Raw genomic sequence first — 57671 nt, 5'->3', positions numbered from 1 at the left:
GCCAGGTCTCCCTCATATGTCGCATCGATGAAGACACGGGCCTTATAGGTTACGTTCTCCCCTCCGTTCAACGGATGTACGGTAATAGCGTGAAGGCTGTTTCCATCCATTTCAACAGAGGCGAGCTCATGGGAAAGGAGTAGTGTTAAGTTCGGTTCCGCGTTCAGCATGTCCCTGAGCAGCCGCTTGGCCACGGACGGCTCGAACCGCAGCCCTTTGCGGCAATGGACGACTTGCTCCGAATCCGGTCCATAAGTTTCTGTGTAATAGGCGAGTACCTTGCCGGCATATTCCCTGAATACCGACCCTGCCGCATCCAGAGAGTGAATATCCGTCATTCCGAGACCGCTAGTCATGAGTCCGCCATAATAAGCGCTGGGTTCGATCAATACCGTTTGCCTCCCCCGTCTTGCCGCAGCAAGAGCCGCACCAATTCCCCCAGGCGTTGCTCCCAAAATGACAACCTCCGTACTGTGAATCGACATTACCCTTTGTCTCCCTTCTGGAAATAAGAAGCCCTTGATGTTTTGTTAACTTGTTAACCTAATGTTTACTTCGTTAACCTAAACACATAGTACATGAGACTGGATGCGTTTTCAACACATTTTTATTTTTGATCGTTAGATGAACGGCTTATATTACCGGTAATCAAGGTTAACACCAGGTTAACAATTTTATGTCTGTTAAATGATTAGGTTAAAATGTTTATTTGATTAGTTAACAAACATCAAGTATGATATGTAGTAGCACAATACCTAAGGAGAACAAGATCATGCCGACATATGAGGATATCGCTAAGATCGCCGGAGTTTCCAAAGCCACGGTCTCCCTAGCCTTATCGGACAGCGCCAAGATTTCATCGAACACCAAATTCAAAATTCGAAATATCGCCAAAAGCATCGGCTATAACATAGACAAAATCGAATCGGCTAAGCAAATTCGAAACCGCTCCATTGGGATTTTGTATTTTAGCGAAAATCCGGATTTCGAGAAAGATTTTTTCCGAGATACTTTATTAGGCATTTCCGAGGACGCTTCGAACAATGGCTATGATGTAGTTTTTATAGGGATTCATTGGCGGATAGGCGAAGATTTCAACGATGATGTTGCGGATAAAGTAATGCGTACCGGTGTAGAAGGCATTATTGTCCTTTCCCGCACGGCTAATCTGAATGGGTTCGGCAGGTTAATGGAGATGCGGTTTCCGATGGTGTTCGTAGGAGACCGGAAGGTTGTCGGATTCGATAATCAGCTGTACAATGTGTGCTCCGATAACTACAACGGCGGGAGAATGGCGGCTGAATATTTGCTCGGTCTAGGACATCCCGATCTGGCGCTCGTCAGTCTGCACACCCCGCCGCACTGGGAACTGGATCGAGCCAACGGATTTTTCTCGCAAGCCAAAAATGCAGGGCTAACCGATATCGAAACGCGAAGTGTGCAAATCTCCGACCCGTTCGACCCAAACGACCCTAGCTGGGCCAAGCTGGCTGAACTGAATCCTAGCGCGATCTTCGCCATTAATGCCAGGGCCGGGATTTCGATTATCCATCATTTGCGTTTGGCGGGAAAACGAATCCCCGACGATGTTTCCCTGCTAGTCTTTGACGATTTCTCCGCGTTCCCTTACGAGAATCCTCCTATCACCGTCATCAAGCAGGATAAGGAGGCCCTCGGCAATTTGTCGGCCAAAGTGCTGATCGATCTTCTCGAGAACTCGAAGGTCCCTCCCAAGCAAATGCTGATTTCCACTCAGCTCATCGAGCGGCAGTCTTGTGCGCCGTATAAGGGGACTAGGACGAAGTAAAATAAGCTTCTATCGAAGTATTTCGGGGAAGCGGGTTCGTCCTTAGTGGTAGCTTATATGCCGATTCAGGAAACGTTAACTCCAATGCCTTGTTTCACGCTTTTATGTACGAACCGCTAAGTTCCCACTCTCGCACGTCTGCTCGGGTTAACATAAAGCCTTAATGGAAGTTGGTACGGAACGAGGTTCCGCTATCCCCCTCGAGAACAGAGAAATCGCTACCTCAAGGGAACGTGATTCCACTATTCCGGAGGAATCGGTTTATATGAGCGGGATATGAAGAGATTAAGGGAATGACGTTCTCCTTCACCCTCCCTTAGAGAGATTTTAATCCAATTAGCGGAACTACGTTCCGATCACCGGACGGATACAAAAAAGTCGCCCTCCGCTTAGCCAAGCCGGCTAAGGGAGGGCGATTTGTTTTCAGGCCGCTAAGGCTGCGGGTGAACCAGAACTTTCGATGCAGAGTAAAACGCCTCGAGCTCCGTCCGTTCACCGGATGTAAACTGCTTGAGCGGCATCCTTACGGCCGGGTTGCGGATGATGCCTTGCAAATACAGCATATATTTCTCGTATGGAATCACATCGTACTTCAACATGTGCGCAATGACGGCATTCGCTTGAGCCTGCAGGAGCTGAACCTGGCTGTATTCCCCACGGTTATGATGCTGATACAGCTTCGTGAACAAGGCCGGCATCATATTGAAGGTGCTGCCGATCGCCCCATCCGCTCCCATGAGAGCGCCTCCCGCGTACACTTCGTCATGGCCGTTCCAGATGAGGAACTCTTTTCCGCAACGTTCGCGGATTTGCTGCATCTCGAACAAATTTAACGATGTGAATTTAACGCCGATACATTGCGGATGGCGCGCCATCTCTTCATAGAAGCCGAGAGACAGTTGGACTCCGGTCGCGCCCGGGAAGTGATACACGATCATCGGCAGCGAGACCGCCGACATGATGGCCTGATAGTGGTCTTGAATTTCACCAGGACCAACTTTGTAATAAAACGGCACGACGGCGGATATCGCATCCACCCCGAGTTGTTCGGCATGACGGGCCAGCCGGATGCTTTCCTTCGTGCTGATACATCCCACGTGGGAGATGACGGTCACGCGGCCTCTGGCCGCTTGAACGACCGTCTCGAGCACAGCCATTCTCTCTTCACTCGTGAGCAAGAAGCCTTCCCCGGTGCTTCCCCCGACATAGAACCCGCGAATCCCTTGCGCGATTTGATGCTCGACCAACCGTTCGAGCGATTCCGGATCGAGACGCCCGTCCTTATCCATTGGGGTGACCAATGCCGTGAACACGCCGCGATATTTACTTTTCGGATCTGTCGCAATACTCATCATGCTCTCCATCACTGGCTCCTTCCTCATCCTAGCTTCGCCTTTCGAAATGTCCCTGCCGGAAAACGCGCTAAGGCGATCCGTTCATAAGGCCGGTTCTCTCCGCATTCATACAAACAAAGCACCGTTCCGTCTCCCAAGACTGCCAAATCGGAGTAAGCCGACGGTCCGGGATGCACCACTTGCTGCGCGGTCCAGGTCCGGCAGCCGTCGAGACTAATTTGCACCGTTAACTTTTCCCTCGTCGTGCTGGCCGGATTGGAGAACAGAATCCCTCCCAGGCCGTCCTCGATCACGCTGCCTTGACAGACGGGCTCGACCAACGCTTCGTCCATCGACATCTCTGACCACGACAAGCCGCCGTCCCTGCTGCACGCGAACGCCCGTCTGTTCACCCCATGATAGCTTCGCATATTGATGTACACCGAGCCATCGGGAAGCTCCGCCACCGCGCATTCGTTCGTCATAGCCCCGACGATGCCTCCGATCCGCCAGCTCGCCCCATGATCGTCGCTATAGATGACATGCGAATGATAAGGCCCCGACCGCTCCTCGGCGGGATCCAGCATAGCATGATTGCACGGGATGAGCAGGCGGCCGCTCCGGAGCTGCACGCCATGACAGGGACCCGTTGCATACCAGGTCCAATCCGGCCGCTTCACATCCGCGGTAATATCAAGAGGCGTAGACCAAGTCGCACCGTCGTCGTCGCTCTTCATCACGCACACGCCTCTAGCCGCTTTCCCGGCAAGTATATCGCGCTCATGCCCATCCTCCGCATTCGTGCACAGCAAGAGCCAGACGGTCCCCGTCTCCCGATCCTGGACCGGGCACGGATTGCCGATCGTGTCGGAACCATTGTCCGCGATCACCTGAACCGGCTCCCACGTCTCTCCCTGATCGAAGCTGCGGCGCAGGACGACATCGATGTCGCCGGCATCGCCTCCGCCATTCCGCCTCGCCTCGCAAAAGGCGAGTATCGTTCCCTTCCCCGTTGTCAGAATGGCGGGGATTCGATACGTGTGATAGCCGTTCTCTCCCGAAACGAATAAAGTTTGCGTCTGCAGCATGTCAGTCTCTCCTTCCGAACCCCGATATCGGCGCCAACTATCCCTTGATGGATCCCACCAGGACGCCTTTGACGAAGTACTTTTGAATAAACGGGTACACGACCAAAATCGGAACCGTGCTGATAATAATGACCGCCGACTTCAAAGCAGCCGCCGGAGGCGGATCCTTGATGTATTCGATCTGCGTTTCATCATGGACAAGGCCGGTCAGCAAAATATTGCGCATCACCACTTGGATCGGCTGCTTGCTCTGATCGTTAATGTAGATGGAAGCTCCGAACCAATCGTTCCAATGGTGGACGGCGTAGAATAGTCCGATCGTCGCGATGGCCGGCATGGACAGAGGCACGATGATTTTCCACAGGATCAAGGCCGGCGTAGCGCCGTCGATAACCGCGGATTCTTCCAATTCCTCCGGCAGCGTCATGAAGAAATTGCGCATGATGAACAAGTTCCAGGCGCTGATCAGTCCGGGCAGGATCAGAACCCACAGCGAGTCCTTCAACCCCAGCTTATCGATCAGCATATAGTTCGGAATAAGGCCTCCATGAAAAATCATCGTGAGAAAAATAATCAACACGAATACGTTGCGGCCGGGAAGCGTCCTGCGTGACAAACCGTAAGCCAAGGTCGCGGTGAACAGCAAATTGAGGAACGTGCCTACAAGGACCCGAAACAAGGTCACTTTGTATGCGTTGTAGATGATCATTCCGCGGCTCAGGAGCATCTCGTAGGCGCCAAAATCAAGCTTTTCCGGAACAAGGACGAACGCCCCCCGCCTCATCGATTCCTCGGCGCTTATGAACGAAGTGGACAACACAGCCAGGAAAGGGATGATAAACAACAAGGACAGCACGGCCAGCAGCACGACATTGAACACATCGAATGTGCGTTCGCCAACGGTAGGTTTCCATGTACGCATAGTCGGTCACTCCTACCAGATGCCTGTCTGGTTCATTTTTTTGGCGATATAGTTCGCTCCCAGAATGAGGAACATAGCCAAGATGTTCTTGAACAATCCGACAGCGGCCGCGAAGGAGTAGTTGAGCTTCGTCAAGCCTTCCCGATACACATAGGTGTCGATGATGTCCGACACGCCGTACACCGCGGGGGAATACAGCAGCAGCACTTTCTCGAATCCGGCATTCAGCAGACCGCCGATCGACAGAATGAGCATGATTACGATCACCGGGGTAATGCCCGGCAGCGTAATGTGCCATGCCTGGCGCACCCGGCTGGCCCCGTCCATTCGCGCCGCTTCGTACAAGCCGGGATCGATCCCCGTCATCGCCGCCAAATACAGGATGCTGCCCCAGCCGATGGACTGCCAGACGTGGGAAATGACCAGAATGCTGCGGAAGTAATCGGGATCTCCCAGGAAATGAATCGGCTCACGGCCAAAATAAACGAGGATCGAATTGACCAACCCGCTGTCGGTCGACAGCACCATCATGGTCAACCCGGCGACAACAACGGTAGAGATGAAATGCGGCAAATATGAAATTGTCTGTACGATCCTCTTGTACACGGCGGATCTCAACTCGTTCAGCAGCAGCGCCAGCAGGATGGAAGCGGGGAATCCGAAAAACAGCTTATAGCCGCTGATCAACAGCGTGTTCCGCATCACATTCCAAAAGTAGTACGAGTTCCAGAACCGGACAAAATGTTTGAACCCGACCCATTCGCTCGTAAAAATCGCGCTCACGCCCTCAAACGGGGAGATATCCTTGAACGCAATGATGACACCGAACATCGGGATATAGTCGAAAATCAAAAAGTAAAGCAGGCCGGGCAGGATCAAGTAATAATAAAATCGGTGAATCTTAACGGCCGGCCACAGCCTCCTTTTGGCAGCACGCTCAGTACGGGAGGATTCGGATATCGCTGCATTCGCGGGTGGCATAGGCTCTCCTCCTTTCTACCCCGATTCACGGCAGCCTGGGACCGAAAAGGTTCGGCACAAGCCGCCGTGGAACAGGGCTTCTTCCAATTACTTCTTTTTCTTCTCGTTATACTGTCTCGTGTATTCCGCGATCCACTTGTCGAGGCCGGCCTTATTGAGCTGGTCGATATATTTGTCGAACTCGCTCAAGGGTCTTGCGCCGGTCACGAATTTAACCAATTCTTCGCTTCTCAAGCGGTTGATATCGCTCAGGGTCGGGATGTTGTCGGCCAGCTTTTGCTTGTCGTACATGATCGTAGCATCCATCGGCATTTTCGCGACTTCCACCTTTAAGGCGTCTTTCGTCAAATAATCGGCGTGCATTTTCTTAACCGGATCCTGGAACGCATACTTCAGCTCGGTGGCCGTTCCCAGAGAAACCATATATTCGCCTGCGTATTGCAGCTCTTTCTCCTTCAATTCGATATCGAATTTGCTGTTGCCGATATAGTTCCAGTTCGTCCCGAAGGCGGCGGTCAGATGATTGGTCGGGATGTCCTGATATTGATAGTTAATGAACTTCATCACGTCTTCCGGATGCTTCGCCTTCTTCGTAATGACCATGGCCCCCGTGCTACCCGGTGAGGCGGTCATTATTTTGCCTTTCGGCCCCGTGATATCCGTCGTCTTTATATAATCAGCCTCAGGCGGCAGGGTAGGCTTGATTTGCGGGAACAGCAGCGTGATCCGGGAATACCACAGGGACGAAGTGCCTACCCGGTTCGTCTTCAGCAGCTCGAGCGGATCGAACTTGGCGAATGATTCTTTGTAGATGTACCCTTTCTGGTACCAGTCCGCCATCTTGGCCACGAAATCCTTGAACCCGGGAGCGAGCTCCACCGGCTTCAGCTTCTGATCCGCCGCATCGAACCAGTTGCTGTTTCCATACTCCGTGAATCCGCCCATCAGGGCATTCTTAATCCCGTTAAGATCCGTGATCATCGGGATCGTATCGTCTTTGCCGTTCCCGTCAGGATCTTTCTCTTTAAAGGCTTTCAGCACGGCCTCCAGCTCATCGATCGTCTTCGGAACCTGCAGGTTCAATTTTTTCAGCCAATCCGAGCGGAGCCAGATCGGATAATGGACGGCCGGTTCGCCCCGCGGGATGCCCCAGATTTTCCCGTCCTTATCTTTCATATACTCCCAGGCTTTCTCCGGCCAAGCCTTCTTGATGTCCTGCCCGTACTTGTCGAGCAGGTCATTGAGTGGGATAATCGCACCTTTCGAGGCATAGTCGTCCCAATTCCCCTGGAAGGTATCGATTTCGTCATTGGACCCCAAGAGCAGGTTCAGCTTCTCCGCTTCCGCTCCCTTAGGCGGTACGATGGCGATCGGCTCGATTTTGAGCTTCTCCATGTACATTTTTTTCATTTCCTCCAGCTTATCGGGAACGCTCCCCTCAGGCTTCTGGTTCAAGGCGCCGGTATTTTGATAGATGTAAATTTTGTGAATGGCCTTATCGGCCGTCTTGGACGAGTCCGGACTGCTCTTGGCATCGCCCTCGCTCGTACTGGAACAGGCAGCAAGTGTAGAAGCCGCCAGTGCAGTAATGACGCCCATGCTGATCGCTTTCTTTTTCATGCGGTTGATCCTCCCTATCTATATAATCTGCAAGGCCACGGCAACGAAGAGCCAAACCTTGCTCAGTGCTAAAATAGCATCCGATGGAAGCGCTTCATATAATAAAAATTGCACTTCCGTACAACGATTTCTACATGTCAAAAACGTAATATCCTTATATCAGGAACCGACCAGTTTTTTGTATTCGCCGGGGGTGAGTCCCATCATGTCCTTGAACACTTTTATGAAATAATACGAGTTCTCGTAGCCTACTTGCTTGCTGACCTCATTGATCTTCATGTTGCTCTGCGACAACAGCTCCTTGCTCTTCTCGATCCGGACGCGCTTCAAGTACTCCACGAACGGCTGTCCCGTAATTTGTTTGAATAGCCGGCTGATGTAGGCGGGATTCAAGTTCAGCTGCTCCCCCACGGAGTTCAAGGAAATGTCCCGGTTGTAATCCCGTTCGAGAATTTCGATCACTCTGGCGATATGATGGTTCCCTTTCGCATTCAGTTCCTGTTCGATATAGACGGTTGTAGAGTGGATTAGCGAGCGGAACCATCGGCTGATCTTATCCAGGGATTCCTGATCGAGCAGCTCCCGATAGGGGTCCGCCCCGCCTCCGAAGATGGCCCGGATATCGGCCCCCAGCTGGTTGTAGGTATTCATAAACTCCGTCAGCAGCTGCACGAACAGCGGTTGAATCTGATTGTAATGCAGCCTCGTTCTATGGTCGCTGATCTCGGCTACGATCTCTTCGAAGATGCGCAGCGCTTCGGCTTCACGCGCCGTCTTGATGTGGGAGAGCAGGAGCTCGGCCTTCTGCTTCGGATAACTGAAATCGCTCCCGGTATCGATCCCGATCTCGTCGACGGAGATCACATTGCCTTTACCGTATATCATTCGGTATTTCAACGCTTCGAGCGACTCTTCGTAAGCTTGAGGAAGGTCCTGTATCGAAGGGCAGACGCGCCCTACCCCGATCGTAAAGTCTGCCTGCAGCTCCGCTTTCAGTTCGTCGAGTAAATGTTGAGCTAGCTGCTCCACCTGCTGACAGTCGGTTCCGCACCCGCTCAGCACGATCGCAATTTTATCTTTTTCGGCATGCACGAGAAAATAGCTCACCTGGATCGCACGGCTGTTCTGAATCGCATCCATCACCCGCATCATATAGAGATCGCCGGAGATCACATCGGGCTCCGAGTGCCGGTTCGAGCCGTCTTCCAGCATGAGCAGCAGCAGTACGAGGTCATGCGAACCGATCTCGATGCCGAGGTACGCCTTCTTCTTCTCTATCTCATCCAGGGTCAGGGAGTGCTTGTGCAGCAGCGAATATTTGAATTGTTCCCGGTAAAACGGCAGGCTTTCCTCCAGCTTCTCCTTATAGTAGTCCCGCTCGTCGATCGTCGACTGAACGAAGCTCCCGATGCGATGAATTTCATCGTTGTGCTCCGACTTCCGCTCCAGCCTGGCGCCTGTAAGGGCATTGAGACGCGATATCGGCTTGTACAAGCTCCGGGAGGAAATGTAGGACAACGCCATGGAGAACAGAATCAGAAGCAGCGCCGACCATATGATCGTCTGCTTGATCGACAGGGTTTCACCGGAAAGCGCTTTCAAATCTGTGAGATTGACAAAGGTCCATTGCAGCAGCGGCGATGTGGCATAGCTGACCAACATTTGTTGCTTATCCCGCTCGGTCACATAAGAGCCTGTATTCCCCAGAATCGATTCATTCTCCGGTACAAGGCTTGTCAATGGCTTCTGAATTTGGAGCGGCTCGCTGTGCAGCATGATGGTTCCGCTGGAGGAAACCGCAAAAATATGATCCTGGAGGTTCAGTTTGTCCACGATTTCCGAATAGATCATGGTCGCGTCCAGATTAATGATGAGGGCATTCCCTTTTTTGGCCGATTTGTAGACGATGGAGAGCAAGCTCTTAGGGATCGACTGACCTTGCTGCACCGTTCGGGTATCCAGGATAAACGGGTTATCCGTCCCACCGGCTAATGCTTCGTACCACTCGGTATCGTAAAACGACTGCAGAGGAAACTGACGGTTGAAGCCGCCGTTCTCCGAAGTGATGACGAGGCTTTTGCTGCTGTCATAGAAATAGACGGAATCCACGAATTCATTGGACATTTTAAACGCATTGAGCGTATAGAGCGCATTTTTCTTCGTTTCCAGATAGCTATAGAGCATGGGCAAGTCTTCCGGCGGAATTTCACCACTCAGGCTCTCATAGTAGCCGATGTTCGGAAACCGCTCGAAATCTTGAAACGATTGGCTGAGCCCCAGCAGCTGGGCATTATCCTTGATCCGCTTCAGCACGATTTCGATCGCATTGATCGTCTGGTTCAAATATTGCTGCTTGCTTCTCCCCGTCTCCTGCTCGAACGTTGTTGAAACTTTGTTGTAAGCCACTAGATTGGAAATCAGTGTTGGAATTACGGCAATCAAGATCGTCGTCATAATGAGCTTCAGATAAAACGTTCTTCGGTTCATCCGGCCGAACCACGGAATCCGTATTCCGGTCATGACGTTCCCACCCCACTCCATCAGTTCTTTAAAGAGCTTTCTCGGATCCATAATTCCGGCTGAAGCACTACGGTCTGGTTGTCTTGCGAAGGTCTCTCTTGAAGCAGCTGTGCGGCGAGCGCCCCCATCTCGTAGGTTTGGAATTTGACGGATGTCAGCTTAATGGGGAGCGTCTCGCAAATATTCGTATTGTCACAACCTACAACACCGATCTCCGAACCGACCGCAAGCCCCATTTCGGCCGCCGCATCGCAGACGCCCTTGGCGATCCCGTCATTGAAGCAAAAGATCGCATCCGGTCTTTCCTCCATCCGGAGCATACGCTGAGCGCTGATGTAGCCCTCCCCTTCGGTCTCGAAGGTGGGTTCGAAGAGGACCCATTCCGTGCGAACCTGTATGTTCGCTTCCATCAAGGCGCTGACATACCCTTGGTACCGCTCCGACGATGTGGAATAGACGGGCCTGGAAATATAGGCGATCCGCTCATATCCGTTCGCAATCAGGTGCTTGGTCGCAATGTACCCGGCATAAAAATTGTTCGAAATGACTCTGGGTGCTTGAATTCCTTCTACGAAGCGGTGGCAAAACACGAACGGTATGTCGGCTTCCTGCAGCCTGTAGAAGGGGTTCAAGTCGACGGTTCCGCTGATGGCCGGTACGATCACGACCCCCTGCACCCCGCTCCCGGCGAGCTTATGAATATACTTCGTCTGCTTCTCGTACTCGTTATCTGTATTACAGATGATGAGATTGATCTCGCGGTCGCTCGCAATATCGCTGACTCCGCGCACGATCCCCGGGTAAATGTAATGCAGAATATCGGGAATGAGCAGCCCCCAGTTCGCGATTCCCTTGTCGGGTTCGATCGTACGGCCGGTCGGCTTCTCCGTAACATATGTACCGCTGCCGTCCCGCGCATACAGCAGCCCTTCCCCGATTAGTTCCGAGATCGCCCTCTCGATCGTAGTGCGGGCTGCCTGGTACGTCTCGGATAAAATCGTTCTCGAGGGCAGCCGGTCGTGCGGCTTCAAGGAAGCAATAAGCTGAACCAGCTGCTCTTTCACTTGCATGTAGCGGAGCGAATTCACATTCACAGGCTTACCTCCGTTATTCCAACCTGTATGTTTGATATATAATCATGCATACTGATTATTATACATGCGGGGAGCCATTTTTTCCACAGGTTCAAGAAAAAGGACAACAAAAAACCACAGCGGATACCGAAGTGGGTACCGTTGTGGTTTTTAATTGGCTTCAATTGAACGATTACTTGCGCTCCATCCCGATCGCAAGGTCGCCCGAGATCGGCTCCAATGGACGGGTCGGCTTCCCCGACAACAAGCGCGAACGGCCGAAGAACAAGTAGCCGAAGAGCGAGGCGAGCATCTGCTGGCACAGCATTCCGATGATCGTCGGGAGGGCGACCGCCGGCGGGAAGAACGTAATCGCGAGCACCGCGCCCGCGCTGTTGTTGCGCATCCCGGAGTTGAACACCATGCTCACCGTCATGTCCCGGCCGAGCCCCAGCAGCTTCGCCATCGCGAGCCCGAACCAGTACCCGAGCGATACGACGAACACGCACACGAGCGCAATGTAGAGCACGTCGAGATTCCAGACCGTCATGTATGGCGCGATGAAAGAGCTGTTGATCATGATGACTGTGATCAGTCCGATCTTCGAGAACGGCGCGAGCTTCGGGCTGACGGTCGTCTTCACCTTACCGCGCGTGAGCTGATTGAGCAGCATACCCAAGATCGACGGCACGACAACCATCCAGACGAGCTGCGTTAGCATCCCGATCGGATCCATCTGCACTTTGGCCCCCACGAGCAAGGAGAGCGTGAACGGTACGATAAAGGGAGACAGCATCGTATCGATCAAGATCATGGAGAGCGTAAGCGCGGTATGGCCTTTATAGATCGACACCCACATGAAGCTCACGATCCCGGTCGGAATGCACAACACGAGCAGCAGCCCCGTAATCGTAAGCGGGCTGTCGCCGAAGGCTAGATGTCCGGCCCCCCAGGCGATGAGCGGCATGACGAGGTGCTGGCTGATCATAAACACGATTATCGGCAAGGGATGCAGGACGACGCGCTGCAAATCCTTGAGATTCATACTCAAGCTTCCGGCGAACGTCATGAACGCGAACACCCAGGGAACCCACGAAGTGAAATGCGAGAATACGTTCGAAGCCAGCAAGCCCGTGATCACGCTGAGCGGTGTGAGCAGTGGAAGCCACTTCTCCAGCTGTCTATTAATCGTCGCTAACATAGGTGCCTCCCCTTGAAGCGCGGTGTCTCTATCAGATCCGTCCGTTATTAAATCCCGGGGCCCCCGCAAAGTATTAGGAATAAGCTACGAAGGCCTACTTCACTTTGTGGGGTTTACTAACAGATACAGACTACTCCAAATCGAACGAGCCGACAAGGGGAAAATGTATGCTATCCGGCAAGAGCCGGCTCACTTGGCGAGCAGAGCCCTCCCCCACCGCGTGCGGTAGAAGCCGCGCTCCAGAAGCCCGAACGCCGTGCCGGCCATCCAATACAGCCCGAGCGCGATCGGCGACCGCCACATGAAGAGCAGCGGGAGCAGCGCGACTACAGCCGCCAACACCCAGCGGCTCGCGCCGGAGGTTACGGCCGCGTTCATCGACGCTGAGGCTTCGGTGAGCGGGATGAGCGCGGTCACGAAGCTGAACAGAGCGGTCGCCAGCGGGACGACGTGGTACGGATCGGCCATGGCGAGATGGGCGGCCCAAGGCAGCAGGACCGACGTCATCGTGCTGCCGTGCGTCACGAGCAAGCCGTACATGCCCATCAGGACGGGCATTTGCACGAGCAGCCCTACGAAGGGCTGGAAGGGCCGGACGCGATGCTCCTGGTAGAGCTTCATCGTCTCGGCCATCAATTGCTGCGGAGCGGACGCGAGCCGCTCGCGCATCTCCTTCAGCTTCGGCTGCATCGCCGAGCTGCGGACTTGCTGGCGGGCGACCAGCAGGTTGAAGTAGGACAGCCCCGTCTTGACGAGCAGGGTCAGAGCAATGATGGCGATCCCCCAATCATGTGTTAACGCATGAAGGCCGGAGAGCGGCGGAACGAGGATGGCGGATATAGAGTGAAACCATGTATACATCTGTAGATTCTCCTTTGCGGAATGACTTCGTTACGAACCGTGCACTCGCGTTCGTATCCGAAGCCGCTTCCTCATCGGAGCGGGAATCTCGAACCCCGGGCTGTTTGCGCCGGAAGATCCTCCTGCCTGGAGAGATGGGGAACCAGGCGCGGTCCGGCACAGGCGTGGCCGTCCGGGAAGGCTGCACCGAGCGATGCGACTCCTTCCGGCTCGGCAGCAGCACGCAAGCTCCGCCGACCAGCCACGCTACACCGGCAATAAACCAGAATAGCGCAGAGAAGTCCATTGAGAACTCCATCGCCCGTTCATCTCCTTCCGTTCATAGTGATAGTAAGTAAGTAATACGTTGTGGAGGGCAAAAGTTTCAGAATGTTAAGAAACAGGGGATCTGTAGGCATGGGGTCATTTTAGAACAGATGAAAAAATATCCGTTAATCTCTGAAACTTACGTTTTTCCAGGCTGATAAAAGAAAAATCTGCAGCTATTCCATAAAAACGGGCTGAAATTGGGTGACTTGGGACCAACAGAGGAAATTTTTTCATCTACTGCCTTCGCGGAAGGTTATGAGTTCAAATTAGATGAAAAAATTGCAGCTATCTCGGTGTATTCTCGCCTAACCCTTCCAAATTGGGGCGGCTTAATGGTGCTCTATCCCGCTCAGATCAACCCCAAAATTCATAGTATTAGGCTTCGCCGCATTGTGATAGAATGAGAGTGCTTACATCGTGACCTATACCATACCTGTAACTAAAAATCCCTATAGAGGGGGCCATGTCCATGGCCAGAGGAGGACTTATGGAAGGAAGAGCGCCTTATTCTTATTTCAAGCCCCGACGCGTAGCCAGTTGGTGGAATACGCTGGAGGACCTGCAATGGCCGCAGAAGTCCGTCCGGGACAAAATCAAACGCCGCGCCGAAGGGTTCGCCGAAGCCGGCATCGACACCGCCCTGAATTTCGGTTTCCATATCCGGTTTGATTTTGCCAACTATTTCGGCCAGCTGCACGGGTACTTGAACGAAGTATGTGAGGAGCTGCACCAATACGGCATCCGGTTCTTCGACCACTATTCCTGCAACCTCGTCGAGCGCCCCCGCGGGGCGGACGACACGGCGAGGCTGCATCGGGCGCAGCGCCACCACGTGCTGCTGCATCACGATCCGGTCGCAGCCGAATACGCCGGGTACCTCGGCTACCGGTTCCGGGACTTGTGCCAAGTCGACGTGCGCGACGGCCGGCCGGGTTACACGACGGCCTACCAGGCGGAGCTGTTCTGCCATAACAATCCAGCCTTTTTGGAGATGCACAGCAAGTACCTCGAGCGATTGACCCGCGAGGTCGATCTGGACGGCGCCGAAGTGGACGACATGGCGGACTACGGCTGGTTCTCCACATGCGCTTGCTTGCATTGCCGGGAACGCTTCCGGCGGGACTATGGGCATGAGCTTCCGCCCTTCGAGGACAAGTCGTTCTGGGGCGACACCTCCGGCGCACCGACGACATGGGGCAATTACGACAATCCCGTCTTCCGCGACTGGATCCGTTTGCGGACCGATATCATTGCCGATCATGTGAAGCTGATCAAGAGCTATTTTCCCGACAAGCCGCTGTCGACGTGCTGTTCCAGCACCGGTCCGATTATCCTGAACGCCGTCTCACTCAATCTGGAGAAAATGGTCCCCCATCTCGACTACGTCATGCTGGAGAATTGCGGGTTCGGCACCGGCAGCGTGCACTGGGTCCGTACGGACGCCGAAGCGCTGCAGCAGAAGGACATCGCCGCCCACATGGGAGACGCGCCTGCGATGGCGCTCAGCTATACGATCTTCGAGAAGGGTGGCTACCTCGGCTGGGCGCTCAGCCGGTTCTGGGGCGTCGCCAATTGGAGCAGCACGCTGCCCGGCCGGCTGGAGGCCGATCCCGTTCCGCTGCTCGAGACGCACGCCATCGTCGGCCCGCTGAACCGATGGGAGCTCGCGCACAGCGATCTCGACGGCCAGGCCGGCCGCGACGTCGCCGAAGTGCGGCTCGTGAGCAACCGCTACTGCCGCGACAACGGGTGGCGCGACACGGACGGTACGGAGCACTGGGACCGTGTGCTCCGCTGGTCGGGCGCGTTCGTCGAGCACAACGTCGGCTACCGCATCGTGCGGACCGACGAGCTGGCCGACGCCGACGCGCTGCGCTCGGAACGGACCCCGCTCGTGCTCGACGGGGTCGGCTGCGTGTCCGCCGCTCAATTCGCGGCGGTGCAGGCTTTTCTCGCCGACGGCGGCGAAGCGTGGCTGAGCCTGCCGTTCGGCACGCATGACGAGCGCGGGTTCCGCCGCGCCGAGCCGCTCTCGGACGCGCTCCTGGCCGCGTCCTATCCCGGGCTGCGGCTGCTGGACGCAGCAGCCGGCGGGGCTGCAGCGGCGGGCGAAGCCGCCGCCTCGAGCGCTGCCGCGAGCGAGGGCTCGCCTGGCAGCGAAGCGGCCATCGCCGCCGCGATTCGGGCGGCGAGCGGCTCGCACGCGGCCGCGGCGTTGGAGCGCCTGGCCGCGGCCGGCGCGTTCGCGCCGCGTATCCGCCAGGTCGCGGGCGATGCCCGCTGGGCGCTCCGACTGCGAGTACATGACGAGGGCCTGGTGCTGCACCTGATGAACCGCGCCCTCGAAGCGATCCCGCATCCGGAGTATACGGATGCGCACAATGGAGGCGTCGTGCTGCAGGACATCCGCTCGCTCAGCACGGACAACCGGCTCGTCTACGAGATCGACTTCGCCGGACTCGAGGCGGCGCCTTGGACAGCCGCCGTCGTCCGCAGCCCCGAGCTGGGCGAGGAGGCCCGCGAGGTCGCCGTCGAGCCGTTGTCCGACACGCGGGTGCGCGTGACGATCAAGCTGGACGGAGTCGACTTGTACGGCGTGGTCGGGAAATAGACATAGAAGAGGCTCTTGTAACGGGGATTCGTCAACGTTACAAGAGCCTTTTTTATCGGTGAGATCGCACAGGCATGACTCGTCGGAGTGTGCTCTAATTCGATTTTGCCTGCTTACGGCGAGGCCGTTGCCTGCAGAAGGAGCTCTAGTTCGATTTTGCCAAACTGGAGCATGACGTTGGAGTACAACCCTTGCAACTTTGCCTTCCAATTCTACAAAATCGAACTATACGCCCCTAATCCCGAGCGCACCCGGCTCTAAGTGGGCAAAATCAACTTACACGCGTCCACGAAATATCCAAGGCTGTGCACAGAGCACAGCTGCGGCTACATGCCAACTAATGCAAGCGAACATGGGCAGCCCGCCAGCTGCCCGGCGGACAGCCGTACTTGCCCTTGAATTCCCGCTCGAAGTGCTGGAGCGTATTGAAGCCGGAGGCGAAGCAGATCTCCGTCACCGGCAGCGCCGACACCGCGAGCAGCGACTTGGCGAAGTTCAGCCGCAGCTCCTTCACGTAAGCCTGGAACGTGATCCCCGCCGTCTCCCGGAACCGCTGGCTGAAGTAATTCGGCGACAAGCCGACATGCTGCGCCACCGTCTCGAGCGACAGCTCCTCCCGGAAGCGCAGCTGCACGTACGTCATCGCCTTGCGGATCAGCGTCTCGGTCGGCTTCTCGCCTGGACGAGGCGCGCTCCGGTCGGCCCTCGCCTCCACCCCATCCGGCGAAGTTCGGCGAAGCAGCTCAATGATGACGCGCTCCAGCGCGCCGAGCACGATCCAATGGCCGCCCAGCCGCTCCTCGCTCGTCTCCTGCCGGATCCGCTCGAACTCCGCTTCCATGGGGGCGAGGTCCGGCTCCTCGATCGTGCACGCCAGCTTACGCCGGTCCCGGAACAGGATGTCGAACAGCTCCGGCTTGATCGCCTCATACGAGAAGATGAAATTGTAATGCCTCAAACTCTCGCCCCGGTCGGGGATCAGCTCGTGAAAATCGGCCGGCGTCAGCAGGAAGAGCGATCCTCGCTGCAGCCGCACGGACCGGCCGTTCAAGTTATGCGTCCCCTCGCCGGAGACGACGAGCGCGAGCTCGAAAAACTCGTGCCAATGCACGTCGATCCGATGATCCGTTGCCCGGACGAAGAGACGGTAGGCGGAGGCCGGATGGTCCATGAATTGTTGATTCGTCAACCGCTTCGGCTCTTGCGCCACGACGCTCCCCCCTCGCCCATTCGTCTCCTTGTAGGGCCATTATACGTTGACGAACGGATTGCCGGCAATATCCCGGCCCCGGGCGAGCCATATTTTGAAGTTCGAATTCCGCTCGGGCAGTACCTTCGACTCGGTCGAGAAGTACCGCATCGTGTACCCGCACCGGCGGTAAGGGCTCGTGTTCGGCGTGGCGCCGTGAATGATGCGCGAATCGTGCAGCGAGCATTCTCCCGGCTCCAGCTCGAAGTAGACGGCCCGGGGATCGTCGCCGACGCCTTTGATCTGCGTACCGAACAGATTGTCCGCCTTGTCGATCTCCTCGTATTCGGAGAAGCCGTTATTATGCGTTCCCGGGATGACGCGCATGCAGCCGTTCTCCTTCCAGCTCCGGTCGATGGCGAGCCAGACGGTGACGATCTGGTCGAAGCGGTCGAGGCGCCCCTTCCAGTAAGCCGAATCTTCATGCCACGGCGTGGCCCGGCCTTTGTACGGATCCTTGCAGATGAAGTGGCTCGACCAGAGCCCGATATTCGGCCCGAGTATCGGCTCCACCAGGTCGAGCACCTCGTCGCTCAACAAGTACTCCAGCAGCCGCTCCTCGCGAAAATGCGGCGTATCGAGCTCATCGGACAGCTTGCTTCCCTTCTGAGCCAATTGCTCCTCGAATAGCGCCCGCAGACCGTTCATCTTCTCTTCGCTGAAGAGCGGCTTCTTGTGCAGCAAATACCCGTTCTTTTTGTAAAACTCCACTTCCTGATCGTTTAATACAGCGGTGGTCATAACCGACAGCCTCCCTGGTACGTGAGATGAACTTCTTGCTCCCACAATAGCAAATCCCGGAAAACGCGGCTGATCGGGACTTATGGAAAAGTAAACTTATCTTACGATTGGCAGGGACAATAGTAATTAGAAAAGCCCAACCTCGAGTCCGGTTGACTCGACAGCTGGGCCCTGATACGGGTGTGCGCTTTTATTCCACCTCTGAAATATTCCGCTCCCGGACTATTGAACCGATCGTCCGAATGCACCTTCGAACAGCGTGTCCGCCAGAGGCTTGCGGCTCGAAGGCTGCTCGCGCTCCCGGTTGCGTTCCGACAGCTGGTCCTTGTCGCCGCGGTATCCGAGGGCGATGACCGCCATCGCTTCATAGTCGTCCGGCGCTTGCAGGGTCGCCTTGGCCTTCTCCTTGTCGAAGCCGCCCATCGCATGGGCGTGCAGCCCCAACTCGGTGGCGTGAAGCGCCAAGTAGCCCCACGAGGCGCCGGCGTCGAAGCCGCCCCAGCGGTTCACGTTGCCGTGCGGAGTCACTTGGCCCGCGAAGACTACGGCCAATACTGGCGCCTTGCGGCACCACTCGACATTGGATTCGTTCACGAACGTGAGGAACTTCTCCCGGTCCTCCTGCGTTCTCGCGATCACATACCGCCACGGCTGACCGTTCCCGGAGGAAGGAGCCCATCGGGCCGCCTCGAAAGCTTGCAGCACCAGTTCGTCGGGTACGGGCTTGTCCTGGAACGAGCGGGGCGACCAGCGGTTGAGGAACAAAGGCAGCACCTCGTGCTCCGGCTTGCGGAACGCGGCAGCTTCAGGGGTTAGTTTTTGCGTCATCATGAATCCCTCCTCGTGTGTATGTAAATCGAAAAATTAATAAGTAACTAATCAATAAGAAGCTTATCAACTTGGATTGTCGTTGTCAATTTATAGTACCCTTCTTTTCCCCCTCCCTAACACCAAACCGTACTGAGCCGAGCCGGTCCCACGCCTACCGATTTACAAGCCCCGACATCTGGGCAATAATGGAATCAATTCTACTTTGAAGGATGTGTTAGTACATGGCGACTTTTACCGAGATTGTGGAAACACGGATTTCCCGGATGCCGGAGGTGGCCCTGATCGGGTATCAAGGCCGGAGTATGGAGGACGAGCGCGCTATGTTCCAGCTGCTGGAAGAGCATAGACATACGATCGCGACCCGAAGACACGATACGCCTTACCTCGTCGTATCCGGCAAGTTCCCCGCTCCCCTCGTCGCGGTAGAGGTTTCGGATGCTGCACAAGTCCCTGCTGGTATGGTCGCCTTCACGCTTCCGGCGGGGGACTATGTGACATTCCGATTCAGGAAAGAGCATGTAGGGGAATTCTGGGCCAACGTTTGTACAACGGACAATCAGGCGAAGTACAAGATAGACCTGTCCAAGCCTCGGTACGAAATCTTCACCTCGGAGTTGCAGGATGCAGGTGTGATCGAGTGGTACATTCCGACTTGTTGATGGAGGGCATGCTGCATATTTTCCTCCCTTCCAACGAATAGTAATTGTTGCCAAGAAGTCGCTACCCTACGAAGGAGAAGCAGCATGAGCACATTCCTCGATATCATCGCCCGAACTGCGGTCTCGTTTGTCCTGATCATGATCATAGCGAGAATCATCGGCAAGCATACGATTACCCAGTTGACTTACCATGACTTCGTGTCTTCCATAACGCTCGGCGCCCTCACCGCCAACATTGCCTTCAACACTTATTTCAAGACCTGGCTTCTCATCGCCTCTCTGCTTACGTTCAGCGGAATTGCCTACATCATCGCTTACGTTACCTTGAAAAACCGAACATTAAGAAAATGGTTTTCGGGGAAGCCCACGGTGTTGATCGAAGGCGGTAAAGTCTTGGAGCATAATTTGCGCAAATTGAAATTTTCGCTCGATACGCTCAATCAGGAGCTGCGGGAGAAGGAGATTTTCAATATTGAAGAAGTGGAATATGCCATCATTGAGCTGAACGGGAAGCTGTCGGTTCTGAAGAAGCCCGAATACCGGACTGTGACGCGAAAAGATTTGTCCTTGCCTCCGGTGAAAGATCAGTTTCCGATCGAGGTTATCATGGACGGGAAAGTCATCAGCGAAAATATACAAAAGTCCGGAATCTCTTCCACATGGCTGACTCATCAGCTCGAAAAAAGAAAGCTGGACGTCGAGCAAATTTGCTATGCCGTCCAAGGAACGAATGGGAAATTATTCATCGACCTGTACGAGGATCAGATTCGGCACCCGATCGACGTGGAGTAAAACCGAACAAGCGAAAGCCGGAACATCGGCCTTCGCTTGCTCATTCTTATGGAGGCGGCATGATCTTACATAAAGGCGAGACTTTATTCTTACAAGGAGAAACCGGTCCGTTGTATCACTTGAGAAGCGGTTTGTTAAAAATCGTTCGAGTCCATCAAGACGGATCGCAAATCCTGGTCAATCTAATTATACCCAATGAAATTATTCCTCATCATTCTCTGATCAGCCCGAATCCTTACTACGGCACCGCCATAGCGCTCATTACCTGCGAGGTCGACGTCTTGCCCGCCGCAACGTGGTATGAGGAGCTGGAGGACAACCCCGAGCGATACCGGGCGATCGCCCTGCTGCTGCAGGACAAATTGCGCATGATGCAGCAGCGGATCGACCAGGTGACCGAGGTTACGCCTGCCGAGAAGCTCCGGAAGCTTCAAGCCTGGTTCCAGGCTTTCATCTCACCAGCCACCTTGACCGATGTGTTGACGCAGGACGAGATCGGCCAATTCCTCGGGCTTCGCCGTGAGACGATCAATCGGCTCCTGCGCAGCCAAGCGGGATCGAAGTGACCGGTCTTAATGTTGCGGCGCGAGCGGCTGGCTCCGGTTTGGCGACTTCGCTTGCGGTGTCCTCCAAGCTGCCGGCCGGCCCGAAAAATTCATAATGAATATCGGCTGCCGCAACGCCCCATTCCTTCAACAGGCTGTTTACTTTCTTCATAAACGGTACGGGACCGCAGAAGTAGAAGCTAGCCTCTTTGGTCGGAATTACTTGTTGGAGCCATGGCAAGTCGATGTACCCTTCCTTATCGTAAGATTTGGCGGCCTTGTCCTGACTCGTAGGCTGATCATAGCACCAGAAGACGGATACTTGCGGGGCGCGGCCGGCCAACTCCTCTACTTGTCGTCTCAGGGCGTGTACATTCCCGTTCTGAGCGGCATGAATGAACGTGACCGGACGATTCGGATTCGTATCGGCTACGGTGTTCAGCATGCTGACCAGCGGCGTCAAGCCCACGCCTCCGCTAAGGAAGACGATCGGCCGGGTGTCCTGCTGATCGAGCGTAAACTCCCCGGCAGGCGCCGACAGCCAGAGCACCTCTCCCGGCTGGACGCGCTCGTGCAAGTACGTCGAGACTTTCCCAGCCGGCTTGCCCGGTGCGGCATCCTCCCGCTTGACGGAGATTCGGTAGTAAGCCTTACCTGGAGCGTCGGACAGGCTGTATTGCCGGATGTGCGTATTTTTTTCGCCCGGGATGTCCATCTTCACACTCACATACTGCCCCGGCTCGAATGAAGCTAGGGCGTCTCCGTCCAGCGGCACCAGATAGAACGATGTGATCACATCGCTCTCTTTCACATTGCGCTCCACTCGGAACGCTTTGAATCCGGCCCATCCTCCCTTTTGCTGCTCGGACTCTCGATACATCTCGGCCTCGACCTCGATGAACACCTTCGCGATGACCCCGTAAGCCTCCGCCCAAGCCTGCAGGATCTCCTCCGTCGCCGCCTCGCCCAGCACATCCTTGATCGCAGCCAGCAGATTTTCCCCCACGATTGGATAATGTTCGGCTTTCACGCCAAGACTGCGGTGTTTATGAGCGATCTGCTTCACGACCGGCAGGATCGTCTCCAGCTTGTCGATATGCAGAGCCGCCGCGTAGACGGCGTTCGCCAGCGCGGTCTGCTGCCGGCCTTGGCTCTGGTTCGCATGATTGAATATGTTCAACAGCTCCGGATGACGGGTGAACATCATTTGATAGAACCGTTTGGTTATATCCGTTCCGTACTTCTCCAGCACCGGTACCGTGGATTTAATGATGCGGATGGTTTGTTCGCTTAGCATGACTAATCTCCTCGCTTTCTTGTCCTTGGATAACTCAAGTATAAGAAGGAGGAGCCGGGAGAGATGTGATTGCAATCACATCAATTGGGAATGATTTGTGAAGAAGCGCCGACTGATGCGGATAAAATGACGCCTTGAGCCAGCAATCGCCGCTGCAGCTCCTGCACGGGCGCCGTCGCTGCTGGCAGCGCCTGCTCGACGCATAGCGCGGCCGCCACACCGGCGGCTTGGCCCATGGCCATACATTGGGCCGAGTTGCGCGCCGAGGCTTGCGCACCGTGCGTGGCGGACAAGGAGCGTCCGGCCACGATCAGGTTGCTCACGCCCTGCGGCAGCAAGCAGCGGTACGGGATCTGGTAGCTCCCGTCGTCTTGCACGTACACCCAGCGCGTGTCCTTGCCTGCGCCGTGATCCTCGATCGGGGCGCCGCAGCAGGCGATGGCGTCGTCGAACTTGGCGCCCTTCACGACGTCCTCCTCCGTGAGGACGTAGTGCCCGAGAATGCGGCGGGTCTCCCGAACGCCGATTTGCGAGCTCGTGCTCAGGAGATAGGCCTCCTCGAAGCCAGGGACGCAGTCGCGCAGAAACCGGACATATTGCTGCGTCTGCCTCCGTCCCTCGACCTCCGCCAGCGTCAGCGCGTACGGATCGGTCGCATCGACACCGCTCACCCGCACCATGTTCGCCTGGATGACGCCCGGATGCGGCGTAATGTGCCACGAGCCTTCCTCGCGGGGGAGGGTGTAGCGGCCGGACTGATTCGCTTCCCGCATCCGTTCCGCGAGCCCGGCGTGGGAGATCGTCTTGGCCGTCGACGTATCGACGCCGCCCATGAAAAAGATCGTAGACAGCGACTGCAGCTCATGCGCGGCGTTCTTCTCGAACGGAGCGCCCGCTCGCGCCGCGATATCAGCATCGCCCGTCGCATCGATGTAGACTTGGGCCGACACCTCGGTCAACCCGAGCTTGTTGGCCAGTACGATGCCGGTAACCCGGCCCTGCTCCGTCTGCACGAGACTCGCGTACGTATGGAATAGCAGCTCCGCTCCGGCCTCCAGCACGAGGCTTTCGTACAGCAGCTTCAATTGCTCCACGTCATACGTAATGCCCGTCCCGGCGCCGTACGTGTTGGGCCGCTCGAACGCGGCGCCCCGTGCGGCAAGCTCCTGAGCGATCTCCCAGGGGATTCCGCCTACGATCCGGCGCTGCTCCTTCGGCGTGTAGAAGCCGTAGAACGTGTCGACACCCGTCGCTGTTCTCGAGCCGCCCAAGCAGCCTTGCCCTTCGACGAGCAGCACCCGCCGCCCGCTTCGCGCCGCGGCGATCGCCGCGCAGACGCCGGCTGCGCCGCCTCCCAACACGAGGACATCGACTGCTTTTTGATCGTGCGGTATCCCTTGCCAATTCGGCATGCAAGTCCCTCCTACAACGTACGTGTCGTACGCCAGTATTCTTCGTAAGACGCGTCGAACAGCCGCTTGGACTCCTCATCTCCGACGAAGATGGAGCTGGTGATGACCTTCGGCGGCTTGCCGGCATCCGTGAGCCGCTGCGCCACCTGGCACTTGATCGTATTCACAATAACCGTATTGCCGATCGTCGAGCCGGGACCGACCGGAGTCTCGAGTCCCTCAATGTGTACCATGGCGTCACCGGGCACCGCGCCGTTATCGATGACAATGTCGGCCAGCTCATACAGGCGCTTGCCGGAGCTGTGCTTGGATCGGCTCCGCTCGCTGTGGCCGACCGAGGTGACGGCGATGAGCGGGATGCCCCGCTCCCGCATCTCCAGCGCGATGTCGATCACGACGGCGCCCGTGCCGCTGTGGGAGAACAGCATCATGCTGTCGTGCGGGCCGTAATGCACTTCCCTTGCGATGACGCGTCCGAAGCCCTCCACATTTTCCAGGAACATCGCCTGCCGTTGACCGTTGCTGCCCACTACCGCGTGATGGTTCGTCAGCGACAGCTCCACCATCGGGTGGAACCCGGGATAGCTGCCGTAGCGCGGATACATTTCCTCGACGGCCATACGGGAATGCCCGCTTCCGAACAGGTGGACGACGCCCCCGCTATGGATGGAACGGAAGATTTGATCTACGGCGCGCGCGATCGCTTCCTGTTGGGTCCGCTCGATCCGCTCGATCACTTGCCGGGCTCCCGTGAAGAAGTCGTTCACCAGATTGGGGCCGGTATGAGAAGAATTGTGTGCTGTCGACATCGTTGGTTACTCTCCTTAGGGATGGATGTGGTTAAAGGGTTGTTACTGCGCAGTCCAGCCGCCGTCCACTGGCAATGCGATGCCGGTGATGAACCGAGCGTCTCGGCTAGCCAGGAACACAATCGCGGCTGCCGCGTCTTGCGGATAACCGACGTGCGGTGCGAGCGGCTGGAACTCGGTCAGCGCCTCGAGAATGACAGGATCGCGGACCGCCCGCTGCGACATTGGCGTATCGAGCAGCCCGGGGCAGACGACGTTCACCCGAATGTTGTCCTTGGCGTAATAAACCGCGGCGGACCGGCTCAGCGCGATGACCGCCCCGCGGCTCGCCGCATAGGCGTGTGTGGCGAAGTGGTCGCGGACGCCCACCATGCCGAGCACAGAGGAAATATTGACGATCGCGCCGCTCTTCTGCCGGATCATGCGCTGCAGCGCGAGCCGGTTGCTCCGGTACACCCCTTTAGCGTTTACGCTCATCGCTTGGTCCCAGCCCTCCTCGGTGCACCGATCGAGCGGGCCGTCCCCCCAGCGGCGGGCGCTGATGCCCGCCACATGCACGAGCACGTCAATCCGGCCGAACGACTCGTCGATTCGCTGGAACGCCTCCTCCAGCTGCTCCCCGTACACGGCGTTTGCCTGAAGATACAGGGCGCCCGGGGGATCGACGAGCAAGCTCCGCTGCTCCTCCGACAATTGCTCGGGCGACTCCAGGCCGATCACGGCCGTCTGCGCGCCTTCCTGCCGCAGCCGGCGAACGGTCTCCAGGCCGATCCCGCCGGTTCCGCCCACGACTACGGCTATTTGATCTTCGAATCTCGGATTCGTCATGATGTCCTCCCCGAACGCTTTGTCGGACGCAGGGCGTAGGCGCGAGCCGGATTGCTTCGCAGCATCCGGTCTAGATCGGCCTCCGCCACCCCTTCCGCCTGCAGCCGCGGCACGAACGTCTCCAGCAGATGCGCCATGCCGGGCCCGCCTCCATATGCCTTCCAGTAGGAGCGCAGCGCGAAATCCGTCCCCAGCAGCAGCCGGTCGCCATAGCCCGCCTCGATCATCCCCCGGATCAAGCCCACACCGCTCGAGTCGGGATGGTACTTGATACGCGAAGCATTGTCGTACTCCAGGTAACAGCCGGTTGCGGCCAGCTCCTTGTGAACATAGAGGTCCGGGTTGCGGTCCATATGGCAGATGATCACGTCGCCCGGATCGACGCCGTGCTTCATCAGCAGCTCGATCTGCTGCAGGCCGCAAGTGCCGTGTTCGGTATGCGTGGCGATCGGCACGCCGGTCTCCCGCTGGGCGAGCGCTACCGCTTCGAGCAGCTTGGCCGAGACGGGGTGGATGGCGTTATAGTCGGAGGCGCCCTTCAGCACCCCTGCCTTGGCGGCAAGCCGGTCGACGTAAGGCCCGTTGTAGCCGTGCCGGTCCATCCCTTCCTCGCATTCCGCTACGAGCAATCTCACGATCTGATCGATCGAATACGAGTAGATCCAGTGCAGATCATCGTAGTACATCGGCTTGTGAAAGCCGGTCACCGCCACGATATGCGTGTTCGTCCGCTTCGCGATGTCCGCCAGCGCAGCGGCATTCCGCCCGGTGCCCGGCGGCATGTAATCAATGAAGGTTCGGGCCCCGAGCCGTTTGCAGTCCTCCACCTCGGCGATCGCCTTTTCCACGCTGTTCAGGTGCAGGTCCTTGTTCTTCATCACGCCCAGCCCACCCTGAATGATCAAGTGCTCATGCGCGTACACAATCCCCAGCTCTTCCGCAGGCACATCACCCAAAACGGTCCTCACGCGCGCCTCTTGCTGCTCCATACGTGATATTCCTCCATTAGGTTATAATTGAAGATCGACATTTACAAATTCAACCCCTCACATTTTATACGCCGCATTAAATGAATGAGTATTATTCAAACAGCCCACAAATCCGTTTGTACGTACAAACATACTTTATAGTGACATTGTAGTTCCGTTCCCTCGTATCTGTCCAGCACAAATTACAACTGCGTTTCGTTTCGCCTCGCTTCGCGACCCAACCCTCAACCCGAGTTATTTTGGTTTTTCGCGCTATCTCGGTACGGGACCCGCCTCATCAGCAAGAGTTAGATGGTTTCTCGTGCCATCTCCGTACCCGTCCGTCCTCCATTCGCATTCCGGCACCCACTTGATCTATAATGGGGAAAAATGCAAAATGAGTCGAAAATTCGTGGATAATGAGGCGGTAGACGTTCAATGGAACTGTTTCTAGGTGTGTTGTTGCTGCTTGTCCTGATCGGGATGTCGAACGTATTGAATCGATTCCTTCCCTTCATCTCCGTACCGCTCTTCCAAATCGCGCTGGGGGCGGCGGCCGCTATGTTCGAGCTTGGGACCCATATGCCGCTCAATCCGGAGCTGTTCCTCGTGCTGTTCGTGGCCCCGCTTCTCTATAACGACGGTAAGCGCATCCCCCGCGAGGAGCTGTGGGTTTTGCGCGCCCCGATCCTGCTGCTCGCCCTGGGCCTCGTCTTCGCGACGGTGCTCGTGGGCGGACTCGTCATTCACGCGCTCATCCCGACGATTCCGCTGCCGGCGGCCTTCGCTTTGGCGGCGATCCTGTCTCCGACCGACGCCGTAGCGGTCAGTGCGTTGTCCGGGCGCATCAAGCTACCCAAGTACGTGCTGCGTCTCCTGGAGGGCGAAGCACTCATGAACGACGCCTCCGGCCTCGTCGCCTTCAAATTCGCGGTAGCGGCCACCGTGACCGGGACGTTCTCGCTGTTCACGGCATCCTACACCTTTATCCTCATCGCACTCGGAGGGCTTGTGGTCGGGACGATCGTCGCCTGGCTCCTCATCTGGATCCGCGTCTTCCTGCGCCGATTTGGGATGGAGGACGTCACCGTGCACATGCTCATCCAGATTGTGACGCCCTTCCTCCTGTATCTCGCGGCGGAAGAGCTCGGCATGTCCGGCATCCTCGCCGTCGTCGCCGGCGGGATCGTCCACGCGATCGCTCGCGACCGGACCGAGTCTTCCATGGCGCAGCTGAAAATCGTCTCGAACAGCACATGGACGGTCATTCTTTTCATCCTGAACGGGCTTGTATTCGTGCTGCTGGGGTTGCAGATCCCGGAGGTACTGGCGGTGATCATCGAAGAGCCTTCGATCAGCAACTGGCAAGTCCTTCTTTACATCATCCTGATCTCCGGAACGCTCATCCTGCTGCGATTCATCTGGATATATTCGTTCTGGCGCGGGGCGTATAAGTGGACTACCCCACAAAGTGAAGCAGGGGCTTCGGAGATTACACCTAGTACTTTGCGGGGACCCCGAAGGAATAGTACCTTTCCAAGCATGCTCCCCAAGCCCAGCCTGATCGACTCGGTGCTTACCTCTCTGTCGGGGGTACGGGGGGCGGTGACGCTGGCGGCGGCATTCTCGATCCCATATGTCCTGCAGGACGGCAGTCCGTTCCCGGAACGCGACCTCATCCTGTTCCTCGCCGCGGGAGTCATCCTGTTCACGCTGCTCTTGGCCAGCTTCGTCCTGCCCCTCGTGACGGGACGAGAGCCGGACGGTGCGGAGGAAGGCCCGAATACATCGACGCAAGCGGCTCGGGTCGCCATTATGCAAGCCGCCATCCGGGCGGTGGAGGAAGAAATCAACGACGACAACAAAACCGCCTCCCTCTCGGTTATCGCCGACTACAATCGTATGATGCAGCGGCAGCTGCGCCAGGATCTCGAGCAACAAGAAGGCTCCCACCTCAGCGAGATGGAAGCCCGGATCCGGTTGATGGCCCTTGCGGCAGAACGCAAAGAGGTAGCCCGATTGCTGGAGATCGAAGACATTACGGAGGAGACCGCCGGAGCGCTGTACAAAATGATCGATCAATTGGAGGCCGCCCTGTCGAGCCGGTTCAACCTCAAGCTGTACCAGCTCCGGGCCCGGATGGCCCGAATCACGGCCCGCTTCTTGGCGCCGTTCTTCCATCGTGGGAGACCGCATACGCTGCCGCAGGATCTGTCCGTTTTGAAAGAGACCAAGATGAAGACGTCCCAAGCCGCGATCGAAGCCGTCCGCAAGCAGATTCAGGCCAGCAACCAGTACGCCTGCCAAGCGGTAATCGGCTCCTATACGGAGATCATCGACCGGCTGAACATCGGATTCCGCCAGACGCCGACCGACAAGCACTTCCGCCAACAAAAGAAAGAGATCCGGCTAAAGGCCATCCAAGCGGAACGCAACGAAGTGCAGGCGCAGTTCGAGCAAGGGGCCATCAGCCGCGAGACGGCTAATCAGCTGCGGCGCTCGATCCATTATTCCGAAGCCTCGATGCTGGAAGCGATGGAGCTCAGCTAACGCAGAGGCAACAGCTGGACATCGGTGTAATAGTAGTGCGGACCCGGAGAGGTGGTGGTGCGTAGGGCTACGGGCAGTACGTAGACACGCGGCGGGACGCCCGGCTGCTTCGGCTCAGCCTCGACGTCCAGCCTATACGTGCCGGCAGCGAGCTCCAGCTCCACGTGCTGCTCCTTCGGCGCACGGTGGTACGCGGGCATGAACTCGAGCGCCGCCGGGCAATCGATGACCGGCCGGCCATCGAGGCTAGCCCGGATCGGGCCGTCGGCGGCGACGATCAGCCGGACGGAGCGGGCGGACGGCACCTCGAGGCGCGTGGACGCTCGGTAGCGGCCCGCAGCCGAGGCCGCGGACGCGGTTGCCATCGCCGCCGGCCAGGCGATGCGGTTGCCCGGGCACGCGATCGCCGTGCCCTCGGTGCTGGCCGCGTCGGCCGGCCCCCAGACGGTCCAGTGCGCCGCCCCGAAGAGGGCGAACGGTACGCGCTGGACCGACCAGCCGTGGCCGTCATGCCGGCGCGACCATGCAACCGCGAGCTCATAGGCCGGTTCCGGCCGCTCGCGCCCGTTCGTCACGGCGACGGTCCAGCGGACCGCTTCGCCGGGCTCGAGCTGCACCTCGGCGGGCAGAGCTGTCGAGGTGGTGAAGCCTTCGGGCAGCTCGAGCGCCAAGCGGCCCGACTGCGTGATGCGCGAGCGATTGGCGAACGTCAGCTCGAACGAGACCGTCCCGCCGAGTCCGATCGCTGGCCCTTCCGCACCGAAGTCCAGCCGCAGCTCGACGTTCGGATCGGCCACCGAGCCTTGCGGCAGCGCGTACCGGTTCTCGGTCATCCGGCTCGTGCGCCAATACTCCAGCTCCGTTGCCAGATGAGCCTGCATCACGCTGGCCGATGCTGCCCCGCTTCCTCCCTGCTTCCTCTCCTTCTCCTTCCCCGTCACCGCCGCTTCTGCGCCCGTCCAGTCCGTCGGCTGACCGTCCAAAACAACGATGCCGGTATCCCAGAACGCCAGCACCCGCTTGCCCGCCTGAATCGTCCGACGCGTCAGCTCCTCGAGATTGGACGGAGCCGGAAAACCCTTGATCGGCGCACTGACGACGACCCGGTCTCCGACCGGCTTCACCCACCGATCCGGCAGTCCCTCAGGGCCGAGCAGCATGCCGAGAATGGCGCCGATCGTTGCGGCGGTGCAGTCCGTGTCATACCCGCAGTTGACCGCCTTCAGGATCGCGTCTTCGAAGTTTTCGCCGTAGAGCCAGCCGAGGATGGTGAAGGCGATATTTTGCGGAGCGTCGGTGAAGTTGTCATCGCCATGATGCCGCTGGATGAGCGCCCGCGCCTCCTCCCAGCCGATGCCTTCGCGGTGCCACCCCACGAGATCCCGCACCGCCAGCGATGTCCGGCACTGCTCGGGAATGTAGCGCAAGCCGATCTCGATCAGCCGGTCCCGATCCCGCTCGTAGAAGATGGCGCTCTCGATGGCGGCGAAGAATACTTCCCCATAGACGCCCTCTCCTCCGGCGTGGTCCACGGCCGAATCCTGGTACGCGTAATAGGCGGCCACGTCGGGAGCGCCGGGGGCGGCCATCGCCCAGATCTCCGAGCGGATCGGCGACCCCATGCAATCGCGGAACGGATTGTTGAACGACCCGCTGACCGGCGCCTGCAAGCCTTTCCGTAGATTCGTAAGGCCATACCCGTATTCGTCGAACGGGAAGAAAATATGGTCCACCCACTCCTGCCCGAGCTCACGGCACGTCAACCCCGGCCCGTATTGCTCCAGGGCGTGCAGCCAGACGAGTTGCAGGTCCAGGTCGTCGTTCTCGAGCGGCCCGTCCGGCAGCTTCGGGTAGAAGGTCAGCTCCAGCTTTTGCTTCACCCCTTCGACCGGTGCCCCGAGCGTACCCCCGATATTTTTGCCCAGCCAACCGCCATATACGATCCGGTAATAGTCCCGTTCGTTCAATATCCGTGTGCCCATGGCCCTCCACTCTCCCTAAACGCATCGCTGCGGTGATATACTGTCAGTATAAGAGCGGACCTGTGGGCTTGCCATGAACGATCTTACGATTTGCACGGGGTCAAAACTAGTCAGAAACATACGCACTTAGGAGGCTGCGATGTACTATTCGTTCTCCCGGCTGTCCCAATTCGACGTCAAATGGGCCGATCTGTTCGACGCCAACACATCCAGCTTCGTGAATGTTCACCAAAACCCGTTCTACGAGCTGATCGTCGTGGCGGACGGGACGGTTCATCTCCAGACGGGTTCGGACAAGCTGACGCTGCAGGCGGGCGAGGCGCTTCTGCTCATGCCGTGGGAGCAGCACCGGGGCTGGAAGCCGTCCGAGCGGCAGGGGCAGTTCTTCTGGGCGCAATTCTCCTGTACCCCGGAGATTGCCGAATTCGGCGCGGAGCCTGCGGCCGAGCTTAATATTGTCCAGGCGCACCGGTCCGAGCTGCGGACGAGCTCCAGCACCGGTCCGATCGAGGACAGCCTCGTCCTCCCGAGACGATTCCAGACCCGCCACCGCTACAAGGTGCTGAGCCGGTTCGAAGAGTTGGTCGATACGCTGGAGCGGCCGAAGGGATATTTTCGCTTTCAAGCCACCTTGCTGTTGGGCGAATTGCTGCGCCTTCTCTCGACGGACTTCCTCGAGCAGAGCGAGACGCATGTGACGTTCCCCGCCTCGTACGCGGTGTTCCGCAAGCTGGTGAACCACTTGAACAATGCCTATGTGTACGAGGTGACCAAGGAGACGCTGGAGCGGGTCGTGGATCGGAAGTACGAGTACTTGTGCCAAGTGTTCAAAAAATACACCGGCCTCACCATCGTCCATTACACCCAGCAGCTTCGGATCCAGCAGGCGAAGCACCTGCTGCGGAATACCGCAGCTACCGTCCAGAGCATCGGCGAGTCGGTCGGGTTCGCCGACCCGTTCTACTTCAGCCGCACTTTCAAAAAGCTCGAAGGCATGTCGCCGCAGCAGTACCGCACGAGCGGCGCGGGGAACGGCGAAAGGCCGCCTCGAGAGTGAAGCGTTTATCGCTTCCTCCGGGCGGCCTTTCCTTACAGTTAGATGTTCATCCGCCAGTAAAGCTCGCTCCATCGCAGCTCTTGGCGCAGCCGAGTGAGGTTCGTCGTCTTGTCGATGACGACGCATTCTACGCCGGACAGCTCAGCCCAATCCGCCAGCTGCTCGACGGTTACGGCGTACGAGAACGCCGTGTGGTGCGCGCCGCCGGCGTAAATCCACGCTTCCGCCGACTCGCTGAGCGATGGCTGCGGTTCCCACAAAACGCGGGCTACCGGCAGCTTCGGCATCTCATGAGGCGGTGCGACCGCGTCGACCTCGTTCACGATGAGGCGGAAGCGGCCGCTCATGTTGACGAGCGAGGCGTTCACCGCGCTCCCTTCGCGTCCGTCGAAGATGAGCCGGGCGGGGTCTTCCTTGCCGCCGATCGAGAGCGGATGCACCGCGATGCGAGGACGGCCGGCGGCGATCGTCGGGCAAATCTCGAGCATGTGCGCGCCTAGCACGAGCTCGCGGCCCGGCTCGAGGTGGTACGTGTAGTCCTCCATAAACGAGGTGCCGACGTTGTCTGCCATCAGCTTCAGCGTCCGTACGAGCGCGGCCGTCTTCCAGTCGCCTTCCCCGCCGAAGCCGTAGCCTTGCGCCATGAGCCGCTGTACGGCGAGGCCGGGAAGCTGCTTCATGCCGTGCAGGTCCTCGAACGTGGTCGTGAAGGCCCCGAAGCCGCCTTCCTCCAGGAACGCCCGGAGCGCGAGCTCGATGCGCGCTTGTTCCATGATTGAGGCGCGGGTGTGCTCGGCTTCGGCGGCTGGAAAGACTCCGCGTGAAGTGACACCGCCGGAACCGGACACACCGTCCGGCAAGTCGTACAGCTCCGCATATTCCTCGAACAGCCGACGTACGTCCGCGTCGGACACCGCCCGCATCCGCTCGACGAGGTCGCCGATGCCGTAGCCGTTCACCGCCCAGCCGAATTTCAGCTGGGCCTCGACCTTGTCGCCTTCGGTGACGGCGACCTCCCGCATGTTGTCGCCGAACCGGGCGACCTTCAGCTGGCGGCTGTCCGTGACGGCCGCCGCCGTGCGCATCCAGCTCGCGAGGCGGTCCTGCACCTCGCGGCTGCCCCAGTAGCCCGCGATGACTTTGCGGGCCAGGCCCATACGGGCGGCGATATAGCCGTGTTCGCGGTCCCCGTGAGCCGCCTGGTTCAAGTTCATGAAGTCCATGTCGATGTCGGACCATGGAATGTCCTGATTATACTGCGTATGCAGGTGAAGCAGTGGCTTGCGCAGTTCCGTGAGGCCGGCGATCCACATTTTCGAAGGCGAGAATGTGTGCATCCAGGTCACGATCCCGGCGCAGAGCGGCTCGGCATTCGCCTCGAGGCACAGCCGGCGGATCGCCTCCGGCGTTGTAAGCACAGGCTTGAACCGGATCGAGAACGGCAGCGCGCCGCTTCCGTTCAGGCGCTCCGTCATTTCGCGCGAGTGCGCCTCGACCTCCGCGAGCGTCTCCGGCCCGTATAAGTGCTGGCTGCCGGTGGCGAACCAGAATTCGTAAGGTTGGGCGTAGATCATTCGAGTTCCTGCCTTTCGATTTGATTTGGTTTTATAAGCAACACGATTTTTCCGGCTTATTTCCGCCCACTCGACCCGATCCCGGCCAGTAACACGATTTTTCCGTCTTATTCAAATTACTCTCCAGTTGCAGCAGCGGCAGCGTTCGCGGCGATCGACTCCGTGTCAGCCCTGCCGGCCTGCTCCTTCCAAGCCTTCAGCCGCTTCATCACATCGTTCCCGCCCCGACCGAAATAATCGTGCAACCCCATGTACTCGCGGTACAGCTCCTCGTACACCGTCACATGCTCGGGGATCGGCCGGAACGTCTCCGCCTTAACCCGCGCCATCCGCCCTGCCGCTTCCACGAGGCTGTCGTAGCCGCCGGCGGCCGACCCGGCCGCCACCGCGCCCAGCATCGCCGCGCCGAGCGCCGGCGTCTGCTTGGAATCCGCGATCTTGATCTCGCGGTTCGTCACGTCCGCGTAGATCTGCATGAGCAGCCGGTTGCGCTGCGGCAAACCGCCGCAGGCGTACAGCTCATGCACCTCCACGCCGCTCTGGTGGAACGCTTCTATGATGCGGCGCGTCCCGTACGCCGTCGACTCGAGCAGCGCCCGGTAGATCTCCTCGGGCTTCGTCTGCAGCGTCAGCCCGAGTATGAGCCCGGTCAAGTCCGTATCGACGAGCACGGAACGGTTGCCATTCCACCAATCGAGCGCGAGCAGGCCGGTCTCGGCAGGCTTGTAGGCCGCCGCCTCCCGCTCCAGCCACTCGTGGACACTAATCCCTTCGCTTTCAGCAGCCTCATGCACCGCGGCTGGGACGCCGTGCTCCACGAACCAGGCGAAAATGTCGCCGACCGCAGACTGCCCCGCTTCGTAGCCGAAGTAGCCGGGGATGATGCCATCCTCGACTACGCCGCACATGCCCTCGACCGGCTTCTCCTCGGTCGCGAGCACCAGATGGCAGATGGACGTGCCCATCGCCATCACGAGCTTGCCCGGCGTCACGACGCCCACGCCGGGGACGGCCGCATGCGCGTCGACGTTGCCGACGGCTACAGCCGTGCCGGGCCGTAGGCCCAGCACCGCCGCCATCGCGTCGGTGAGGCCGCCGGCCCGCGTCCCGAGCGGCGAGACGTCGCCTCGCAGCTTCGTCTCGGCCAGATCGGCGAGCCGCGGATCGAGCGCGGCCAGGAACGCGCGGTCCGGGTAGCCGTCCTGCTTGTGCCAGATGGCCTTGTACCCGGCTGTGCAGCTGTTGCGGGTGAACCGGCCGGTCAGCTGCAGCGTCACCCAGTCGGTCGCTTCGAGGAATCGGTCGGCGGCCGCATACACCTCCGGCGCCTCGTTGAGAATTTGCCACACCTTGGCGAGCATCCACTCCGAGGAGATTTTCCCTCCGTACCGCGCCAAGAACCGTTCTCCTCGTGCCTCGGCGATCCGATTGATCTCATTCGCTTCATCCTGCGCCGCGTGGTGCTTCCACAGCTTCACCCAGCTATGCGGATGGCCGCTCCAGCCCGCCTGCAGGCACAGCGGTTCCCCCGCCGCGTCGACAGGCAGCATCGTGCAGGCGGTAAAGTCGATGCCGATGCCGACAACGGCCGACGGATCGACGCCCGATGTCCGCAGGACCGCCGGGATCGACCGCTTCAGCACCTCCAAGTAATCGCCGGGATGCTGCAAGGCCCAGTCCGCCTCCAGCTTTTGCCCCGTGCCGGGCAGCCGCTCGTCGATGACGCCGTGAGGATACGACGTCACATGATCGGCGATCTCCGCTCCGTTCGACAAATCCACCAGCACCGCGCGCCCCGACTCTGTTCCGTAATCGACGCCTATCGCATATTTCGCCGTGAAAGCCATTAAGAGTTCCTCTCCTTCCTTTGACCGTAGTAAGCGTTTGCACCATGCTTTCTGAGAAAATGCCGGTCCAGCAGCGCCTGATTCATCGGCGCCTGCCGGGGATTCAGCTGGTACGTGTGCAGCGCCATCTTCGCCACCTCTTCCAGCACGACGGCATTGTGCACCGCCTCATGCGCATCGCTCCCCCAGGCGAACGGCGCATGGCTGTTCACGAGAATGCCCGGCATGAAGGCCGGGTCGAGGCCATGCTGGCGCAACGTCTCGATGATGACCTGGCCGGTCTCCATCTCGTAAGCTCCGCTAATCTCGGCATCCGTCATCGCCCGCGTGCACGGAATCTCGCCGTAGAAGTAGTCGGCATGCGTCGTGCCAAGCGCCGGAATGGAGCGCCCAGCTTGCGCCCAGCTCGTAGCCCAGGGAGAGTGCGTATGCACGATGCCCCCGATCTGCGGGAAAGCCCGATACAGCGTCAAGTGCGTCGGGGTATCGGAGGAAGGCTTCAGCTTCCCCTCCACCACTTCGCCTTCCAGATTCAACACGACGAGATCGTCCACCCGCAGCCGGTCGTACGGAACGCCGCTTGGCTTAATGACGACAAGTCCCCGCTCCCGGTCGATCCCGCTCACGTTCCCCCAAGTGAACGTCACGAGCCCATACCGCGGAAGATCCAGGTTCGCCTCCAACACTTGCTCTTTTAGTTGTACTGACAACCTTGTCCCACCACCCACAAAATGAGATCAATTCTGATTATTATTATAAAATTGTACGTACAAATTTACTAGCATAATTTTGTTAGGGCATGGTGTGAATGAGGCGCATGGCCGATCTGTATAGTAAAAAATCTACTTTAGAGCAGCACCGAAACACGCGTACGGCTAATCTGGAAAATCAGCGCGTAGCGCCCCTCCCCCAATAAGTACGGCAAAAAAAGCCATAATCGTGCCATCCCCGCCATATCCGGCCAACCGTTCTACCAGTACGATGAAAGCATACTACCCATATTTCGCACGACAGTTCACGTTCGAAATTTGGGTGAGGAGGGATGCACATGACTTCGATTCCGTTCACAAAGGCCGAGCAGGTGTGGCGCATTCGCCCGGTCCAATGGGCCTCTGTCCGGAAGGGCGAGCTGTCGAACCGCTACTTGAACATGCTGCTGCGCTGGGTGCCGTATTGCGATTCGACGTTCGAGGAATGGCCGAACCGCCCGAACTGCGGGCATTTCTTCGGCGGATGCCATGGGTACGGCACGGATACGTCCTACCCGGCCGCGCTGTACGCCGTCTTGGCGAAGATCGGCGAGTTCGATGAGGAAGCGACCGGGGTTTCACGGGAACGGTTGAAAACCAGGGCGATCCAGGGGATCCGGTACCTCGGCTTCACGCACGGCTCCGGTCCGGAGGACTGCGTCCGGCCGCTCAGCCACAATCCGGCGAACAGCGGGTTGAAGTGGGGCCGCCCGGATGAGGATTATTTCCGCGCCACGCAGACCGGCAACAGTATCGCCGCACTCTGCACGGCCGCCCAGTTCTTGTGGGATGATCTGGACGAGGAAGCGAAGCTGATGGTGCAGACGATCGCAGCATCGTACGCTGACCGGTGGTGCGAGGTCCGTCCGAGAAGCGGAGTGTACAACGACACCCAGGAGGAAGAGAACGCCTGGACGGCTAACGGCATAAGTGCCGCGATGAATTTGTTCCCGGACCATCCGAACGCGGAGAAGTGGAAAACCGGATTCATCCGTTGGGCGCTTAATTCGGTGGTGTCTTACAAGGACTGCTACATTCAGGAAAAGGTGCTTCCCGCGAAGACTCGCCGGACGGCGCCAACGGAGATTCCACCTTTCATCAACGTCACGCTCCACGCTGACTATACGACGGAGAATCACGGCTTCGTGCATCCGGACTATCTGAAGTCCGGGATCAACCTGCGCGCGACCCATCTCGTGGGAGCCTGGATTGGCGGCGAGGAGGCGTTGTCCTGCGCTTTGTACAACAATGAGGAGATCTACGAGCGGGTTATCCTGAAGTGCATTCAGGCCGACGGCTTCGGCATTGCGGTGCAAGGTCAGGACTGGTACTACAACAAGCAGCATGAGTCGCTCTTCACGCACGCAGTCATGAACGTGGTGCATGAGCATCCGGATGCGGCGATGATCGAGCGGGACGTGCTCAGCCGGATGGAACAAGTGCAGCTTAGCCACTCCAGCGGGTGTCTCGTCGAGGAGAAGGCGGAGGAATATTGGCTCACCCCGTTCCAGTCGCTCAAGCATATCGAACCGCTCAACATGCTTAGCCTGCTGAAAAGCTTCCTGCTGCACAGCTTCGGCGGCGACGGCGTCCCTCCCAGCGACCGGGAGGCGTTCCACCGGAGAATGGATGGCGTGCATCATTATCCGTACGGGAGCTTTATCATTCATAAAACGAAAAGGGCGTTCTCCGCGTTCAACTGGCGCAGCAATGTGATGGGGCTTACGCTGCCGGAATCCGGGATCTGGAGTCTGACGCCGATGTTCAACAACTACGTCGGCACCGTTGAGTTCGAGACGTCGAACGGGGTGAAGGGGCTCACCAACGAAACCCGCGTCCGTCATGTCGAGCGCGCCCATGTGGTCCCGCAAGCCGATGGCTTCGGGGCATGCGCGGCGATTCCGCGTGGCGACCGGGAGCTGCTGCAGCATGTGGCGTTCGTGTCGCTGCCGGATGGGCGTACGGTCTATATGGAACAAATTCATGCCGTTAAGCAATGCCGGATCAGGCGAATGCATACGGGGATCATAGGCGTCCGCAACGAGCGCTACAAGCAGCTTCCGGATGTGGCGCGGGGCTACCGGACGTTGTACGGACCGGGCGGAACGGCGAAGACGTTCGAGGGAATGTTCGGCGGTTCTCCGGATGAACGGGATGCCTTCATGCCGGTCCCTTATCTCAACCTCGATCAGCAGGTCGGATTCCAAGTGCTCGGTTCGGCCGGCATGCAATATTGGAATCGTCATGAGTTTCCGAAGTATACCGGAGTGGAGAACACGCTCGTGCTGAACGCGCGGGAGCAAGTCGAACTGGAGCCCGGCGACAGCCTGCCTTCCCTCACCGTATTCACTCTGCCGAACCGCACGCTGGAGGAGACGGCCCGGCACGCGGCCGAGACGGTGCAACTGGAGGGCGCGGACCGGCAGGCGATGGTGTTCGAGTCGCAGGGCTGCCTCGTGTACGCCAACTTCGGCGACGCGGATCGGACGGTTACGGCGGCCAAGCCGCTCGCCTTCGCGCTCGGCAGTCGGCTGGCCGTCTACGAGGGGAGCAACCGGATCGAGCCGGAGGCATGGACATGGAGCGGCCGCCTGGGCTCGTTCAGCAGCGGATATCTCACCGAGGCGTGCTCGCTCACTGCTGAGCTTGCCGACGGGCGGCCCGCAGAAGAGGCATCTCCTGCGGCGTGGTCGCTCGACATAGCGGTCTTAGCCGATCGCCTGCTCATAGCCAACAACTCGTCGGAACGACTGCGGGTACAGCTGTTCGGCCGCGACGAATCGCAGCCGCACCGATCGGTGGAGCTAGGTCCGCAAGCATTCGCTACACTCCCAAGATCGTGGTAGAAAACGCATTGTACCCAAGCCTCGAGGCTTGGGTACAATAGCTTTTTAATAGGCTTAAATTATAACCTTACTTCTCCAAACCCCGGATCCAGTCCGCCATATCGCGGATCAGGACCTCCGGAACGTTCGCAGACCGGTTGTATTCCATCCCGGTAGAGATGCCGTCATATTCGGTCAGGAGATGGTTCAGCTTCGAATAAGATTTGTACGTCACATCGGTGCGGCCGGCCAGCGCCTGCTTCCACCCTTCCAGCTGGGTCATCGGCACTTGCCAGTCATTCTCGCCCTGCAGCAAGAGCATCGGCGTCGATTGGCCCTTCGCAGCCGCGGCCGCGGCGTAGTCCCGCTGTTCGTACCACCAATACGCTCCTCCGATCGGGAACTGCTGCGGCAGGTTATCTTTGGAGTACTCGGGATTTTTCACGAGCTTCGCGATCTCGTTCCACATAGCGGCGGATTGCACGACCCCCTCGACGGGAAGGCCGGCCTGCTTCATCCGCTCGATCAGCACTTGCTGCTGCTCCTGCAGCACATCCACGAACGTACCGCTCGGAGCGGAAAGCCCGATCACGCCGGCGATGCGATGACTGCTGTCCTTAGCCACGATCTTCGGCAGCACGAAGCCGCCTTGGCTGTGTCCCGCCACATAGATTCTCTTCGGGTCGATCTCCTTCGTGCCCGCCAGTACGTCGATCGCCCGGTTGACATCATCCACAGACTCCTGATCGATCGTGAATTTCGGAATCGCCTGTACTTTGAACGGATGCTCCTTCGTGACCTTTTCATACCGTAACACCGCAATACCTTGGCTCGCGAGACCGGCCGCAATGTCGCGGAAAGGCTTCGCCCCGCCGATCGTGGAATCCCGGTCATGCGGTCCCGAGCCCTGGACGAGCACGACGGCCGGGAACGGCCCCTCCCCCAACGGCTGCGTCAAAGTGCCAGGCAAGGCCAAAGCGCCTTCCCCTACCACAACCTCACGTTCCTTATAAGCATCTTGCTTGTCATACGCGGGACGCTGATAAGGCTCCGCCTGTCCGGCCGCCGGGGTGAGCGACCAATCGTCCACGAGCCCGCTCGGAGCGAAACGGAGCGTGAGCTGGATCGGCATTTTTTCGGTCACACATTCCAAGGTTACGCTGTTATGTACGGCATTCGTCTGTATGTCGACCACGTTCATCTGCAGGTAACGGCCGAACAGCGGTTTGTTGCCTTCCCAGATGGCCTTCAGCAGCGGCTCCGGCAGAACGGCTTGCAGCGTCGCGCTCAATCGGCTCCAAGCTTCGGAGTATTGTCCATTCTCCAGCTGATGCAGGAACAGAGTGGCTTGGGATCCGTAGTCTTTCTCGCTGACGACGATTTGATGGAGCTGCGCATCCCAACCGATGCCGCTGCCGAATGCACGATGTATGACTTCCAGCGGCACATATGTAGATTCGTCAATCAGTTGAACGGCGGACGACAGCTGAACGCTCTCCCCGTTAACGGTAGCCTGCGTATCCCCGATTCGTACACGAACGGCCGTCTTCCCTCGCTTCAAGTCCACACTGCGAGTCTCATCCATCCATGTCACTTGCGCGCCCAGCGATTCCGCCACCAAGCGGGCCGGTACTAATTGTTCCGCCTGCACGGCAGCCTCCGATAGGCCTTTCAATTCCGCCAAGGGTGCGGATACAGGTGCCGGTGTGGGTGCGGCTCCAGCTCCGTGCGCCACCGTCGGTACCGTTAACGCTGCCGCTAGTAGAGTCGTTACCGCCCATTTCCCATTTAACGTGATTAAGCTTTTTTTCAACCCAATCTCCCTCTCTCTCTCTTTTGATGCTCTATCTATCACGTCAGTAATACGTTTAACCGGTAAGGAAAGTTCATTACCTCTCGAAAAAAATGTTGGCCATACCCGAAAATGTGGTAGATGGAAGAAAATGAGAATATAATGGTTATATTCTGTACATCGAAAGGTAGATAGGAATGAGAAGCATAAAGCCGGGTCGTGGGCCGTCCTCACTGGGCGCAATAGGGAGTATTGCGGTAGGGGCATTTGGTGTGTTTTGGACCCTTTCAGCTGCGTCGATGGGGGCTCCTCCTTTTTTTGTAATCTTTGGTGTCGTCTTTGTTGGATTAGCCATCATTCAGGGAATTTATCACTTTATGAACGCGACTCGCTCGAACCGGATGTCATTGCTGGATATTACAGAGCATGGCGAAGAACCGGACCCTTTGAATGTTCTCGCAGCCGAACGTAAGGGCTCCCTTGAGCAACCTGGAGAGAAACAGCTTCAGATCCCGGGCAGTGTGAATTACTGTCCCTTCTGCGGAAATAAAATCACGGATCCTACCCACAAATACTGCATGAGCTGCGGAAAAGAAATTCGAGGAAACTCGATGTAAGCAGCATGCAACTTTTTGCAAACGGTGGCGCTTCCCGCGCCAAAATCCGCTATCGTCATGACTCCGCTCCTCCTGTTCAAAACGAAGGAGCCCCTACCTCGTAAGGGGCTCCTCGAAAAGTTATTTATTGCGGCAGGCTCAACCCCGCTACAGTCGTCAAAGCGACCATGCTCCCGGCCGGAACTTCGACCGTAACGGCACCGCCCGCGCCAGAGTTCACCGTGCCGGCTTCCGCGACCTTGCCGGCGCCGCCACCGTTCCAGACCAGCACCTTGAATTGGGTGTTGGCCGGCAGTGAGCCGATGCTGAACGTACCGGCGGTCCCGTCCCGGTTCAGCGCGAATACGGTCCACTCCCCGTTCGGGCCGTGGAACGGCGTGATCAGCTTAAGCCCGGTTGTATCGCTGTTGTTGTAGCCGAGCACTTGCCAGCCTTCACCGGTCGTATTGGCCATCAGCCACTGCATGTAATAAGCCGGACGCAGCGGCCAACGATCCTGACCCGGCGCCGGGTCGAACAAGTACCCGATCAGCGAGTAATCCTGATAAGTGAAGTCATACTGCGCCCGGTAAGCGTCCCACTTCGCCAGACCGGTGAAGCCTAGGTTCACAGCCTGCATGTCGAACCAAGCTTGCTCGAACGCCGCGATATTCGTCTCGTTGATGCCGGTGACGAAATCCCCGTACTTGCCCGCGAGCGTGGCGGTCAGCGCCCCGCGGCGGTATGGATTCACGTTCATGATCGGCCGCTTCGGATCGTTATCATAGAACTTGTAACCCCGTACGCCGTATTCGGTGATCGAGAGCGGCTTGCGCAAGGCAGGGTCGATTGCCTGGTAGATCCCGGTGATGTCCCGGAACCGTTGCTGCATATAGGCGGTATCCCAATAGTTCCAATAGATGTGGACCGACCAACCGTCGAGAACGTCGCCCATATGATCCGCCATATACGTGAACCAGGTCAGCTGATTGTTGTACACGAGGTCCCCGCCGACGAATTGGATGTGATCGCGGATGCCCGCTTCCTTCAGGTACGTGTTGAGCAGCCGGTAGTATTGCTCGTACAGCTCCGGCTTCACCCAGCTGGTGTTCACTTCGTTCTGAATCGTAATTTGCCGAACGGCCGTCAAGCCCCGGTTCTTCACCAGGTCGATGAGCGTGTCGGCGAATTGCCGCATATTCTCTTGCATCAGCTCCGCCTGCTTGACCGGATCGTCTCCCGGTGCACGTTCGATGAACCACCAGGTTACGTTGACGATCGCCCCCGCCTCATGCGCCAGCTCCACCGTGTGGATGAACGACTCCAACCGGTTCTCGTTGCCGGCGTCAAAGTTCACGGGCGAGAGGAAAATCCGGGTCAAGCCCGGCTTCAGCGCCTTCACTTTGGCTTCGACGTTCTCCAGCTCCTTGGGCGGCTCGTTTCCGGTGAAGCCCCGAGATGGATCGTTAAGCGCCGTGTAGAGGTGCATGTTCATTTGGGCCCCATAGCCCTGAAAATCCGGTACTACCACTCGCCCCGGGTTCACGGCAAACTCCGTGACGGCAGTCTTCGCCTCCAGCACGGTCGTATTGCCGGTCTGTTCGGTCTGCACAAGCGCCTGAGCGGAGATCGTGTCCCCCAGCGACGCCTGATCGACATTCAGCGTTAGCTTGCCTCCGGGCGAGGCCAGATCCGTTTCATTGCTGGTAGCCACATGTTTGCCTTGCGTGTCGTACAGCTTCAGCTGCAGCTTCTTGATCGTGTCGGGAGCCGTCCCCCCTGGCTGTGTCGGGGAAACTTGCAGGACGAGCTTCGTCCCTGCCGCATCCCGGAGTGCATAGGCGGAGAACGCATACTCGCTGTCCTTGGCCACGGCCGCGCCTGCCGGCAGCAGCAGGAGCAGGAGCAGCAGAGCGGTGAGACCCATTGCCGTTTTCCTTGTCACGGTGCGCATCATCATCCATTCCTCCTTAGACTAGTCAAGAATACGCTTACAAGCATACCAAATTTGCCCCCTCCCTTATATGGAAGAAGTTGCACAACTATTTCATTTTTTGTTCAAACTCCAAGCCCCTTGCTCCATCCTTCGCCACACTTCATAGAATGGTCACGATTTCCTTGCGAAAAAATGAACTGTCGGCAGGGTTTCCCGCGTATATACCGTATATAATCGTATGATCTGGTATTACCCAAAGGAGGAAGATGAGGATGGCGATCGGGACCGTAACCGTCCAACAACTAGTGGATCGATTCTCGCTGGAGGTGCTGGTGGGAGGCGAACATTTGCATAGACCGATCGAGAAGCCGAAGGCGCATCGCCCGGGGCTGGAATTTACCGGCTATTTCGATTTTTTCTCCCATGCCCATGTGCAGGTGTTGGGGCGCAAAGAAATCGCGTATTTGCATAAGCTGTCCGACGAGGATCGCAACGAGCGGATCGGCAATGTGGTGAAATATCATCCGCCTTGCTTTGTCGTGACCCGCAGCCTGGAGGGGCTGCCGTATTTGACCAAGCATTGTGAACGGGAGGGCATCCCGCTCCTGCGTACGGCACAGCCGACGTTCAGGTTCCTCGATCTGGTCGATACGTTCCTAGCCAAAGCGCTCGCTCCCGAGATCGCCATTCACGGCGTCTGCGTGAACGTGTCGGGCATCGGCATTCTGCTGCGCGGCAAGTCGGGGGTCGGCAAGAGCGAGACGGCCCATACGCTTATCCGGCGCGGCCACCGGCTCGTCGCGGACGATATGGTCGTACTGAAGAAGATCGGCCCGGAGACGATTCTCGGCACACACAATGGGACGAACAAGGAGTTTCTCGCCCTGCGCAGCATCGGCCTCGTGAACGTGTCCCGCCTCTACGGCCGGCGCGCGTTCCAGGACGAGACCCGGATCGTGCTCGACATCGAGCTCACCAAGTGGCAGGACAACGCACTGAACAACGATCTCGAGCTGGAGCCGAAATTCACGGAGTACATGGACGTCCGCATCCCGCATATCGAGATTCAGCTGCAGCCCGGACGCGACGTAGCAGGCCTCGTGGAAGCCGCCGCGAACAACTTTTATTTGAAGATGCAAGGCTACAGCGCGGTCGATGAATTCATGCGGCGGTTGGAGCAGGAGCATCGGTAACAGCTCATAGGGAAGGCTCCCTCTCAAACGAAAGTTTGTGGTGGGAGCTTTTTTCTATCATTTCTTTATATAGGCTTTCTATTGGACAACTTCCCGTTTCCAAACGAAGCACTCTCGCATCTACTACTAGGGAGTACGAACTTGGGAGGGATGCTTCGTGGCGGTATTGTTTAAACAAGTAGGGAATACGGCGAGATTCACAGCGTGCGCCGCAGTGAAGACGAAGTTGGGCGTATTGAAGATCAGCGTGGTGGAAACGCAGCAAGTCCCGAATGGCCGGCTGAACGGAGTACTGCAAATCGCTCTGAACGGGAAGCCTCTGCTCATCTCATCCGGCAGCGTATTGCCGAGATCGGCGGGATGCAATCGCAAGACGAAACCGGCCTGCGCTTGCAAGAAGAAACCTGCATGTCCGTGCAAGAAGGCAGGGAGTTGTCGTTGCAAAAAGAGAGCGAGACCCTCCTGTATCCGATCGTCGTTCCGAGCGATCAACGGCAATCTTGTCAATCAGCTGAGTCCGGCGATACTAGCCGCTTTCCGGAGGCTCAGAAGAGAGATACTCGCCTTCCGGCGGAAGAATACGGTGTCGCCGAATCTGCCCTGCTTCATCGTGTTACCTGTCTGCCGGGTGACCGAAGCGCGCGTCGTATTGAGTTGCAGAGCGACGGGAAAATCGATGTTGGACTGTGTCCGTGAAGGGGAAGAGTTCTACAATAGGTGCAAGGGTGATTGTTGACGCTGCCCAAAAAACAAACCCGCCGGGGATGACCCGGCGGGTTATTGGTAGTTCACCGATTCCCATCACCAAGGCGCCTGCCGGCTCGTCTGCGTCGCCGTCTGGTATTCACTCAGGTATTGCGAGACTTCCGCCTGTACGTCCTCGACCGACCGCGCATCGTCGCGCAGGAAGTAGTCGATCCACTTCTTCCCGTATCGGACGTGATTCACCTCTTCGGACCAATCGACGTCCGCGAACAGCTGCGACCGGTAATCCCGCTCCTGCTCGTAATAGCGGGCCCGCTCGCTCTTCCGCGGCATGAAGAACACTTCCAGGCCGAGCGTCAAGTAGCACAGCCGGTGCAGGAGCGGCATCGCTTGCGATCGCTCGAACAGCACCATGTTGATCTTGCTCGGCTCGACGCCCAGCTCGCGAAGGCGCAGCGCGCCGAACTCGGCATGGCGCACCTCGTCCCAGAAGTGATGCGCGATGTCCAGAAAATACTGCCTCGGCGCCTCGAGCTTCCAAGAGTCGTAGATGATCGTGGCGAGCAAAGCGGCCGCATACAATTCATTGAAATACACTTCGAATTCGCCGATGCACCGTTCGCGAAGCGGGAGTGTCTTCTTCTCCTCGTACGTGCCCAGATCGGCTGTGTGCAACCTGTCGTTGAAGACGATCGGGGTGGGCCAGGCTATGCGCGGAGAGACCGGGCGATGGGCGGTTCCGGCTACTCTTGGCTTGCACCCGTTCAGCCCGCCTGCCGATTTGATCAGCCCTTCCATATACAAGTTCCACTCCGCTACCTCGAGTCGCTTGGGCTGCGTGTCTGCCTTGCGGATGTCGCCGATCACCCTCCACTCCCGCTCGGCGTCCTGCTCGAGCCGCTGCAGAATGCGAATCTCCATCGCGTTGGCCGACGGGTCCGCCGCCGCGAGATGCTCCCGGTACGCGTCCGTCAGTCGAAGCACGACGAGCGACAGTCCGGCCAAGAAGCTCTGCGGATCCGGCGCCTGCACAAGCTCTTCGCCTACGAGCTCGAGCGCCGGCTCGATGCTGACGCCGCGATGCCCGCCCCGCATCTCCTCGAGTCGTCCCTGCAGCTCGAACACCCGCTCCGCATGCGCGAACAGGAAGTAGCCGAGCCGCAGCTTCACCTCCCAATCCGGCTCCTGGAGGAACCAGTAGGCCAGCGCCCGTACGCAGCTCATCTCCACGAACGCATACCGTCGGAACAGTTCCACAGACTTGGCGATTTCCAGGCCGCCCTGCGAGCGGCTCTCCGCGTATTGCTGCAATTCGTTTTTCATCGCACCCACCCCCTAGGTTGACTGTTGGATCACTTCCTATTCTCCATTGTCCGCAACCCGGTGGAATTCCGCTATAGGCAATTCGTCGAAAAGCATCGCTAATTTTTTGGATGGAATGTAATTTCCTTTCACAACGGTTCGGAGGTGGAATCTCGGACGATCAGCTCCGGCTCGAAAATATGCTCGAGCTGCGCAAGCGGCCGTCCTTCGATCATGCCGATTATCCACTCGGCCGCCAAGGCGCCCATCTCGAACTTCGGGTGCGTCAGTGTCGTGAGCTTCACTTCCGTCGCGGTCGCGTAGGCGGAATCGTCGAAGCCGACGATCGACACTTGCTCCGGCACGCGAAGCCCGGCTTGGCGAATCGCCTCGAGCAGCTTGACCGCCAGCTCGTCGTTGTAGCAGACAAAGGCGGTCGGCCGGTCTGGCCGTTCCAGCAGCGCCATGGCCGCCCGGTACGGCTCGTGCGCCTTCGTCTCCGTCGTGTAGTGGACGACGGCTTCCGGCGCGAGAGCGACTCCGTGCTCCTGGTGGGCGCGTAGAAACCCCTTCAGCCGGTTAACGCCCTGCAGGTCGTCAACCTTGAAGAAGCCGGCCAACCGCCGATGGCCGAGACGGATCAAGTGGTCCGTCGCTTGGAACGTTCCCCCCTCGTCGTTCACCTTGATCACCGGACAGCTCAGCTCGGGGTAACGCTCATTGATCATGACATAGGGGATTCGGTTATAGTCCATCGCCAAATACAGGCCCAGATTCGAATTGCCCTCGGCGCTGCGCGTCGGCTCGACGATCAGGCCGCTGAGCGGCTCGCTCCTCATTTGCTCCAGGCTCAGCTTCTCTTCGCGTTTGTCGTTGTCCGTACTGGAGAGGAGCATCCGGTAGCCGCGCTCCCGGAGCACCGCTTCCGCCCCTCGTACGATGTGGGGAAAAATATAATCGGAGATATACGTAGTCACGAGCCCTACTGTCTTCACGGCTGCTGGACCTTCGAGCGCAGGAGCTGCGGGCGGTGCCGAGACGAAGGTGCCCTTGCCCTGCACGCGATGGATACGGCCTTCCCGCTCCAGCTCGCCGAACGTCTGGCGGACGGTTTGCCGGCTCACGCCGTATTGTTCGGCGATCTCGTGTTCGGTTGGCATTTGATCTCCCGCCCGGTACCGGCCTGCGTCGAACCAGGCGAGGATCTCATGCTTCAGCTGCATATATTTGGGTGTCACTTTGAATTCGGAAGCCATGTCGGAATCGGCACCTCATGCTACATTCTTGGAATATTGGAATTTCTGCCAAGAGGGAGGGCCGCCATGAGATCAGGCGGCCCTTCCCTGCTGTGAACCATTATAGCACAGCGCTTCTCAGTTGTATGTACAACCCGGCTACTCCTTCGGGTGGATCATCTCCTCCGGCCGCACCACCGCGTCGAATTGCTCGGCCGTGAGCAAGCCGCTCTGCACCGCCGCCTCGCGCAGCGTGAGCTGCTCGCGGTGCGCCTTCTTGGCGATCTTCGCCGCGTTCTCGTAGCCGATGTGCGGGTTCAGCGCCGTGACGAGCATAAGCGACTCGTCCAGGTAGCGGCGAATGACTTCGCGGTTCGCCTCCATGCCGTCGAGAGAGTTCAAACGGAACGAGTCGGCGGCATCGGCGAGCAGGCGCACCGACTGCAGGAAGGCGTGGATGATGACCGGCTTGAACACGTTCAGCTCGAAGTTGCCCTGGCTCGCCGCGAAGCCGATCGTCGCATCGTTGCCCATCACCTGGCAGGCGACCATCGTCATCGCTTCGCTCTGCGTCGGGTTCACCTTGCCGGGCATGATCGAGCTGCCCGGCTCGTTCTCCGGGATCGTCAGCTCGCCGATGCCGCAGCGGGGCCCGCTCGAGAGCCAGCGCACGTCGTTCGCGATCTTCATCAGATCTGCGGCCAGCGCCTTGAGCGCCCCGTGCGCGAACACGAGCTGGTCGTGGCTCGTCAGCGCGTGGAACTTGTTCTCCGCGCTGACGAACGGCTCTCCTGTCTCGCGGGCCAGCTCCGCCGCCGCGAGCTCCCCGAAGCGGGGATGGGCGTTCAGCCCCGTCCCCACCGCGGTGCCGCCGACGGCGAGCTCGTACAGGCCGTGCAAGCTCTGGCGCAGCATCGCCCCGCTCTTGCGCACCATGGCGAGCCACCCGCTCACCTCCTGCCCGAGGGTGAGCGGGGTGGCGTCCTGCAGGTGGGTGCGCCCGATCTTGACGATGTCGGCGAACGCCGCGACCTTGCGCTCGAGCGTGCGCTCGAGCTCGGCCAGCGCCGGCAAGAGCCGCTGCCGGGCGGCGAGCACGCCGGCCACGTGCATCGCCGTGGGAAACGTGTCGTTCGAGCTCTGCGAGCGGTTGACGTCGTCGTTCGGGTGGATGCGCGCCTCGCTGCCCGCTCCCTCTAACCGCTGATTCGCCAGACGCGCGATCACCTCGTTCACGTTCATGTTCGTCTGTGTCCCGCTGCCTGTTTGCCAGACGACGAGCGGGAACTCATCGTCCCATCGCCCGGCGATCACCTCGTCGGCGGAAGCGGCGATCGCCGCCGCCTTCTCCTCCTGGAGCTTGCCGAGCTGCCGATTGGCGAGCGCCGCCGCCTTCTTCAGCCGAGCCAGCGCGTGGATGACCTCGATCGGCATCCGTTCCGTGCCGATGCGGAAGTTGTTGCGGCTGCGTTCCGTCTGCGCGCCCCACAGCTTGTCCGCGGGCACGCGGACTTCGCCCATCGTGTCGTGCTCGATCCGGTAGTCCATAGCAGTCCCTCCATGTGTCCATAAAATTGGTTGATTTCCATAGATTACCCCAATCGGACCGGTGACAAACGAGCGAGGAGGCTGATACTCACCGGTCCCTCGCGTACAACTCGAGCCAGGCCGGCCAGTAGCCGAGGCTGATCGCCAATTGACCGGACTGGAGATTACTAAGTGCGGTCGAGTAGTACGGCGTCACACCTGCCTCCAATACAGCCCGGGTCAATGTCCCGACGATCGCTTTGCCGATCCCCTTGCCTTGATAGTCCGGCTTCACGTCGACGCCGATCTGCCACATGAGCTCGCAATCCTCCGAGGCTCCTGCTATCCCCACGAGGGTGCCGTCACACTCGGCCACGACTGCGATTCGATCCGGTCGCAGGGCGTCTAACCGAAATGCCAAGGCATGAGGGAATTCGGTATGCTCGTAGAGCCGTTCCGTTATCTCTCCGCCATAGTAAGTAGTGAGCGTCACCCCTTGCGGGATATGGACCGGCTTCAGGTCATCGCTCGAGCACACATACTTCTGGTCGGGTCCCGCCATAAACTGCCTGTCTGGCGTGACATATTCCTCCAGCCGGGCAATCGTCTGCGCCGAGAACAGCTCTCCGCACGTCAAGCCGCCCAGCTGTTCGCGCGCCCAGTCGAGCCGCTCCGCACTGCATGTGACGACCGCGCCTCTTCCCATTGTGGCTACACCTAACGACTGCTTGCGAATCGGGAAGCGGAACCGCCCCTCCCGGAGCTCCGCCTCGCATACGATAACTCGATCGGACAAGAAATCGTCTTCCACACATGCCATATTGGCAGCCAGTACGGTTCGAAGAATACGTGCGGCGGACTTTTTATCGGATGCCATCGGTTCACTCCTTCGATCCTTTTAATTTCAATGTAGCGAATGCTTTTGAATCCCGCAACTAAAATGCTATTGTAAATGAAAGGGGGTAAAGTGGAATGAGCCGCATAAACCGCATGAACCGTTTCCCATCGACCGCGACCGGATATCTGCGTTCCGTGCAACTCTTGAGGGACGAAGTCCCGTCCTTCGAGCAGTTCCCGTACCACCTCCCTGCGCTCCGCGAGTTGGACACCTTGGAGCTTCACCCCAAGGTTACGTATATAGTAGGCGAGAACGGCATGGGCAAGTCCACGCTGCTGGAGGGGCTTGCTGTCGCTTGGGGCTTCAATCCGGAGGGCGGCAGCCAGAACTTCGCCTTCTCGACGTATGCCTCCCACTCCGAGCTCCATCGGCATCTGCGTCTGGTGCGGGGGGCGCTTCGACCGAGGGACGGGTTCTTCTTCCGCGCCGAAAGCTACTATAACCTCGCGAGCAACATCGAGGAGCTCGATCGCGAGCCCGGGGGTGGCCCGAAAATCATTCAGAGCTTCGGCGGCAAGTCCCTGCACGAGCAGTCCCACGGCGAGTCGTTTTTCGCTGCGTTCATGAACCGGTTCCGGGGCGACGGCCTGTACGTGATGGACGAGCCGGAGGCGGCGCTGTCCCCGTTCCGCCAATTGTCCATGCTCGCCCGCATCCATGACCTGATCCGGAATCGCTCGCAATTCATCATCTCCACCCACTCCCCGATCCTGATGGCCTATCCGGATGCGATCATTTATCAGCTGACTTCCAAGGGGATCGAGCGGGTGAGCCTGGAGGAAACCGAGCATTACCAACTGACCCGGCAGTTTTTGAACAATCGGGAGGGGATGCTGGAGGAGCTGTTTCGCGAGTAGGCACCGGCGGTAGGTAACAAATGCACGGGCTGAGATAGTCGGGCGAAGTACTGGTTCTTGTGCTCGGCTGATGCGCTGACTGATGTGTCTGACTGATGTGTCTGACTGATGCGCTGACTGATGTGCTGACTGATGAGCTAACTGCTGTGTTGGCTGGTGTGCTAAAGCCGAAGGAACTGACGAAATAACGAAGGGGATTTTCTCCCTCTCTTTTCGAGGCCCGGTCGATTTAGTGGGGGGCGAGAGGGAAAATCTCCCTTCTATTTCCTCGAATATAGCCCTAAATCAGCGAAAATGGCCAAAAAAGAGGGAGCTTTTCCCCTTCCAATGCCTCCACTCGCTTGAATCGAATGAAAATGAGGGAGAAATTCCCACTCCTATTAGGATCAACTGGTGATAGAATGGAAGGAGGTGGAAGAAAGATCCGTATGTGAAATAACTGGTGACCAAATGTCGCATAAAGGGTGATCTATATGAACATATTCATAATCCTTCTATTACTTTTACATAATCTGGTGGGCGGCACCGATCAAAATCAGTCCGTACCCGAATTGAGTGAAGAACTCGCCTTAAAATTAAGAGCAGAAGGGCTAGAACGTTTGAGTACATTTATTGACGGTGGTAGTGAATGTGACCAGGGAAAGGCTCCGGCTAGTCAGGAAGGATATTACTATTTTTGTTCGGACCTAGATACTTATGAGGAAATGTATGAATACCTCGAAGAGACGTTTACTCCTGATATAACGAAGAAGTTGATCGAGTCAGTGGTGGTAGTAGATAACAACAGACTGTCTTATCAGAGCGTTGGTTGGGGTTCATTGAACGATTGGTCAAGAGCCAATGGGACGATCGCGAGTAGGGATGAGAAGACAATAAAATATAAATTTAGAGTCCCAGTATTTGGCGATAGCCACCCTCCGAGCGAGATTCAAATTGAATACGAATATATACCTGAACAGGGATGGAGAATAAATAGTCCAGCAAGATCACTAAGGTAGCCATCCTATAACACCGTATAGCTTGCCCTATAGCGGTGAGTCTAGAAAGGAATAAAAACATGTTTGTTTTAAGACTAACCCAAACCTTATTGAAAGATATGAAAGCTACTCCTTCCGAGATCGATGAAATGTCTCCGCTTCTGAGCTGGCATGCTAATATTTATGCGTTAAATAACCGAAAACATATCATTTTTATCAATGATTTAAGCCGCCTATGTGTGATCATTGATGGGGTTAGGAGTTCACAGTTAACCAAGCTGAAAGAAAAATTTAGTTCAACCCTACTTACATATCTAATAAATGAAGGCATAAAGCGCAGTCAAATTGATTTGTATCTAAGAGACGGATCTGAAATAACGATAGCTAAAACAAACAGCAGAAGTGTCTTAGGGACGATGAAAGAAATAACAATCCATACAACAGATACTCGCTTAGAATTTAAGGACCCTATTGCAAGAATGAAATGGTTGAATCGATTAATTTATAAACCGATCGAGTATCAACAACCAATTAAAGTATTTAAAGAAGCGATTCAAAATCGATACTCCTAATCCCTATTTCGGCCAGCCGCCCTTACATGCTGAGCGTACATTGGCCAACAAAAAGGCTGCCGATCCGCGACAGCCTCTTCCAGCCCTTACAATTCCACCCGTTCACTCCCGATCAAAGCCGTGGCCGGGCCATGAACAAACACGTTCCCTTCCATTACCACATTCTCACACGCGGTTAAGTGCACCGCATGTAGCTCGTCTTCCGTAGCCGGGTAAGTCTCCGTCCGTTCGATCGTATTCCCGCGGAAGATCAAGCCGTCCACCGAGTGCCCCCGAACGATCGCCGGGTTGAACGTGCGAAACGTATTGTGCTCGATCCGGATATTCCGGTGGTAACACACGTCGAACCGCGCGGGGTCCTTGATCTCGGGGTCGATGTCGATCACCGCCTTGCCCCACTGCGGGTAGCAATAATTGCAATCGACGAATGTGTTATGCCGGATCGTCATGTCGCGCACCGCGCCGGATTCGAACCAATAGTTCGCGTCTCCGGAAATTTTGATCCCGGTCCCCGGGGTGCTGATCGTATTGTGCTCCAGCAGCACTCGGCCTCGCGTCGTGATCAGAAATCCCCGCGCCCGATTGCCCCGCACCGTGCACCGGCGTACCGTGAAGTCCGCCGACCAGCTGACATTCTCCAGCACATCCTTCTCTTTCATCGTTGCAGGAAGCGGCCGGTCGAACGTGATGGACGTATATTGCGAGTTTAACCGCTTGACCGCTTTGACCGTCAGCCTGTCGTACGCAGCGAGCGATTCATTGTCCACGAATTCCATCACATCGCCTGGCGACGCTACTTCCACACCGACCTGCTGGAAATGCACCAGCTTGACGAGCACGGTATGATCCGCCAGCTTCTCCGCCACCTGGGCATAAATCCCGTGTACGTTGGACGGATCGTCCATTTGATTCTCGAACAGACAATCCTCCATCTCGACAGTGCCGCGGCAGTAAACGAAGTGTGTGGCGTCCGCCAACGTGGAGAACAGTCGGCCCGAGCCCGGCCTGCGCATGACGTTGAACCGGTTCAGGCGGATGTCGGCCGACTTTTGCGCGATGAGCCCCATCCCCACCGCATGATAGACGTTCACCGCCTGCACCTGAACATCCTCGCTGTCTTTGACGAAAATGCCGGGGGCATCGCGTTTGCCGCATTGGATAATGATTACGCCCCCGGGGTTAGGCTTCCGCTTCATCGGACCGACGAACCGGACGGTGCCCGCCACCGCCTCTTCTACCTCCAACTTGGCGAAATGCCCGTAATTCAACGAGTCGCCGCTGCCGTAAGCGGGAGCTTGAGTGACCGGATCCATCTCGATCAAGCCTTTGGCCGGCTGCTTCCAGCCTTCCCCTTCGAAAATCAGTTTCCGGTTCACAATCTCGTAGGCGTACGGTTCGTCCAGCTTCACGTCAACCGACTGCTCCCCCACGTCCAAGACCGTTCCCTGGAACAAAAACGGCTGCTCCCAGTCGATGCTGAAATTGCGGAGCACGACATGGCGGGAATGGTCGACAATGAACGGCGTGATGTACCCGTGGAAAATAAATTCCGAGCCTTGCCCGTCGATCGTAATGGAATCGAACCAGATGAGCGGGAACGCCGCCCGCCGCAGCTTCTCCTGATCGTGGTTGGAAATGAACAGCTGTTGCTCGAAAGCCCGGTCCGGCCAAAAATGATACCGCCCCTTCGGAAACACGAGCACCGGATACTCCAAATCCCGGCAATACTCCAGCGCCCGCGCCACAGCGAGCGTGGAATCTACCGCCGCGGAGCTCCCGACTCGGCCCCCCGCCTGCGGAACCGCGGCTTCGTCCGATGAATCGATCAAGCCGAACTGCTCCATATTGACGACGGTTTGCATCGTATGCATATCTGCCCCACCCTATTCTCTATTCGTTTTCATTCGGATGCGATAACCGCCTGCTTCAGGAAAGCGATATCCGTCAGCAGCAGGTCGCTGAATGCGTCGTCGAGCTTCTTGCCTTTTAGTGCGCGGACCGCGTTTTCAAGCGAATTCAGCCCGTTCAGAACGGTTTGACTAGTTGGGCTTTCCTGCACTTGCCCTATCTTGTTCATCAATCTTGAATAAAGGACTTCGTTATCGATCCAGCCATTCGTATTTCCGATCGTGACCGCCTCATCCAGGTGCTCCAGATCGAGCGTCACGGTTACGGTGTACGTGACGGTTGCTAGGTTGCCGGCCCCATCCACGGCGGTTACGGTCACTTGATGCTCGCCAAGCGATTGACTGAGCGGCGGCAGCTCCAAGCGCTCGACAAGCTGTCCGTCCCACCGGATTTCCTTGCTAGCTACACCGGTCAGCGAATCGGTGATCCCGATCTCGGCGGCCAAGCTCTCGGTCTGCAGCAGGACAGCCGGAATGGCCGCGCTCACCGTCGGGGCAGTGCGGTCGACCGTCACGGTCGAGGAGGAGGTGAACCCTCCATCGACCGTCGTGGCGGTGATGACGGCCGTACCGTCGGCGACAGCCGTCACTCGGCCCGCCGCGTCAACGGCGGCGACGCTCGGGTCGCTGGACGACCAGACGACGCGGCTGTCGGTAGCGTCCTTCGGCGTTACGGTGGAGGCCAACAGCCCTTGAGGGCTGCTGGCCGAGTGGAAAAGCAGGACGGACGGACTGACCGCGATCCCGGTCACGGGCGTCACCGGCTGTTCCGAAGTGTGGAAAGTATACACCGATCGGACAAGAGGCGATAAGGCGACTCCTTCCGCACTCGCGAAACCGGAGGCCAACGTTAATTGATAATTCGTTGCATATTGGAGAGCCTGCGCCGGCTGAAGCGTCACCTTCTTGCCGTCCGGGCTAACCGTCACCACGGCTTCGACCGCTGCCTGCGCTCCCTCAGCTTTTATCGCCATCGTACTGCTGTTCACGGTCGCGGGGTCGACCGGATGGTTGAACGTCAGCTCGAAGCCGGAGTCGATCGGAACCGCATCGAGCACCACCGGACTCGTCAGCGTGCCGGTGAAGGAATAGCTCTCGAATTTCACCGCGTCGGCCCGTGTGAACACACCCAATTCAGGCGTGGAAGACGGCGAAACCCGCGTCATTCTCACAAATTCCGTACCATCGCCGGTGAAATCGAATACGCCGAGCGGGAGCCAGCCGGACTCCCCGGCGGACGCATCCACATCAAACACAGTCGTAACGCCGCCATGCTTCACTTCAACCTTAACGTGCGTATCCGGGCCCGGGAAGCGGACGATCTTGTAGATCGAGACGGCGAGCTTGCCGGCCGGGATATCCTGCCTCCAGGTAGCGGTCGCTCCCTGCTCCTCGGTGTACTTGCTGCGCACATCCTTGCTGTAGCCCGTCAGGGAGCTCAGTCTCCACGTGCCGGTCTCGGAATAATGAGCCGTATCGAACGTATCGACGATGATCGTGAGCTCGCGCAGCCCGATGAGGATCGGCTTCGATTCGAGCACGGTGCCCCCTATCGTAACCCGGGCTTTCACAGACACCTGGTCGGCGACGCCGTCTAGTCCGTTCAGCGTCATTCGGCCTTGAGCGTCGACGCTGACCAGATCGCTGCGGTCGACGATGTATTCGATCGTAGCCCCGGTCAGGTCGCCGACAACCCCGGTATTCAGTAGGCCGGTTACGGACAGTTGAACGGTTTTCGTTTTTTCCAACACGGTCTTATCGGACGTCAGTGTGACGGAATCCCAGGCTGGGACCACGTTCTCGTTCACCCACATAACCGCATCCGCGACCACAACGCCGGTTGCCCGATTCGTGACTTCGACGTATCCGGAGGTTCCCGCCGCGAACGGGTGCTTGCCGAGCAGGATCCACTGGCCATTTCTTGTTTTCTGGTTCAGAGTATAGGCTTTGGAGCCTCCGTCGTAATAAACCGTAAATACCGCATCGGTCGCGTTACTGATGCCTCCGACCGGGAGCTTCACGTACACGTTGTAGTTGCCGGTCTCCGTAAGAGCGGGCCGCCAACGCAGCCGGCTGGTCGGCTCGCCGGCGATCGGCCGGGCGGTCACGTAGTTGTCGAAGTAGTACTCGTTCGCCGTCGTGCTGCGCATCCAGCTGCCTTCCGTCTCCGCATCGACATTGTCGACGATCGTCATCGGCGGCGCCGGGAGCTGAGGCGGCTGCGAAGGAATCGACGACACATGGTTCGGCAAGTACAGCGTCCTGCCCTGTGTCCGTATCCCTTCCGACTCCACGTAATACGTGAACGGCGTGGACAGATCGTTCACCCTGACCGACCACTCCATGGGATAGATCGTGTCCGGGAGCGTCGTGTAGGTGGCTCCGCCGTCGAGCGAGTAATGCAGCGTAGCCGGGTTCGTCGTTTTCGCCTGGATGTACGCGTTATAGGACGTTTCATCCGGCTTCACGAGCAGCATGCCTTTGACCGCGTCGATCGGGCTATAAGTGTCGAAGGAATAGCTCGCTTCGGACGTATCCTTCACGGTCGGAGTCTGGTGCAGCGGGACATGGATGTTCATCCCGTCCACGATGATCGCCGTAATGCCGCGTGCCGATACCGTCACCGGAATCGAGCCGCCCTGCATCACCGTCTGCGTCGGCGTGCCGTTGTCCGCAATGATCGTCACCGGATACGAGGCGTTCGGATCCAAACCGATGATCGACGGGTTCAGCGTAACCGTAGCCTGCTGCTGCTGTTTGGACTCGTTCGCCAAGCTGATGTAGAACTTATTCCCGCTCTCGGCGGTAATCCAGTTAAGTTGATTGTTGTTGGTGGAGAGGATCCCTTTGGGCATCCACAGCCACACGTTCGGGTTCCCATAGAAGGTGCCCGGCTTGCTGCCGTAGACATGATATTTGAACCACAAGAAATCGGACTCGAAGGCGAACGGGAACGAAATTTGTCCGTTCGACCGGGTCATCTGCTCGGTGACGAGGTAATCCATCGTCTGGCCGAGCTGCGCCGGCGCGTGATGATAGTAGATCGACGTGCCCTCGCTCGGACCTAGCAGCGGGAAGTCCGGCTCCGTCTGGCTCGAGATCAGCGACTTGTAGTAATAGCCCGGATAGTTC

At 58.0% G+C, this 57671-nt stretch carries 45 protein-coding genes (2 of these 45 running past the window's edge); 14 read left to right on the top strand and 31 right to left on the bottom strand.

Annotation, left to right across the window (positions count from 1 at the left end; genetic code table 11):
• Positions 1 to 485, bottom strand: the 5' portion of a protein-coding gene (locus ACI5FR_RS05105; RefSeq protein ID WP_405451185.1) for an FAD-dependent oxidoreductase. Its footprint begins 1444 nt before the window's first position; 485 of the gene's 1929 nt are visible here — the first part of the coding sequence; it begins with the start codon at positions 483 to 485; the stop codon falls past the left edge of the window.
• 287 nt (positions 486 to 772) lie between these two features.
• Here ACI5FR_RS05105 and ACI5FR_RS05100 point away from each other — a divergent pair, with 287 nt between their 5' ends.
• Complete coding sequence (locus ACI5FR_RS05100) at positions 773 to 1807, top strand: LacI family DNA-binding transcriptional regulator (RefSeq protein WP_405451182.1); 1035 nt, start codon at positions 773 to 775, stop codon at positions 1805 to 1807.
• A 431-nt stretch (positions 1808 to 2238) separates the two neighbouring features.
• Here ACI5FR_RS05100 and ACI5FR_RS05095 read toward each other — a convergent pair whose 3' ends face one another.
• The 10 genes from ACI5FR_RS05095 to ACI5FR_RS05050 form a co-directional block, all read right to left on the bottom strand.
• Complete coding sequence (locus tag ACI5FR_RS05095; RefSeq protein ID WP_405451179.1) at positions 2239 to 3189, bottom strand: N-acetylneuraminate lyase; 951 nt, start codon at positions 3187 to 3189, stop codon at positions 2239 to 2241.
• Positions 3186 to 4229: a sialidase family protein gene (locus ACI5FR_RS05090; protein WP_405451177.1), complete on the bottom strand. Its 1044-nt coding sequence runs from the start codon at positions 4227 to 4229 to the stop codon at positions 3186 to 3188. The genes ACI5FR_RS05095 and ACI5FR_RS05090 overlap by 4 nt, the downstream gene beginning before the upstream one ends.
• 37 nt (positions 4230 to 4266) lie before the next feature.
• Entirely contained in the window at positions 4267 to 5151 is an 885-nt protein-coding gene (locus ACI5FR_RS05085) for a carbohydrate ABC transporter permease (protein ID WP_405451174.1), read from the bottom strand.
• Positions 5152 to 5163: 12 nt separating this feature from the next.
• Positions 5164 to 6132 (bottom strand): ABC transporter permease, encoded by a 969-nt coding sequence (locus ACI5FR_RS05080; protein WP_405451171.1) that lies wholly within the window; start codon positions 6130 to 6132, stop codon positions 5164 to 5166.
• An 87-nt stretch (positions 6133 to 6219) separates the two neighbouring features.
• Positions 6220 to 7752, bottom strand: coding sequence for an extracellular solute-binding protein (locus ACI5FR_RS05075; protein ID WP_405451169.1), 1533 nt, complete (start codon positions 7750 to 7752; stop codon positions 6220 to 6222).
• A gap of 159 nt (positions 7753 to 7911) precedes the next feature.
• Complete coding sequence (locus ACI5FR_RS05070) at positions 7912 to 10272, bottom strand: helix-turn-helix domain-containing protein (RefSeq protein WP_405451166.1); 2361 nt, start codon at positions 10270 to 10272, stop codon at positions 7912 to 7914.
• 20 nt (positions 10273 to 10292) lie between these two features.
• Positions 10293 to 11366: a GntR family transcriptional regulator gene (locus ACI5FR_RS05065; RefSeq protein WP_405451163.1), complete on the bottom strand. Its 1074-nt coding sequence runs from the start codon at positions 11364 to 11366 to the stop codon at positions 10293 to 10295.
• Positions 11367 to 11538: 172 nt separating this feature from the next.
• On the bottom strand, positions 11539 to 12546 hold the full coding sequence (locus ACI5FR_RS05060) for a bile acid:sodium symporter family protein (protein WP_405451161.1): 1008 nt from the start codon (positions 12544 to 12546) through the stop codon (positions 11539 to 11541).
• A gap of 189 nt (positions 12547 to 12735) precedes the next feature.
• A complete protein-coding gene (locus ACI5FR_RS05055; RefSeq protein ID WP_405451158.1) occupies positions 12736 to 13407 on the bottom strand; it encodes a YidC/Oxa1 family membrane protein insertase in 672 nt (223 codons plus the stop codon).
• The gene (locus ACI5FR_RS05050) at positions 13334 to 13705 is read right to left on the bottom strand and encodes a hypothetical protein (RefSeq protein ID WP_405451155.1); all 372 of its coding nucleotides are present in this window, start codon (positions 13703 to 13705) and stop codon (positions 13334 to 13336) included. The genes ACI5FR_RS05055 and ACI5FR_RS05050 overlap by 74 nt, the downstream gene beginning before the upstream one ends.
• 480 nt (positions 13706 to 14185) lie before the next feature.
• Here ACI5FR_RS05050 and ACI5FR_RS05045 point away from each other — a divergent pair, with 480 nt between their 5' ends.
• Positions 14186 to 16327 carry a hypothetical protein gene (locus ACI5FR_RS05045; protein WP_405451152.1) on the top strand — a complete coding sequence of 714 codons (2142 nt, stop codon included), beginning with the start codon at positions 14186 to 14188 and terminating at the stop codon, positions 16325 to 16327.
• Between the two features lie 337 nt (positions 16328 to 16664).
• On the opposite strand, the gene ACI5FR_RS05040 is transcribed toward ACI5FR_RS05045, so the two are convergent.
• The 3 genes from ACI5FR_RS05040 to ACI5FR_RS05030 all read right to left on the bottom strand — a co-directional run bounded on the left by ACI5FR_RS05040 (position 16665) and on the right by ACI5FR_RS05030 (position 19145).
• On the bottom strand, positions 16665 to 17537 hold the full coding sequence (locus ACI5FR_RS05040) for a helix-turn-helix transcriptional regulator (RefSeq protein WP_405451149.1): 873 nt from the start codon (positions 17535 to 17537) through the stop codon (positions 16665 to 16667).
• 39 nt (positions 17538 to 17576) lie between these two features.
• Positions 17577 to 18317: a phytanoyl-CoA dioxygenase family protein gene (locus ACI5FR_RS05035; RefSeq protein WP_405451146.1), complete on the bottom strand. Its 741-nt coding sequence runs from the start codon at positions 18315 to 18317 to the stop codon at positions 17577 to 17579.
• Between the two features lie 222 nt (positions 18318 to 18539).
• Positions 18540 to 19145 carry a nitroreductase family protein gene (locus tag ACI5FR_RS05030; RefSeq protein WP_405451143.1) on the bottom strand — a complete coding sequence of 202 codons (606 nt, stop codon included), beginning with the start codon at positions 19143 to 19145 and terminating at the stop codon, positions 18540 to 18542.
• 224 nt (positions 19146 to 19369) lie between these two features.
• Here ACI5FR_RS05030 and ACI5FR_RS05025 point away from each other — a divergent pair, with 224 nt between their 5' ends.
• The 3 genes from ACI5FR_RS05025 to ACI5FR_RS05015 all read left to right on the top strand — a co-directional run bounded on the left by ACI5FR_RS05025 (position 19370) and on the right by ACI5FR_RS05015 (position 21165).
• Positions 19370 to 19807: a GyrI-like domain-containing protein gene (locus ACI5FR_RS05025; protein ID WP_405451141.1), complete on the top strand. Its 438-nt coding sequence runs from the start codon at positions 19370 to 19372 to the stop codon at positions 19805 to 19807.
• Positions 19808 to 19891: 84 nt separating this feature from the next.
• Positions 19892 to 20599 (top strand): DUF421 domain-containing protein, encoded by a 708-nt coding sequence (locus ACI5FR_RS05020; RefSeq protein WP_405451138.1) that lies wholly within the window; start codon positions 19892 to 19894, stop codon positions 20597 to 20599.
• A gap of 59 nt (positions 20600 to 20658) precedes the next feature.
• A complete protein-coding gene (locus tag ACI5FR_RS05015) occupies positions 20659 to 21165 on the top strand; it encodes a Crp/Fnr family transcriptional regulator (protein WP_405451136.1) in 507 nt (168 codons plus the stop codon).
• On the opposite strand, the gene hmpA is transcribed toward ACI5FR_RS05015, so the two are convergent.
• The 5 genes from hmpA to ACI5FR_RS04990 all read right to left on the bottom strand — a co-directional run bounded on the left by hmpA (position 21128) and on the right by ACI5FR_RS04990 (position 26479).
• Entirely contained in the window at positions 21128 to 22441 is a 1314-nt protein-coding gene (hmpA, locus tag ACI5FR_RS05010) for an NO-inducible flavohemoprotein (RefSeq protein WP_405451133.1), read from the bottom strand. The genes ACI5FR_RS05015 and hmpA overlap by 38 nt on opposite strands.
• A gap of 80 nt (positions 22442 to 22521) precedes the next feature.
• On the bottom strand, positions 22522 to 23853 hold the full coding sequence (locus ACI5FR_RS05005; RefSeq protein ID WP_405451130.1) for an FAD-dependent oxidoreductase: 1332 nt from the start codon (positions 23851 to 23853) through the stop codon (positions 22522 to 22524).
• An 11-nt stretch (positions 23854 to 23864) separates the two neighbouring features.
• Positions 23865 to 24662 (bottom strand): sugar isomerase domain-containing protein, encoded by a 798-nt coding sequence (locus ACI5FR_RS05000; RefSeq protein WP_405451127.1) that lies wholly within the window; start codon positions 24660 to 24662, stop codon positions 23865 to 23867.
• 42 nt (positions 24663 to 24704) lie between these two features.
• The gene (locus tag ACI5FR_RS04995; protein WP_405451124.1) at positions 24705 to 25490 is read right to left on the bottom strand and encodes an SDR family NAD(P)-dependent oxidoreductase; all 786 of its coding nucleotides are present in this window, start codon (positions 25488 to 25490) and stop codon (positions 24705 to 24707) included.
• Positions 25487 to 26479 (bottom strand): phosphotriesterase family protein, encoded by a 993-nt coding sequence (locus ACI5FR_RS04990; RefSeq protein WP_405451121.1) that lies wholly within the window; start codon positions 26477 to 26479, stop codon positions 25487 to 25489. Before ACI5FR_RS04990 ends, ACI5FR_RS04995 begins: the two co-directional genes overlap by 4 nt.
• Before the next feature lie 417 nt (positions 26480 to 26896).
• Here ACI5FR_RS04990 and ACI5FR_RS04985 point away from each other — a divergent pair, with 417 nt between their 5' ends.
• On the top strand, positions 26897 to 29008 hold the full coding sequence (locus ACI5FR_RS04985; protein WP_405451119.1) for a cation:proton antiporter: 2112 nt from the start codon (positions 26897 to 26899) through the stop codon (positions 29006 to 29008).
• On the opposite strand, the gene ACI5FR_RS04980 is transcribed toward ACI5FR_RS04985, so the two are convergent.
• Complete coding sequence (locus tag ACI5FR_RS04980) at positions 29005 to 30990, bottom strand: ADP-ribosylglycohydrolase family protein (protein WP_405451116.1); 1986 nt, start codon at positions 30988 to 30990, stop codon at positions 29005 to 29007. The genes ACI5FR_RS04985 and ACI5FR_RS04980 overlap by 4 nt on opposite strands.
• A 139-nt stretch (positions 30991 to 31129) precedes the next feature.
• Here ACI5FR_RS04980 and ACI5FR_RS04975 point away from each other — a divergent pair, with 139 nt between their 5' ends.
• On the top strand, positions 31130 to 32047 hold the full coding sequence (locus ACI5FR_RS04975) for an AraC family transcriptional regulator (RefSeq protein ID WP_405451113.1): 918 nt from the start codon (positions 31130 to 31132) through the stop codon (positions 32045 to 32047).
• Between the two features lie 38 nt (positions 32048 to 32085).
• On the opposite strand, the gene araA is transcribed toward ACI5FR_RS04975, so the two are convergent.
• The 3 genes from araA to araD all read right to left on the bottom strand — a co-directional run bounded on the left by araA (position 32086) and on the right by araD (position 36178).
• Complete coding sequence (araA, locus tag ACI5FR_RS04970; RefSeq protein ID WP_405451110.1) at positions 32086 to 33621, bottom strand: L-arabinose isomerase; 1536 nt, start codon at positions 33619 to 33621, stop codon at positions 32086 to 32088.
• Between the two features lie 116 nt (positions 33622 to 33737).
• Positions 33738 to 35468, bottom strand: coding sequence for a ribulokinase (locus ACI5FR_RS04965; RefSeq protein ID WP_405451107.1), 1731 nt, complete (start codon positions 35466 to 35468; stop codon positions 33738 to 33740).
• Complete coding sequence (gene araD, locus ACI5FR_RS04960) at positions 35468 to 36178, bottom strand: L-ribulose-5-phosphate 4-epimerase (protein WP_405451104.1); 711 nt, start codon at positions 36176 to 36178, stop codon at positions 35468 to 35470. The genes ACI5FR_RS04965 and araD overlap by 1 nt, the downstream gene beginning before the upstream one ends.
• A 338-nt stretch (positions 36179 to 36516) precedes the next feature.
• Between araD and ACI5FR_RS04955 the strand changes: the two genes are divergently transcribed.
• Positions 36517 to 39063, top strand: a complete 2547-nt coding sequence (locus ACI5FR_RS04955) for a hypothetical protein (RefSeq protein WP_405451101.1) — start codon at positions 36517 to 36519, stop codon at positions 39061 to 39063.
• 67 nt (positions 39064 to 39130) lie between these two features.
• Here the strand turns inward: ACI5FR_RS04955 and ACI5FR_RS04950 are convergent, their stop codons facing one another.
• Positions 39131 to 40855 (bottom strand): alpha/beta fold hydrolase, encoded by a 1725-nt coding sequence (locus ACI5FR_RS04950; protein WP_405451098.1) that lies wholly within the window; start codon positions 40853 to 40855, stop codon positions 39131 to 39133.
• Between the two features lie 176 nt (positions 40856 to 41031).
• Here ACI5FR_RS04950 and ACI5FR_RS04945 point away from each other — a divergent pair, with 176 nt between their 5' ends.
• Positions 41032 to 41451: a zinc ribbon domain-containing protein gene (locus ACI5FR_RS04945; RefSeq protein WP_405451095.1), complete on the top strand. Its 420-nt coding sequence runs from the start codon at positions 41032 to 41034 to the stop codon at positions 41449 to 41451.
• A gap of 124 nt (positions 41452 to 41575) precedes the next feature.
• Here ACI5FR_RS04945 and ACI5FR_RS04940 read toward each other — a convergent pair whose 3' ends face one another.
• Complete coding sequence (locus ACI5FR_RS04940) at positions 41576 to 43387, bottom strand: glycoside hydrolase 5 family protein (protein WP_405451093.1); 1812 nt, start codon at positions 43385 to 43387, stop codon at positions 41576 to 41578.
• 257 nt (positions 43388 to 43644) lie between these two features.
• On the opposite strand from ACI5FR_RS04940, the gene hprK reads away from it, so the two are divergent.
• A complete protein-coding gene (gene hprK / locus ACI5FR_RS04935; protein WP_405451492.1) occupies positions 43645 to 44559 on the top strand; it encodes an HPr(Ser) kinase/phosphatase in 915 nt (304 codons plus the stop codon).
• Between the two features lie 204 nt (positions 44560 to 44763).
• Positions 44764 to 45255, top strand: a complete 492-nt coding sequence (locus ACI5FR_RS04930; RefSeq protein ID WP_405451090.1) for a hypothetical protein — start codon at positions 44764 to 44766, stop codon at positions 45253 to 45255.
• 105 nt (positions 45256 to 45360) lie between these two features.
• Here the strand turns inward: ACI5FR_RS04930 and ACI5FR_RS04925 are convergent, their stop codons facing one another.
• The 4 genes from ACI5FR_RS04925 to ACI5FR_RS04910 all read right to left on the bottom strand — a co-directional run bounded on the left by ACI5FR_RS04925 (position 45361) and on the right by ACI5FR_RS04910 (position 50205).
• Positions 45361 to 46587 carry a DUF455 family protein gene (locus ACI5FR_RS04925; RefSeq protein WP_405451089.1) on the bottom strand — a complete coding sequence of 409 codons (1227 nt, stop codon included), beginning with the start codon at positions 46585 to 46587 and terminating at the stop codon, positions 45361 to 45363.
• 128 nt (positions 46588 to 46715) lie between these two features.
• On the bottom strand, positions 46716 to 47822 hold the full coding sequence (locus ACI5FR_RS04920) for a GntR family transcriptional regulator (RefSeq protein WP_405451086.1): 1107 nt from the start codon (positions 47820 to 47822) through the stop codon (positions 46716 to 46718).
• 138 nt (positions 47823 to 47960) lie between these two features.
• The gene (gene fumC / locus ACI5FR_RS04915) at positions 47961 to 49349 is read right to left on the bottom strand and encodes a class II fumarate hydratase (RefSeq protein WP_405451083.1); all 1389 of its coding nucleotides are present in this window, start codon (positions 49347 to 49349) and stop codon (positions 47961 to 47963) included.
• 88 nt (positions 49350 to 49437) lie between these two features.
• Positions 49438 to 50205, bottom strand: a complete 768-nt coding sequence (locus tag ACI5FR_RS04910) for a GNAT family N-acetyltransferase (RefSeq protein WP_405451080.1) — start codon at positions 50203 to 50205, stop codon at positions 49438 to 49440.
• Positions 50206 to 50300: 95 nt separating this feature from the next.
• On the opposite strand from ACI5FR_RS04910, the gene ACI5FR_RS04905 reads away from it, so the two are divergent.
• The 3 genes from ACI5FR_RS04905 (at position 50301) to ACI5FR_RS04895 (ending at position 52632) form a co-directional block, all read left to right on the top strand.
• Entirely contained in the window at positions 50301 to 51083 is a 783-nt protein-coding gene (locus tag ACI5FR_RS04905) for an AAA family ATPase (protein WP_405451077.1), read from the top strand.
• 473 nt (positions 51084 to 51556) lie between these two features.
• Entirely contained in the window at positions 51557 to 52081 is a 525-nt protein-coding gene (locus tag ACI5FR_RS04900; protein ID WP_405451074.1) for a DL-endopeptidase inhibitor IseA family protein, read from the top strand.
• Between the two features lie 59 nt (positions 52082 to 52140).
• Positions 52141 to 52632: a DUF6933 domain-containing protein gene (locus ACI5FR_RS04895; RefSeq protein WP_405451072.1), complete on the top strand. Its 492-nt coding sequence runs from the start codon at positions 52141 to 52143 to the stop codon at positions 52630 to 52632.
• A gap of 86 nt (positions 52633 to 52718) precedes the next feature.
• On the opposite strand, the gene ACI5FR_RS04890 is transcribed toward ACI5FR_RS04895, so the two are convergent.
• Positions 52719 to 54503, bottom strand: coding sequence for an alpha-1,3-galactosidase-related protein (locus ACI5FR_RS04890; RefSeq protein WP_405451069.1), 1785 nt, complete (start codon positions 54501 to 54503; stop codon positions 52719 to 52721).
• Positions 54504 to 54532: 29 nt separating this feature from the next.
• A protein-coding gene (locus ACI5FR_RS04885) for a golvesin C-terminal-like domain-containing protein (RefSeq protein WP_405451066.1) crosses the window boundary here: on the bottom strand, positions 54533 to 57671 show its end. It continues 3401 nt past the right edge of the window; 3139 of the gene's 6540 nt are visible here — the last part of the coding sequence; its start codon lies off the right edge, out of view — the gene reads right to left on this strand; the stop codon is at positions 54533 to 54535.

The organism is Paenibacillus sp. HJGM_3 (assembly GCF_045062745.1).
Lineage (GTDB): Bacteria > Bacillota > Bacilli > Paenibacillales > NBRC-103111 > Paenibacillus_AA.
Note: the sequence above shows the minus strand (reverse complement) of the source record. Positions and strands in the feature narration are given on the sequence as shown.

Bases quoted from the DNA above. Each gene is read 5' to 3' on its own strand.
- ACI5FR_RS04890 (WP_405451069.1), bottom strand. From the start codon at position 54,503: ATGCATACGATGCAAACCGTCGTCAATATGGAGCAGTTCGGCTTGATC.
- araA (WP_405451110.1), bottom strand. From the start codon at position 33,621: ATGATCTACGCCCAACCTTACGAATTCTGGTTCGCCACCGGCAGCCAG.
- ACI5FR_RS04895 (WP_405451072.1), top strand. From the start codon at position 52,141: ATGTTTGTTTTAAGACTAACCCAAACCTTATTGAAAGATATGAAAGCT.
- ACI5FR_RS04985 (WP_405451119.1), top strand. From the start codon at position 26,897: ATGGAACTGTTTCTAGGTGTGTTGTTGCTGCTTGTCCTGATCGGGATG.
- ACI5FR_RS05000 (WP_405451127.1), bottom strand. From the start codon at position 24,662: ATGTCGACAGCACACAATTCTTCTCATACCGGCCCCAATCTGGTGAAC.
- ACI5FR_RS05070 (WP_405451166.1), bottom strand. From the start codon at position 10,272: ATGACCGGAATACGGATTCCGTGGTTCGGCCGGATGAACCGAAGAACG.
- ACI5FR_RS04965 (WP_405451107.1), bottom strand. From the start codon at position 35,468: ATGGCTTTCACGGCGAAATATGCGATAGGCGTCGATTACGGAACAGAG.
- ACI5FR_RS04900 (WP_405451074.1), top strand. From the start codon at position 51,557: ATGAACATATTCATAATCCTTCTATTACTTTTACATAATCTGGTGGGC.
- ACI5FR_RS05080 (WP_405451171.1), bottom strand. From the start codon at position 6,132: ATGCCACCCGCGAATGCAGCGATATCCGAATCCTCCCGTACTGAGCGT.
- ACI5FR_RS05090 (WP_405451177.1), bottom strand. From the start codon at position 4,229: ATGCTGCAGACGCAAACTTTATTCGTTTCGGGAGAGAACGGCTATCAC.
- ACI5FR_RS05045 (WP_405451152.1), top strand. From the start codon at position 14,186: ATGGCCAGAGGAGGACTTATGGAAGGAAGAGCGCCTTATTCTTATTTC.
- ACI5FR_RS05060 (WP_405451161.1), bottom strand. From the start codon at position 12,546: ATGTTAGCGACGATTAATAGACAGCTGGAGAAGTGGCTTCCACTGCTC.
- ACI5FR_RS05095 (WP_405451179.1), bottom strand. From the start codon at position 3,189: ATGAGGAAGGAGCCAGTGATGGAGAGCATGATGAGTATTGCGACAGAT.
- ACI5FR_RS04940 (WP_405451093.1), bottom strand. From the start codon at position 43,387: ATGATGCGCACCGTGACAAGGAAAACGGCAATGGGTCTCACCGCTCTG.
- ACI5FR_RS05050 (WP_405451155.1), bottom strand. From the start codon at position 13,705: ATGGAGTTCTCAATGGACTTCTCTGCGCTATTCTGGTTTATTGCCGGT.
- ACI5FR_RS04990 (WP_405451121.1), bottom strand. From the start codon at position 26,479: ATGGAGCAGCAAGAGGCGCGCGTGAGGACCGTTTTGGGTGATGTGCCT.
- ACI5FR_RS04995 (WP_405451124.1), bottom strand. From the start codon at position 25,490: ATGACGAATCCGAGATTCGAAGATCAAATAGCCGTAGTCGTGGGCGGA.
- ACI5FR_RS04925 (WP_405451089.1), bottom strand. From the start codon at position 46,587: ATGAAAAACGAATTGCAGCAATACGCGGAGAGCCGCTCGCAGGGCGGC.
- ACI5FR_RS04955 (WP_405451101.1), top strand. From the start codon at position 36,517: ATGACTTCGATTCCGTTCACAAAGGCCGAGCAGGTGTGGCGCATTCGC.
- ACI5FR_RS04975 (WP_405451113.1), top strand. From the start codon at position 31,130: ATGTACTATTCGTTCTCCCGGCTGTCCCAATTCGACGTCAAATGGGCC.
- ACI5FR_RS05015 (WP_405451136.1), top strand. From the start codon at position 20,659: ATGATCTTACATAAAGGCGAGACTTTATTCTTACAAGGAGAAACCGGT.
- hmpA (WP_405451133.1), bottom strand. From the start codon at position 22,441: ATGCTAAGCGAACAAACCATCCGCATCATTAAATCCACGGTACCGGTG.
- ACI5FR_RS05075 (WP_405451169.1), bottom strand. From the start codon at position 7,752: ATGAAAAAGAAAGCGATCAGCATGGGCGTCATTACTGCACTGGCGGCT.
- ACI5FR_RS05030 (WP_405451143.1), bottom strand. From the start codon at position 19,145: ATGACGCAAAAACTAACCCCTGAAGCTGCCGCGTTCCGCAAGCCGGAG.
- ACI5FR_RS05055 (WP_405451158.1), bottom strand. From the start codon at position 13,407: ATGTATACATGGTTTCACTCTATATCCGCCATCCTCGTTCCGCCGCTC.
- ACI5FR_RS04910 (WP_405451080.1), bottom strand. From the start codon at position 50,205: ATGGCATCCGATAAAAAGTCCGCCGCACGTATTCTTCGAACCGTACTG.
- ACI5FR_RS05005 (WP_405451130.1), bottom strand. From the start codon at position 23,853: ATGCCGAATTGGCAAGGGATACCGCACGATCAAAAAGCAGTCGATGTC.
- ACI5FR_RS05035 (WP_405451146.1), bottom strand. From the start codon at position 18,317: ATGACCACCGCTGTATTAAACGATCAGGAAGTGGAGTTTTACAAAAAG.
- fumC (WP_405451083.1), bottom strand. From the start codon at position 49,349: ATGGACTACCGGATCGAGCACGACACGATGGGCGAAGTCCGCGTGCCC.
- ACI5FR_RS05100 (WP_405451182.1), top strand. From the start codon at position 773: ATGCCGACATATGAGGATATCGCTAAGATCGCCGGAGTTTCCAAAGCC.
- ACI5FR_RS04920 (WP_405451086.1), bottom strand. From the start codon at position 47,822: ATGGCTTCCGAATTCAAAGTGACACCCAAATATATGCAGCTGAAGCAT.
- ACI5FR_RS05085 (WP_405451174.1), bottom strand. From the start codon at position 5,151: ATGCGTACATGGAAACCTACCGTTGGCGAACGCACATTCGATGTGTTC.
- ACI5FR_RS05025 (WP_405451141.1), top strand. From the start codon at position 19,370: ATGGCGACTTTTACCGAGATTGTGGAAACACGGATTTCCCGGATGCCG.
- ACI5FR_RS05020 (WP_405451138.1), top strand. From the start codon at position 19,892: ATGAGCACATTCCTCGATATCATCGCCCGAACTGCGGTCTCGTTTGTC.
- ACI5FR_RS04905 (WP_405451077.1), top strand. From the start codon at position 50,301: ATGAGCCGCATAAACCGCATGAACCGTTTCCCATCGACCGCGACCGGA.
- ACI5FR_RS04945 (WP_405451095.1), top strand. From the start codon at position 41,032: ATGAGAAGCATAAAGCCGGGTCGTGGGCCGTCCTCACTGGGCGCAATA.
- ACI5FR_RS04980 (WP_405451116.1), bottom strand. From the start codon at position 30,990: ATGGGCACACGGATATTGAACGAACGGGACTATTACCGGATCGTATAT.